This window comes from Sphingopyxis sp. LK2115 (genome assembly GCF_014595975.1).
Taxonomy (GTDB): Bacteria; Pseudomonadota; Alphaproteobacteria; order Sphingomonadales; family Sphingomonadaceae; genus Sphingopyxis.
Genome location: NZ_JABWGQ010000035.1, coordinates 1 through 55,985 on the forward strand (window position 1 = coordinate 1; position 55,985 = coordinate 55,985).

The 55,985-nt window shown below is 64.3% G+C and carries 54 protein-coding genes, 3 tRNA genes and 1 pseudogene (1 of these 58 running past the window's edge); 42 read left to right on the forward strand and 16 right to left on the reverse strand.

Annotation, left to right across the window (positions count from 1 at the left end; translation table 11 throughout):
- Positions 1–261: pseudogene (locus HUW43_RS05245) on the forward strand (hypothetical protein); the annotation flags it as partial.
- Positions 258–650: a hypothetical protein gene (locus HUW43_RS05250; protein WP_188236392.1), complete on the forward strand. Its 393-nt coding sequence runs from the start codon at positions 258–260 to the stop codon at positions 648–650. The pseudogene HUW43_RS05245 and the gene HUW43_RS05250, both read left to right, overlap by 4 nt.
- Before the next feature lie 87 nt (positions 651–737).
- Here HUW43_RS05250 and HUW43_RS05255 read toward each other — a convergent pair whose 3' ends face one another.
- Positions 738–1,280: a flavin reductase family protein gene (locus HUW43_RS05255; protein WP_188236393.1), complete on the reverse strand. Its 543-nt coding sequence runs from the start codon at positions 1,278–1,280 to the stop codon at positions 738–740.
- A 151-nt stretch (positions 1,281–1,431) separates the two neighbouring features.
- Here HUW43_RS05255 and HUW43_RS05260 point away from each other — a divergent pair, with 151 nt between their 5' ends.
- Entirely contained in the window at positions 1,432–1,596 is a 165-nt protein-coding gene (locus HUW43_RS05260) for a hypothetical protein (RefSeq protein ID WP_188236394.1), read from the forward strand.
- 13 nt (positions 1,597–1,609) lie between these two features.
- On the opposite strand, the gene HUW43_RS15840 is transcribed toward HUW43_RS05260, so the two are convergent.
- From HUW43_RS15840 to HUW43_RS05270, 3 genes are all read right to left on the reverse strand, one after another.
- Positions 1,610–1,744: a hypothetical protein gene (locus HUW43_RS15840; protein WP_262926789.1), complete on the reverse strand. Its 135-nt coding sequence runs from the start codon at positions 1,742–1,744 to the stop codon at positions 1,610–1,612.
- Between the two features lie 523 nt (positions 1,745–2,267).
- Positions 2,268–2,344, reverse strand: a tRNA-Pro gene (locus HUW43_RS05265).
- 107 nt (positions 2,345–2,451) lie between these two features.
- Positions 2,452–2,880: a JAB domain-containing protein gene (locus tag HUW43_RS05270; protein WP_188236395.1), complete on the reverse strand. Its 429-nt coding sequence runs from the start codon at positions 2,878–2,880 to the stop codon at positions 2,452–2,454.
- A 185-nt stretch (positions 2,881–3,065) separates the two neighbouring features.
- Here HUW43_RS05270 and thyA point away from each other — a divergent pair, with 185 nt between their 5' ends.
- The 4 genes from thyA (at position 3,066) to HUW43_RS05290 (ending at position 7,687) form a co-directional block, all read left to right on the forward strand.
- A complete protein-coding gene (gene thyA, locus HUW43_RS05275) occupies positions 3,066–3,959 on the forward strand; it encodes a thymidylate synthase (protein WP_411157932.1) in 894 nt (297 codons plus the stop codon).
- A 92-nt stretch (positions 3,960–4,051) separates the two neighbouring features.
- On the forward strand, positions 4,052–5,347 hold the full coding sequence (locus tag HUW43_RS05280) for a 3-methyl-2-oxobutanoate dehydrogenase (2-methylpropanoyl-transferring) subunit alpha (protein WP_188236397.1): 1,296 nt from the start codon (positions 4,052–4,054) through the stop codon (positions 5,345–5,347).
- A 26-nt stretch (positions 5,348–5,373) separates the two neighbouring features.
- Complete coding sequence (locus HUW43_RS05285; protein ID WP_188236466.1) at positions 5,374–6,378, forward strand: alpha-ketoacid dehydrogenase subunit beta; 1,005 nt, start codon at positions 5,374–5,376, stop codon at positions 6,376–6,378.
- Between the two features lie 4 nt (positions 6,379–6,382).
- Positions 6,383–7,687, forward strand: a complete 1,305-nt coding sequence (locus HUW43_RS05290) for a dihydrolipoamide acetyltransferase family protein (protein WP_188236398.1) — start codon at positions 6,383–6,385, stop codon at positions 7,685–7,687.
- 106 nt (positions 7,688–7,793) lie between these two features.
- Here HUW43_RS05290 and HUW43_RS05295 read toward each other — a convergent pair whose 3' ends face one another.
- The 4 genes from HUW43_RS05295 to HUW43_RS05310 all read right to left on the reverse strand — a co-directional run bounded on the left by HUW43_RS05295 (position 7,794) and on the right by HUW43_RS05310 (position 15,591).
- A complete protein-coding gene (locus tag HUW43_RS05295; protein ID WP_188236399.1) occupies positions 7,794–12,905 on the reverse strand; it encodes a DUF11 domain-containing protein in 5,112 nt (1,703 codons plus the stop codon).
- Positions 12,906–12,973: 68 nt separating this feature from the next.
- Positions 12,974–14,038, reverse strand: a complete 1,065-nt coding sequence (locus tag HUW43_RS05300; RefSeq protein ID WP_188236400.1) for a DUF11 domain-containing protein — start codon at positions 14,036–14,038, stop codon at positions 12,974–12,976.
- Between the two features lie 75 nt (positions 14,039–14,113).
- Positions 14,114–14,578, reverse strand: coding sequence for a DUF11 domain-containing protein (locus HUW43_RS05305; protein ID WP_188236401.1), 465 nt, complete (start codon positions 14,576–14,578; stop codon positions 14,114–14,116).
- An 11-nt stretch (positions 14,579–14,589) separates the two neighbouring features.
- The gene (locus tag HUW43_RS05310; protein WP_188236402.1) at positions 14,590–15,591 is read right to left on the reverse strand and encodes a DUF11 domain-containing protein; all 1,002 of its coding nucleotides are present in this window, start codon (positions 15,589–15,591) and stop codon (positions 14,590–14,592) included.
- 222 nt (positions 15,592–15,813) lie between these two features.
- On the opposite strand from HUW43_RS05310, the gene HUW43_RS05315 reads away from it, so the two are divergent.
- Positions 15,814–16,986: an AI-2E family transporter gene (locus tag HUW43_RS05315; protein WP_188236403.1), complete on the forward strand. Its 1,173-nt coding sequence runs from the start codon at positions 15,814–15,816 to the stop codon at positions 16,984–16,986.
- A gap of 43 nt (positions 16,987–17,029) precedes the next feature.
- Positions 17,030–17,106: transfer RNA gene (locus HUW43_RS05320), tRNA-Asp, on the forward strand.
- A gap of 80 nt (positions 17,107–17,186) precedes the next feature.
- Here the strand turns inward: HUW43_RS05320 and HUW43_RS05325 are convergent.
- The 4 genes from HUW43_RS05325 to HUW43_RS05340 form a co-directional block, all read right to left on the reverse strand.
- Positions 17,187–17,417 carry a DUF2842 domain-containing protein gene (locus HUW43_RS05325; protein ID WP_317450826.1) on the reverse strand — a complete coding sequence of 77 codons (231 nt, stop codon included), beginning with the start codon at positions 17,415–17,417 and terminating at the stop codon, positions 17,187–17,189.
- Complete coding sequence (locus tag HUW43_RS05330) at positions 17,414–18,007, reverse strand: 5-formyltetrahydrofolate cyclo-ligase (RefSeq protein WP_188236404.1); 594 nt, start codon at positions 18,005–18,007, stop codon at positions 17,414–17,416. The genes HUW43_RS05325 and HUW43_RS05330 overlap by 4 nt, the downstream gene beginning before the upstream one ends.
- 219 nt (positions 18,008–18,226) lie before the next feature.
- Complete coding sequence (locus HUW43_RS05335) at positions 18,227–18,673, reverse strand: cell division protein ZapA (protein WP_188236405.1); 447 nt, start codon at positions 18,671–18,673, stop codon at positions 18,227–18,229.
- A complete protein-coding gene (locus HUW43_RS05340) occupies positions 18,666–18,872 on the reverse strand; it encodes a hypothetical protein (RefSeq protein WP_188236406.1) in 207 nt (68 codons plus the stop codon). Before HUW43_RS05340 ends, HUW43_RS05335 begins: the two co-directional genes overlap by 8 nt.
- 156 nt (positions 18,873–19,028) lie before the next feature.
- On the opposite strand from HUW43_RS05340, the gene tkt reads away from it, so the two are divergent.
- The 4 genes from tkt to HUW43_RS05360 all read left to right on the forward strand — a co-directional run bounded on the left by tkt (position 19,029) and on the right by HUW43_RS05360 (position 24,355).
- The gene (tkt, locus tag HUW43_RS05345; RefSeq protein WP_188236407.1) at positions 19,029–21,011 is read left to right on the forward strand and encodes a transketolase; all 1,983 of its coding nucleotides are present in this window, start codon (positions 19,029–19,031) and stop codon (positions 21,009–21,011) included.
- Positions 21,012–21,047: 36 nt separating this feature from the next.
- Positions 21,048–22,055, forward strand: coding sequence for a type I glyceraldehyde-3-phosphate dehydrogenase (gap, locus tag HUW43_RS05350; RefSeq protein ID WP_188236408.1), 1,008 nt, complete (start codon positions 21,048–21,050; stop codon positions 22,053–22,055).
- A gap of 136 nt (positions 22,056–22,191) precedes the next feature.
- Positions 22,192–23,388, forward strand: coding sequence for a phosphoglycerate kinase (locus HUW43_RS05355; RefSeq protein WP_188236409.1), 1,197 nt, complete (start codon positions 22,192–22,194; stop codon positions 23,386–23,388).
- A 97-nt stretch (positions 23,389–23,485) separates the two neighbouring features.
- On the forward strand, positions 23,486–24,355 hold the full coding sequence (locus HUW43_RS05360) for a fructose bisphosphate aldolase (RefSeq protein ID WP_188236468.1): 870 nt from the start codon (positions 23,486–23,488) through the stop codon (positions 24,353–24,355).
- A 66-nt stretch (positions 24,356–24,421) separates the two neighbouring features.
- On the opposite strand, the gene HUW43_RS05365 is transcribed toward HUW43_RS05360, so the two are convergent.
- On the reverse strand, positions 24,422–24,817 hold the full coding sequence (locus tag HUW43_RS05365; protein WP_223181307.1) for a hypothetical protein: 396 nt from the start codon (positions 24,815–24,817) through the stop codon (positions 24,422–24,424).
- 35 nt (positions 24,818–24,852) lie between these two features.
- Between HUW43_RS05365 and thiE the strand changes: the two genes are divergently transcribed.
- The 3 genes from thiE (at position 24,853) to HUW43_RS05380 (ending at position 27,365) form a co-directional block, all read left to right on the forward strand.
- Positions 24,853–25,503 (forward strand): thiamine phosphate synthase, encoded by a 651-nt coding sequence (gene thiE, locus HUW43_RS05370; protein ID WP_188236410.1) that lies wholly within the window; start codon positions 24,853–24,855, stop codon positions 25,501–25,503.
- A 383-nt stretch (positions 25,504–25,886) separates the two neighbouring features.
- Positions 25,887–26,450, forward strand: a complete 564-nt coding sequence (gene efp / locus HUW43_RS05375) for an elongation factor P (protein WP_188236411.1) — start codon at positions 25,887–25,889, stop codon at positions 26,448–26,450.
- Positions 26,451–26,546: 96 nt separating this feature from the next.
- Positions 26,547–27,365, forward strand: a complete 819-nt coding sequence (locus tag HUW43_RS05380; RefSeq protein WP_188236412.1) for an inositol monophosphatase family protein — start codon at positions 26,547–26,549, stop codon at positions 27,363–27,365.
- Positions 27,366–27,418: 53 nt separating this feature from the next.
- On the opposite strand, the gene HUW43_RS05385 is transcribed toward HUW43_RS05380, so the two are convergent.
- The gene (locus tag HUW43_RS05385; RefSeq protein ID WP_188236413.1) at positions 27,419–27,901 is read right to left on the reverse strand and encodes a YbjN domain-containing protein; all 483 of its coding nucleotides are present in this window, start codon (positions 27,899–27,901) and stop codon (positions 27,419–27,421) included.
- Positions 27,902–28,129: 228 nt separating this feature from the next.
- On the opposite strand from HUW43_RS05385, the gene HUW43_RS05390 reads away from it, so the two are divergent.
- The 20 genes from HUW43_RS05390 (at position 28,130) to HUW43_RS05485 (ending at position 46,867) form a co-directional block, all read left to right on the forward strand.
- Complete coding sequence (locus tag HUW43_RS05390) at positions 28,130–28,504, forward strand: NADH-quinone oxidoreductase subunit A (protein ID WP_120219382.1); 375 nt, start codon at positions 28,130–28,132, stop codon at positions 28,502–28,504.
- Positions 28,501–29,055 (forward strand): NuoB/complex I 20 kDa subunit family protein, encoded by a 555-nt coding sequence (locus HUW43_RS05395; protein WP_223181308.1) that lies wholly within the window; start codon positions 28,501–28,503, stop codon positions 29,053–29,055. Before HUW43_RS05390 ends, HUW43_RS05395 begins: the two co-directional genes overlap by 4 nt.
- Positions 29,055–29,969, forward strand: coding sequence for an NADH-quinone oxidoreductase subunit C (locus tag HUW43_RS05400; protein WP_188236414.1), 915 nt, complete (start codon positions 29,055–29,057; stop codon positions 29,967–29,969). The genes HUW43_RS05395 and HUW43_RS05400 overlap by 1 nt, the downstream gene beginning before the upstream one ends.
- 35 nt (positions 29,970–30,004) lie before the next feature.
- On the forward strand, positions 30,005–31,222 hold the full coding sequence (locus tag HUW43_RS05405) for an NADH-quinone oxidoreductase subunit D (RefSeq protein WP_188236471.1): 1,218 nt from the start codon (positions 30,005–30,007) through the stop codon (positions 31,220–31,222).
- Positions 31,222–31,401: a hypothetical protein gene (locus HUW43_RS05410; protein ID WP_120216137.1), complete on the forward strand. Its 180-nt coding sequence runs from the start codon at positions 31,222–31,224 to the stop codon at positions 31,399–31,401. The genes HUW43_RS05405 and HUW43_RS05410 overlap by 1 nt, the downstream gene beginning before the upstream one ends.
- Positions 31,394–32,062, forward strand: coding sequence for a complex I 24 kDa subunit family protein (locus HUW43_RS05415; RefSeq protein WP_188236415.1), 669 nt, complete (start codon positions 31,394–31,396; stop codon positions 32,060–32,062). The genes HUW43_RS05410 and HUW43_RS05415 overlap by 8 nt, the downstream gene beginning before the upstream one ends.
- Before the next feature lies 1 nt (position 32,063).
- Entirely contained in the window at positions 32,064–33,356 is a 1,293-nt protein-coding gene (gene nuoF / locus HUW43_RS05420; protein WP_188236416.1) for an NADH-quinone oxidoreductase subunit NuoF, read from the forward strand.
- Complete coding sequence (gene nuoG, locus HUW43_RS05425) at positions 33,356–35,368, forward strand: NADH-quinone oxidoreductase subunit NuoG (RefSeq protein WP_188236417.1); 2,013 nt, start codon at positions 33,356–33,358, stop codon at positions 35,366–35,368. The genes nuoF and nuoG overlap by 1 nt, the downstream gene beginning before the upstream one ends.
- A 133-nt stretch (positions 35,369–35,501) precedes the next feature.
- The gene (nuoH, locus tag HUW43_RS05430) at positions 35,502–36,548 is read left to right on the forward strand and encodes an NADH-quinone oxidoreductase subunit NuoH (protein ID WP_188236418.1); all 1,047 of its coding nucleotides are present in this window, start codon (positions 35,502–35,504) and stop codon (positions 36,546–36,548) included.
- Positions 36,549–36,550: 2 nt separating this feature from the next.
- Complete coding sequence (locus HUW43_RS05435; RefSeq protein ID WP_188236419.1) at positions 36,551–37,018, forward strand: hypothetical protein; 468 nt, start codon at positions 36,551–36,553, stop codon at positions 37,016–37,018.
- A complete protein-coding gene (gene nuoI, locus HUW43_RS05440; protein WP_223181309.1) occupies positions 37,015–37,500 on the forward strand; it encodes an NADH-quinone oxidoreductase subunit NuoI in 486 nt (161 codons plus the stop codon). The genes HUW43_RS05435 and nuoI overlap by 4 nt, the downstream gene beginning before the upstream one ends.
- A 12-nt stretch (positions 37,501–37,512) precedes the next feature.
- Complete coding sequence (locus HUW43_RS05445; protein ID WP_188236420.1) at positions 37,513–38,124, forward strand: NADH-quinone oxidoreductase subunit J; 612 nt, start codon at positions 37,513–37,515, stop codon at positions 38,122–38,124.
- Positions 38,121–38,426 carry an NADH-quinone oxidoreductase subunit NuoK gene (nuoK, locus tag HUW43_RS05450; protein ID WP_003051614.1) on the forward strand — a complete coding sequence of 102 codons (306 nt, stop codon included), beginning with the start codon at positions 38,121–38,123 and terminating at the stop codon, positions 38,424–38,426. Before HUW43_RS05445 ends, nuoK begins: the two co-directional genes overlap by 4 nt.
- Before the next feature lie 4 nt (positions 38,427–38,430).
- Positions 38,431–40,476, forward strand: a complete 2,046-nt coding sequence (gene nuoL, locus HUW43_RS05455; protein ID WP_188236421.1) for an NADH-quinone oxidoreductase subunit L — start codon at positions 38,431–38,433, stop codon at positions 40,474–40,476.
- On the forward strand, positions 40,473–42,026 hold the full coding sequence (locus HUW43_RS05460; protein ID WP_188236422.1) for an NADH-quinone oxidoreductase subunit M: 1,554 nt from the start codon (positions 40,473–40,475) through the stop codon (positions 42,024–42,026). Before nuoL ends, HUW43_RS05460 begins: the two co-directional genes overlap by 4 nt.
- The gene (gene nuoN / locus HUW43_RS05465; RefSeq protein ID WP_188236423.1) at positions 42,023–43,453 is read left to right on the forward strand and encodes an NADH-quinone oxidoreductase subunit NuoN; all 1,431 of its coding nucleotides are present in this window, start codon (positions 42,023–42,025) and stop codon (positions 43,451–43,453) included. Before HUW43_RS05460 ends, nuoN begins: the two co-directional genes overlap by 4 nt.
- Positions 43,375–44,175, forward strand: coding sequence for a biotin--[acetyl-CoA-carboxylase] ligase (locus HUW43_RS05470; protein ID WP_188236424.1), 801 nt, complete (start codon positions 43,375–43,377; stop codon positions 44,173–44,175). Before nuoN ends, HUW43_RS05470 begins: the two co-directional genes overlap by 79 nt.
- A 4-nt stretch (positions 44,176–44,179) precedes the next feature.
- Positions 44,180–44,965 carry a type III pantothenate kinase gene (locus tag HUW43_RS05475; RefSeq protein WP_188236425.1) on the forward strand — a complete coding sequence of 262 codons (786 nt, stop codon included), beginning with the start codon at positions 44,180–44,182 and terminating at the stop codon, positions 44,963–44,965.
- A complete protein-coding gene (locus HUW43_RS05480) occupies positions 44,962–46,596 on the forward strand; it encodes a ribonuclease J (protein ID WP_188236426.1) in 1,635 nt (544 codons plus the stop codon). The genes HUW43_RS05475 and HUW43_RS05480 overlap by 4 nt, the downstream gene beginning before the upstream one ends.
- A gap of 10 nt (positions 46,597–46,606) precedes the next feature.
- Positions 46,607–46,867, forward strand: coding sequence for a DUF1467 family protein (locus tag HUW43_RS05485; RefSeq protein ID WP_188236427.1), 261 nt, complete (start codon positions 46,607–46,609; stop codon positions 46,865–46,867).
- 167 nt (positions 46,868–47,034) lie between these two features.
- Here the strand turns inward: HUW43_RS05485 and HUW43_RS05490 are convergent, their stop codons facing one another.
- The gene (locus HUW43_RS05490; protein ID WP_188236428.1) at positions 47,035–49,398 is read right to left on the reverse strand and encodes a hypothetical protein; all 2,364 of its coding nucleotides are present in this window, start codon (positions 49,396–49,398) and stop codon (positions 47,035–47,037) included.
- 69 nt (positions 49,399–49,467) lie between these two features.
- Between HUW43_RS05490 and HUW43_RS05495 the strand changes: the two genes are divergently transcribed.
- Both HUW43_RS05495 and HUW43_RS05500 read left to right on the forward strand, forming a co-directional pair.
- Positions 49,468–49,764 (forward strand): Hpt domain-containing protein, encoded by a 297-nt coding sequence (locus tag HUW43_RS05495; protein ID WP_188236429.1) that lies wholly within the window; start codon positions 49,468–49,470, stop codon positions 49,762–49,764.
- Between the two features lie 162 nt (positions 49,765–49,926).
- Entirely contained in the window at positions 49,927–51,207 is a 1,281-nt protein-coding gene (locus HUW43_RS05500; protein ID WP_188236430.1) for a tetratricopeptide repeat protein, read from the forward strand.
- 78 nt (positions 51,208–51,285) lie between these two features.
- Here the strand turns inward: HUW43_RS05500 and HUW43_RS05505 are convergent, their stop codons facing one another.
- Positions 51,286–51,759 carry an Lrp/AsnC family transcriptional regulator gene (locus HUW43_RS05505; protein ID WP_188236431.1) on the reverse strand — a complete coding sequence of 158 codons (474 nt, stop codon included), beginning with the start codon at positions 51,757–51,759 and terminating at the stop codon, positions 51,286–51,288.
- Between the two features lie 178 nt (positions 51,760–51,937).
- On the opposite strand from HUW43_RS05505, the gene HUW43_RS05510 reads away from it, so the two are divergent.
- From HUW43_RS05510 to HUW43_RS05525, 4 genes are all read left to right on the forward strand, one after another.
- The gene (locus HUW43_RS05510) at positions 51,938–53,566 is read left to right on the forward strand and encodes a sensor histidine kinase (protein WP_188236432.1); all 1,629 of its coding nucleotides are present in this window, start codon (positions 51,938–51,940) and stop codon (positions 53,564–53,566) included.
- Positions 53,567–53,596: 30 nt separating this feature from the next.
- Positions 53,597–54,619 carry a polysaccharide deacetylase family protein gene (locus tag HUW43_RS05515; protein WP_188236433.1) on the forward strand — a complete coding sequence of 341 codons (1,023 nt, stop codon included), beginning with the start codon at positions 53,597–53,599 and terminating at the stop codon, positions 54,617–54,619.
- A gap of 68 nt (positions 54,620–54,687) precedes the next feature.
- A tRNA-Ile gene (locus HUW43_RS05520) sits at positions 54,688–54,763 on the forward strand.
- Positions 54,764–54,832: 69 nt separating this feature from the next.
- Positions 54,833–55,985 carry the 5' portion of a M20 family peptidase gene (locus HUW43_RS05525; RefSeq protein ID WP_188236434.1) on the forward strand. It continues 323 nt past the right edge of the window, so only the first 1,153 of its 1,476 coding nucleotides appear in the window; it begins with the start codon at positions 54,833–54,835; its stop codon lies beyond the right edge, outside the window.

Sequence of the window (55,985 nt, forward strand, 5' to 3'; positions counted from 1 at the left end):
ATGGCCCACGGCCACAGCCGAAATTACACCACCTTGACGGACGCGACCATTGAGGAGGCGGAAATGCGTTCCGCGATCATCGAGCTGGATCTGCTGTGGGACCACTTGTTTCCCGGGGAACAGGCCCGTGTCGTCCAGCTGCTGGTAGCGCGTGTCGATATTGGCGTCGACACCATGTCCATCAAGCTCCATGCGAACGGAATAGCGGCCTTGGTCGAGGAAATGGGAACCATGCGGACCCGGGAGCTGGCAGCGGCATGAATACGGAACGGCAACTCGAAATCCGCGTCCCAATCACCCTGCGCCGCCGGGGAGGGCGCAAGCTGATCATCACCCCGGATGCAGAGAAAAGCAGGGCTGGGGGGCTACGGGGTGGTCAGGATGGAGCGCTTGTCAAAGCGATTGCCCGGGGGTTCCGCTGGCGCAAGCTGATGGAGCAGGGCCTCTACGAAAGCGTTGATGAAATTGCGGCCAAGGAAAAGATCGACCGCTCCTATGTCAGCCGGCTTTTGCGAATGACTCTGCTGGCTCCTGACATTGTGGAAATGGTACTTGCCGGTCGCCAGCCGCGAGGCATCAACCTGCAGATGCTGAAGCGGCCTATCCCCGATTGCTGGCAGGAGCAGCGGGAGATGTTTCTGACGCTTTGATTTGAGATATCGCTGGTTGAAGTCCCACTGGTTCCGCCAACATCGCGAACCAATGAGATGGGCCTCACCCTGCCAGAAAATCCCCAGCTATATCCCTTCGGGCAGTTTGGCGCGCATCGCGGCGCGGCGGTCGAAGTGTTCACCGTCGGCGTAAAAGGTGCCGTCGCCCACCGCATGCAGCCGCCGCCGGTCGGTTCGGGCGGGATCGATATGGGCTGCCTGACCACGCAGCAGCACAAGGTCCAGCCGGGTGATGATCTCTTCGACGCGGCATTCGATATTGGCCAGACACTCCGCGATCAGCGGCGCACGGACATGGCGGGAGGGCAACGGCGTCAGGCCAAAACGCGCGAACTTGTCCGTATCTGCGCCCGAACAGGTGCCGACGCCGACCACCGTGTCGATCAGGTCGGCGCCCGGGATTGCGAGCACGCATTCGCGCGTGTCGCACAGGGCGCGCCAGGAATGGTTCCACGACCCGGTGGTCAGCGCGAATTCTGCCTCGAAGTTGCGAACCATGGTCCAGCTGATGGTCATCACATTGGGCCGTGTCCCGTCATGGGTGGTGACTAGAACGACCGGCCCCGGCTCGATCAGGGTGAAGGCGCGCGACAGGGGCAGCGGCTCCATCTTCCTCCTCCTTTGCACACGGGTGCGTCGTGGTCAGGTTGCGTTCGCATACCCCACTTTGCAGTGAGCCGACAAAGACCTGCTACGGCAAACACCTCCGAATCAGGCGACCGTACCAAGTGCGTGGAAGCTGTCGAAGGGATTGTAGCTGGTGACGACACTGGCTTCCCTTCGGGCGCGGGGCAGCGTGACGCGCACCATTCAACTCCAGGACGATACCAACGGCTTCACGCCGCAAGTGCAGGTCTGGACCAAAAGTCGCCAGCATTGGGTTGGCCTGGGCGACCTGCCGGGGTTCGAGACGAATCCCGGCTAGGTGGCGGCGCCGATCAACCGCGTTTCATGTTGTCCAGACCGGCAACGACGCCCGGCTTGAGCGAGGGATTGGATGCATTCAGTTTCTTGGGCTTGTCCACCTTGGGCTTGCGCACTTCGCGGTTCGATCTTTTCTGGCTCTTGGCCATCGGGAATTCCCTTCGCGGGGCAGATCGCCCCGCCACCCTCTTATCCCCATTCTGCCAGAACAGCGGTATGAAATCGCCGGGCAATTCAACACGCGCGGTTCATGAATCCCGCTGGCAAGTGCGTTGCAATTCTTGCCAGCGCGTCCCGAAATTCGCGGACGGCTTCGTTGCGGATTGGTGGCAGCGCAGCCTCGCAGTGCGCGGTTTTCCCTTCGGGCACGGGGCAGCGTGTCGCGCACCTTTCAACTCTAAAGGTAATTTCGTTTTCAGTGCTGATGAAGATTTGGCAGGCAAATGAGGTCTGAAAAGCTGGTTCAAGACCGTTCTCAAGGATCTGAAATAAATAGCTATTTTTCTGTGACCAAACCGGCGCGGTCCAGAGGTTTTGGAGAGAATTGGGCCACCGGAGAGAGAGCGGGCCACATATCTCGTCTCAGGCTTTTTTGCTCGCGCCAAAAGTGGCGCAGAACTGCGCCATTTCAGGTCCCCGTGAGGGGGTGAGATCATTTCGATGTGAAGAAATTGGTCGGGGAGAGAGGATTCGAACCTCCGGCCCCTGCCTCCCGAAGACAGTGCTCTACCAGGCTGAGCTACTCCCCGACCGATCCGCGCGTCGGCCATGGCCACCGCGAAGGCAGGGCGGTCCTCTAGACGCGCAATCAGCGAACTTCAAGCGTCAATCGGCACAGGGAAGCTGATTGCCCCCACTACAGCATTTCGGCAGCGCGAAAGCTGAAATGGCCATCGGCGACGAAAATCAGATGATCGACCAGATCGATACCCGCAACCCGCAGGAACTGCGCCGTGTCGCGCGTGGCAGCGATATCGGCGTCACTTGGCCAGGCAACGCCCGACGGGTGATTGTGCGCCATCACAATGCCGGTAGTGCTGCCGGTGAGCAACGCGCGCCAGCATCGCGGCGGGATAATGCAACGTCGCGCCGTTCCGCCATCGACGCGATCGAAACGGACAAGCCGCTGATACGCATCGAAGGCCGCAAGGATCAGGCTTTCACGGTCGCCGTCGAATTGAGGGCGCAGCAAATGGGATACAACCGCATCTTCGGCATCGCACGGCACGAAGCCGCGACGCCGGGCATTGGACCCGGCTGTGCCTGTCGGTTCAAGGATCGTCATTGTCGCCGCATGGCGCAGGCGCGGGGGCAACCCAACCGCCGACTGCCCCGCATCGGATGGATCGGCGGGCAGCACGGGGTGACGCTCTTGTCGTCGCGCGGCGCGGGGCCTAGCAATGGTGGGAAAGGGAAAGGGAGCGCGCCTTGGCTGATTCCATCCATTATGAACTGCAATATCTCGACCTGATGCGCCGCATCTGGGTCGAGGGGGACGAGCGCGTCGATCGCACCGGTGTCGGCACGCGGTCGCTGTTCGGCGAAACGATGCGATTCTCGCTAAAGGACGATGCGATTCCCTTGCTGACGACGAAGCGCGTTTATTGGAAAACGGCGCTGCGCGAGCTGTTGTGGTTCCTCAGCGGCGACACCAATATCCGCCCGCTCGTCGCGCAGGGCGTAAAGATATGGACCGACTGGCCGCTCGAAAAATATCGCCGCGCGACCGGCGACGAAATCAGCGCCGCCGATTTCGAGGCGCGCATCGTCGCCGACGCGGACTTTGCCGTCGAGTGGGGTGATCTTGGTCCGGTCTATGGCCACCAGTGGGTGAACTGGCCGCGTTACGAGCCTGCGGGCGCGGGCCTGTTTCGCCGCGCCGAACGCGGGCACAACCAGATTGCGGCACTGATCGATTCGCTCCGAAACAATCCTGGATCGCGCCGGCATATATTTACCGGCTGGAACGTCGACGATCTGGACCGGATGGCGCTGCCGCCGTGTCACATGACCTATCAGTTCCATGTTCGCAGCGACGGCGGACTGTCGTGCCTGTTGTTCCAGCGGTCGTGCGATCTTGGTCTGGGCTTTGCGTTCAACATTTTCGAGGCGGCGCTGCTCACGCGCATGGTCGCCCAGCAATGCGACCTTCACGCGCACGAGGTCGTGTGGACCGGCGGCGACGTCCATCTCTATCTCAATCACGCCGAACTGGTCGAACGCCAGTTGGCGCGCGTGCCCGACGGGAAGCCCATACTGCGTATCCTGCGTCGCCCGCCGAGCATATTCGATTACCGGTTCGACGATTTCATGGTCGATGATTATGCGCCGCAAGCCCATATTCCCGCGCCCGTGGCGGTTTGAGACGCGGCGTTGCATTCCTATGGAGACCGTAATAATATGTCGCCACATTGAAATATAACTAGGCGCTGATTCGCGCCCGAAGGGAAGAAGATATGCCTGAGTCGGATCGCCGACCGGCGCGCAACCTGCCGCCGCTGTCGCTTCACATCCCCGAACCGCGCTATCGTCCCGGTGACACGCCGGATTTTGGCGACATCGAGATCCCCGCGGTTGAGGCGACCCCGCGCCCCGGCGAAGCGACCAGGCCCGATGCGATGCGTGAGCTTTGCTATGGCCTTGTCCGCGTCCTCGATTTCGATGGACAGGCAAAGGGGCCGTGGGATCCGAAACTGCCCGCCGACCGGTTGCGCACGATGCTGCGTTACATGATGCTGACGCGGGCGTTCGACGACCGCATGTTCCGCGCGCAGCGGCAGGGCAAGACCAGTTTTTACATGAAATGCACGGGCGAGGAGGCAACCTCGATCGCCTCGACGATGGCGATCGACCGCGCCGACATGTGTTTCCCCAGCTATCGCCAGCAGGGCATTTTGATCGCGCGCGAATATCCGCTGATCCAGATGATGAACCAGATTTATTCGAACCGCGGCGATCATCTGCTGGGGCGGCAGTTGCCGATCATGTATTCGGCGCCCGAGCATGGATTCTTCAGCGTGTCGGGCAATCTTGCCACGCAATATCCGCAGGCGGTGGGCTGGGCGATGGCGTCGGCGTCAAAGGGCGACAGCCGCATCGCGACCGTGTGGTGCGGCGAAGGTTCGTCGGCCGAGGGCGACTTCCACTCGGCGCTGACCTTTGCCACGGTCTACAACGCGCCCGTGATTTTCAATGTCGTGAACAACCAGTGGGCGATTTCGAGCTTTTCGGGCTTTGCCGGGGGCGAGCGCACGACCTTTGCGGCGCGCGCCGTGGGCTATGGCATCGCGGGGTTGCGCGTTGACGGCAACGACGCGCTGGCGGTCTATGCAGCGACGCAGTGGGCGGCCGACCGCGCGCGGACGAACAACGGCCCGACGCTGATCGAACATTTCACCTATCGCGCCGAAGGCCACAGCACGTCGGACGATCCCAGTGCCTATCGCGCCGCACAGGAAGCGAGCGCCTGGCCCTTCGGCGATCCGATCGTGCGGCTCAAACAGCATCTGATCGCACTCGGCGAATGGGATGAGGCGCGTCACGACGCGCTGACCAGAGAACTCGACGAACTGGTCAAGACGACACAGAAGCAGTCCGAAAAGCTGGGCATTCTCGGTCACGGGATGCACCAGCCGTTCGAAACGATGTTCGAGGATGTGTTCGAGGAGATGCCCTGGCATCTCAAGGAACAATGTGCGCAGATGCTCGCCGAGCAAGAGGCCAAGTTCGGCCCCGACTGGAAGCCCGAATGATGAGCGCCGATACCCAAACCAGGACCATGAACATGATCGAGGCGATCAACAGCGCCATGGACGTCATGCTCGAACGCGATCCGGCGACCGTCGTGATGGGCGAGGATGTCGGTTATTTCGGCGGTGTGTTCCGCGCCACCGCGGGCCTGCAGAAAAAGCATGGCAAGACGCGCGTGTTCGACACGCCGATCAACGAATGCGGCATCATCGGCGTTGCGGTCGGCATGGGCGCTTATGGCCTGCGCCCCGTCCCCGAAATCCAGTTCGCGGACTATATCTATCCGGGGCTCGACCAGCTCGTCAGCGAAGCGGCGCGACTGCGTTACCGTTCGGCGAATGATTTTATCTGCCCGATGACGGTGCGCACGCCGTTCGGCGGCGGCATTTTCGGCGGCCAGACGCACAGTCAGTCGCCCGAAAGCATCATGACCCACATCTGCGGCGTCAAGACGGTGATCCCGTCGAATCCCTATGATGCCAAGGGCCTGCTGATCGCGGCGATCGAGGATAATGACCCCGTCGTCTTCCTTGAACCCAAGCGCATCTATAACGGTCCGTTCAGCGGCTATTACGACCGCCCCGTCGAACCCTGGTCGAAACATGATGCGAGCGCGGTGCCCGAAGGCTATTACCGCATCGACCTGGGCAAGGCCGCGACGGTCCGCGCGGGCGAGGCGTTGACGATTCTCGCCTATGGCACAATGGTCCATGTCACCAGGACGATCGTCGAGGAAATGGGCATCGACGCCGAAATCATCGACCTGCGCACGCTTTTGCCGCTCGACATCGAAGCGATCGAGGCGTCGGTGAACAAGACCGGCCGTTGTATGATCGTCCACGAAGCGACGCGCACCTCGGGCTTTGGCGCCGAACTCGCCGCGCTGGTGCAGGAGCGTTGCTTCTATCACCTCGAAGCGCCGGTCGAGCGCGTCACCGGCTTCGACACGCCCTATCCGCACAGCCTCGAATGGGCCTATTTCCCCGGCCCGGTGCGCATCGCGACCGCGCTCACCAAAATCCTGAAGGACTGACGCCATGGCCCGCTATTCATTCCGTCTGCCCGACATTGGCGAAGGCATCGCCGAGGCCGAGATCGTCGCCTGGCACGTCAAGGTGGGCGAGCGCGTCGAGGAAGATGCGCAGCTTGCCGACATGATGACGGACAAGGCGACCGTCGAAATGGAATCGCCGGTTTCGGGCGTGGTCGTCGAACTGGCGGGCGAGGTCGGCGACCTGATTCCGATCGGATCGACGCTGGCGGTGATCGAGACCGATGACGAGACGCTGGAAGCGCCCGCGAAGGAAGCCGCAGAGGACGCGATCGTGGCGGAAACGCCGGGGGCGGAGCAAACACCGATGGCTGAAACGGTGGCGCCCTCTCAATCCGTGGACCCTGAGCCTGTCAAAAAGCCGTCCTTGCCGTCGACCGCCGAACGGGAAACCGGCCTATCAACAGGTTCAGGCCAGAAGGGGAAGGAAAAGCCGGTGCTGGCCTCGCCCGCCGTTCGCGCGCGTGCAAAGGATCTGGGCATCGACCTGTCGCAGGTGCAGTCCGACGGCGATCGCATCCGTCACGCCGACCTCGACGCCTTCCTCCGCTATAGCGCGGGGCAGGGCTATCGCGCGCCGGGCGCGAGCCGCGCGCGCGCCGACGAGCCGGTCAAGGTCATCGGGATGCGCCGCAAGATTGCGGAAAATATGGCGGCGGCGAAGCGCGCGATTCCGCATTTCACCTATGTCGAGGAAATGGATGTCACCGCGCTTGAAGCGATGCGCGCGGATTTGAACGCCAATCGCGGCGATCGCCCCAAGCTGACGATGCTGCCCTTCCTGATCGTCGCAATCTGCCGCACGATCCCCGATTTTCCGATGATCAACGCCCGTTATGACGATGAAGCAGGCGTGGTGACGCGCCACGGCGCGGTGCATCTGGGCATGGCGACACAGACCGACGCGGGGCTGATGGTGCCGGTGATCCGCGATGCGCAGGACAAGAATGTCTGGCAGCTGGCGAGCGAGATCGCGCGCCTCGCCGAAGCCGCGCGCAGCGGCAAGGCGAAAGTCGAGGAATTGACCGGCGGCACGCTCACCATCACGTCGCTCGGCCCGCTTGGCGGCATCGCGACGACGCCGGTGATCAACCGGCCAGAGGTCGCGATCATCGGGCCGAACAAGATCGTCGAACGTCCGGTGTTCGATGGCGACGACATTCGGCGGGCCAAGCTGATGAACCTGTCGATCAGTTGCGATCACAGGGTGGTCGATGGCTGGGATGCGGCCAGCTATGTTCAGGCGCTGAAGAAGCTGATCGAAACGCCGGTGTTGCTGTTTGCAGATTGAACCTGCCCGGTTCGGTTCGTGTCGAGCAAGGTCGGGACACCCCGGCGGCGCGTGCTGACGATGGGCATTTCGACCTTGCTCGATGCAAGCGGAGTCCGCGGCGGGCTTAAAGCCCTAATCCCGCAAAGCTCGTCTGGTCGAACTTCAGCTTGAAAGTCACATAGGCGCCCGATCGGGAGAATCGCGCATCCTCGAAATCGCGGTCGTGGAAGCCCGCGAAATTGTAACCGAAGGTGATGTTGGCGTTCGTCATCGGCGCCAGCGTCACCGTTGGCCCCCCGGCCCAGCTGACGGTATCGGCATCGGTGCCCACGCGCACGGTGCCCGATGCCCCGACATCGACATGCTCGCCAAGGTTGAAACGAAAGTCGGCGCCGATCAGGTTCGACCAGCCCTTGACGTCATCCGCGCCGAAGCGGTCGAAATTATAGCGTGTGCCCCAGAAAAGTCCGACCTCGGCGCGCTCATGCCACCTGCCGCCTTCGCCGCGCACACCGAGCGGGGTCCAGTTGATCGACAGACTGCCCAGCAGGCGGCGGCTCGTCGCGTCGCCGTCGATCGTCAGCGCGGCGCCGCCAATCGGTCCGGCCTGCCCCGCAACAGCATCGCGCACCTTGTCAGAGCGGAACTCGCCCTTGCCCAGCCACGAAACCTGTGAGTTGGCCGGGCGGTGCGCCCAGCTCATCTCGAACTGGATCACCTCGGTCGTCGGCGTCGTGCCGTTGCCGCTGGCCTTGGCATAGGTGAACAGCGCGCCCAGGGCACGGCCTTCGCCCAGTTGGCGCAGACCGCCGAGCGTCAGGCCATAGCGGTTGGCAAGTTCACCATCGCGATATTCGGCACGGCCGGTGAGTGTCCAGCGGTCGGCGCGCCAGGTCGCGCCGGTGCTGATCGCCAGGAAATCCTCGGTCAGCACAGTGTTGCCGCCCAGAAAGCCGCCCGATGCGACCGGCTGCTGCGCGTTCAGCACGTCGCCCGCGCGAATCCCGCCGATCGTGCGATTGCCGTCGACCGAGACATCGACCGACAGATGGTTACCGAGCTTCAGCGACTGCGACAGCCCATAGGCAGCGAAGCTGCGCGGGCCATATTCGCCGATGTCCTGCCGGTTCGCGGTGGCGAGCAGGCGTGCGCCGGACCAGGGGGTGAGGTCGAAACCGAGCCGCGCGGTGCGCGCGCGGACCGTATCGCCGTCGGCGATTTCATAACTGCCGACGAGGTTGACGTCGCGGCTGATGCCGAAGCGTGCGCCCAGCCGGTGCCGTGTCGGGAAGTCGATGCTCGCATCCCTGCCGCCCAGAGCAAATTCGGTCTGCGCATCGAGTTCGAGGCGCTTATCGAACAGGCGCTGCGTCGCGCCGACCTGAACGATGGTCGAGCGGTTGCGCGCGGCGTCGGACAGGCGATCGTCGGCGTGCGTCAGCCCGGCGCGCGCGATGCTGCTGCCATTGTCATATTCGACCAGCGCGCGCGCGGCGCGGCGCCGCGCGCCGGTATCCAGATAGTCTTCCTGCCAGGCGCTGCCCGTCAGCGACAGCGTGCGCGTCGCGCGAAGGCGGGCATCAACGCCCAGCTTGCGCGTGCCGTCCTCTCCGCGATTGAGTTGACCCGCGCCGAAACCGGCCTCGCGCTCGCGGATATAGGCCAGGAAATCGGCGGCGCTGCCATGATGTTCGGCCTCGATCAGCCATGCTTTCGCGGTTCCTGCGGCGGCGCTGCCGCCGTGCAGCGCTTTCGCATTGCTCACCGCCAGTTCGGCGCGGACTTCGGTGTCGATATTCGGGCGATAGCGCACGTCGATGCCGCCAATGTCGGTCTGGGTGTTGCCGTCCTCGTCGTGGATGAAGGTCGCGCCGATACGCAACTTTTCATCGTCCGACCGATAGCTGACGCGACCGCCGGCGTTGAGCACGCGCTGGCCGACACCATCGACTTCATATTCGGCGACGATGAACTGCGGGTCGAGGTTCGACGACCGACTGAGCACTGGTGCGCGAAAACGGATCGTGCCCGACAGATAGTCGATGTCGTAATCGACGTGGCGGGTCAGGGCGACGCTGTCGACGATGCGTTCGCTGTGCAGCCGGTCGCGCGTCTCGATGACGACCCGCTCGCTGTTCGGCACAATATCCTTTGCGCCGAGCTGGTACGGTCCCGTCAGGCCATTGCCCTGGATCTCGTCACGGCGGAACCGATAGGGGGTGTCGGCGACGAAGGCGGTCGCGGCAAGATTGCGGCCGCGATACTCTGCCTTGCCGCCGTTGAGTGCGCGCTGGTAGCGGGCAAGCTCAGGTTCCGAAATGCCCGTCTCGATATCGCCGAACATCGCGTAAAATTGCGGGCGTTCGAGCCGCAGATAGAGCTTGCGAACCGATGCGGCATCATGGCGTGTCTCGTTGCGGTCGGCATAGATGGTATAATAGGCGCGCGGATCGATCACGCCGCCGAAGCGCGCATCGTCCGCCTTCTTGTCGCTGTCATAGGCGAGCGTCATCAGCCATTTTCCGCGCACGCGTCCCTTGGCATAGAGCGCAAGGCGCCCGTCGGCATTGAGGTCGTCCAGCGTCTCGGCGACCGGCTCCATCCGGTCATCGAGCGTGTTGTATCCGAGCGTCCCCGCAGCAAAGCCGACGACGGTCCACGCACGATCGCCGGGGTCGAGCCAGGTTTCGATCACCTGCTTGCGCGTCACCCGATCGTCGCGGAACAGAAAGTCGATCGACAGCGTGCCCGAGGCGGTCGTCGGTTCAAGCTCGATATAGGCGATGCCGTCGTCGCCATCGACCTTCCAGACCGGTTGCGCGCGTTCGAGGCCCGACAGCTGGCGTGCCTGCTGCGCATCGGCCTCGATCGCCGGATAATAGGGTGCAGGGACGCTGAAATCGCCGGTCAGCCCGGCGCGGATCGGCTTGCCGTCGCGGTCGGTCAGGCGAACGGCGATCACCGGGCGCGTCACGCCATCGGCGACGAGCACCGATTTTTCGCGGATCAGCGCCGCGCGCATCGGGGTGATCGAATAATGGACGCTGCGCTCGATCGTTTCGACCGTCGCGCCGTTCGCATCCTTTATTTCGGCCACCAGCCGGTTTTCGCCCTCGCGGATTTCGAGCCCGCGCCACAGGCTGACCGCGACGCGGCCGTCGGCCGATTTGCTGACGCCTTCAAAGGTCAGCGGATCGGCGGGCTGGCCGTTGACGCGCAGCGCGACGATCTGTCCCGGCGTGTGTTTGATCGCGGCGCGGATGGCCTTGGCGCGTGGATTATGGTCGGCGGCGGGGAAAAGCCAGCCGATGCCGGGTTCTTGCCCGGCCAGCCAGTCGCGATGGGCGCCGGCCGCTTCGGGATCGGAAAGGGGCGTCGCCACCGGGCGCGCGGAGGGGGCCGACGCAGCGCGCGGGGTGCTGGCGGCGGCGCGGAAGTCGGCGCGTTTCAGCGCGCCGCCGCGACCTTCGACAAAGCGCGAGATGGCGCTGCCCGCGCTTTGTGCGCTCCGCGCGCAATCGACGGCGGCGCGGTCAAGCGGCAGCGTCGAAGGATCGATCTGCACGACGTGCAGGCCGGGGCGCACCCCTGCGAAATGATAGCGGCCATCTTCGTCGGTGACGGTATAGCTGCCGTCCTGCAGCATCACGCGCACGCCCATGATGCCGTCGGCCTTGGCGGGATCGACCGCGCAGCCGCCGTCCGTGATACGGCCGATAATCGTCATGCGATCGCCGAGCTGGTCGCGTTTGATCGCGATCGTCGCTTCGGCGATGTTGCTGGTCGTCCCGCGATTGTCGGTCGCGCTGGCGCGGTTCAGCGCGCTGCCCGGCTGCGCCGAGACGGCGACTTCGGCCAGATAGGTGAGCAGCACCGACCGCGCGGCCGCGATGCCGGGCAGGGTGACGGTGAAGGCGCGGCCGTTCGACTCTATCGCGGCGTCGACGCGCGCGCCATCGACGCGCACCGTGTCGGCACGCAGCCGCATCCCGGCCGGCAGGACGTCGCGCACCGTCACCGCGCCGGTGGTGCGCCGCGCGTCGCGATTGGCGACCTCGATCCGATATTGCACGACATCGCCCGGCACCGCGACCTGTGTGGAAGTCGTCTTGCGCAGGACCAGTGGCAGGCCGGGCTGGTCGACGGGAATGTCGACGCGCACCGGGGCGGGACTGTTCAGGGTAAAGGCACGGCCATAGCTGGCGTCGACGATGGTAAACGGCTGGCCGTCGTCGGGACGGCGAAATGCGGCCAGATCGGCCGGGCTGGCGGCCGACGGCGCGGTGAAGGGCGCGGGGGGGGCGACGATCAGCCGGTAGCTGCCCGGCGCGACGAAGGGAAAGCGATAGTCGCCCGCCGGGAAGTCATAGACCGTCCCGCCCGAATCGGTGACGCGCTGTCCGGTGATAACGCTGGAAGGATAGGCCGAAACGCCGTCGTCGCCGAACACGGCGGCGGGCTGGCCGGTGGCGGCATCGACGATCGTGACACGGCTGCCCGCCACGGGCGCGCCGTCGCCGCTGTCGAACACGATGCCAAAGGGGTCGACAAGGAAGTCGATCGTCGCGAGCGCAACCAGACTGGCGCTCGCCCGATCGGACACGCGCAGTGTCAGCGGCGCGCCGGGGTTGACCGACAGGCGACAGTCGCCCTGCACCACGGCGGGCGGCACGCCGATCGTGTTGATGAAACCGACGAACTCGCCGCTGTTTGCGGCGGTTTCGGTGAGGGTGATCGATTCGCGGTCGCCATTTTCGAGATCGAGAAGGACGGGCAAGGTGTCGCGCGCCTGCGGGTCGCGATTCGCCGATACGAGCGTCACGCCCACGACGAGCATTTCGCCGGCGCGAAAGCGGTCGCTGCTCTGAAGCGATGCCGGGGCGGTCGACATCCCTTGATAAACGCCGGCGAGCGGGATTGCGGCCGTTGCGGTCGCGCTGAGCGCCCCGACGCCGCCCGTTCGCGCGCGGACGCATTGTGTCGGCGCGAGCGGTACCGAGCGGTCGCCGCCGCCGGTCGTCAGGCGATAGGTTGCCATGCGCGGCGGATCGGACGGGCGCGGGACGACGGCCACGTCGACGCGGTTCGACAGCGTCGCACCGCGATGGCCGTGATGCGTCCATTCGGCCGACGCGGTGTTCGTGATCACCTGCGCGCGCGCCGCCGGAGCCGCAGGCAGCAGCGCTGCCGCAACCAGTGCAGTCAGAAGGCCAAGGGATGTGTCGCGGATAGCCATGCCAGCCCCGAAGGGAGCAGCGGCGGCCGGTGCCCCCGGCGCGCGCGCTGTTCCCGCCCGTTACCTGGTCAGTTGACCGTGGCGCGGAAAACGAGGGTGCGCGTCGCGCCCGCGGCGATCGTTGCGATCGTCCCCGACACGTTGGGCGCCGAATAGCTGCCGCCTGCCGTGCCGTCGGCGTTGCACGTTCCTGCGGTGACCGTGCCGTTCAGCAGGATCGTGCCCGCGTTGAAGGTCAGCTGGCCGGGCACGGGGTCGTTGATCACGACCGACGTGGCGTCAGCGCTGCCCGAATTGGCGACGGCGATGCAATATTCGACGACCGCGCCCGGAATCAGTTTCGGGTTGGTCGTGTTGTTGAACGGGTCGGAGATGACGCGACTGGTCTTGGTGACGGTGAGCGTCGCCGTCTGGACCGTATAATCGTCATCGTCGCTGTGCGACCCGTCGCGCGCGGCATCGCCGGTCACGCCAGCGACGTCGGCAAAGACGGTGTCCTTGCCCGCGGTGTTTGCGCCGGTCGTTTCGGTGATCGCCGCGCCCTGACTGCCCGACGTGCCGCCTTCGCGCGCCGTCGCGCGAAGGGTCACCCCGGCGACGGCGTTGTTGGCGAGCCCGGCCGGAATGTCGGCAACGACGAACAGGCGGATCGCCGTATCGACGACAAGCTCGTCAATATAGCCAGAAACCAGCGTGTCACCGGCATCCCAACTGCCGATCGAACCCGACGATGTGTTGTCGCGGTAAATGCGCACGTTGGTCGCGTTGAAGCTGTCGGTGCCGCCATGCGCGGCGGTGCCGCCGACGATCTGCGAGGCGACGAGCGCGAAATCGAGCACTTCGTTCGAGCTGTTGGTCAGCTGAAAGGTCGTCACGGCGTTGGTTTGCCCCGGAACGACATTGGTTGTGACGGTGCCGACTTCCTCGACAAGCAGGTTGATCTTGCGATCGACGGTAAAATTGTTCGACGCCGATTGCTGGCCCTGCGCGACGCCACCGACCTGATAGTCGACGGTAGCGGTATTGGTGATTGTGGTTCCCGCGGTCGTGCCGGCAGCAAGTGCCGGCGTGGCGGCGAGACTTGAAATCGCCGCCAGACCGATGAAGCCCACGTTGTTCAGCTTGCTGGTCATAGCTGAAGCTCCTTGGCTTGGATCGATTGCCTATTCCCCACCGCTGGCAATCATTAAGCGGTTATTTTCAGGTAACTATTTGACAATTCCCCGAAACATGAGCTTGCCCGTGGCCCCCGCCGGAATCGGCTTTTGAAAGGCCCAGCGGATATGCGTGACATCGGCGGGCTGCGCGGCACGGTGTGCGCCGTCGGCCGTCGCTATCGAAAGCTCGTCAAGCCGCCCCCACTGCTTGCCCCCGTCGACCGACACCAGCGGCTCTGTGTCACCGGCACCGGCGAAACGGACCGCGGCGGGCAGCGGATTGGTGACCACGAACTTGTCGGCGGCCTGTGCGCCGACGTTGCGATAATTCAGGACGAAGACGAGCCGGTCGCCGGGGACGACGAGCTTCGGTTCTTCGAGCAGGATGCGCTGCTTGCCATCGGCGTCGGTCGAAACCCGCTCGACAAAAACCTTGTTGTCGAGCGCAACCTGGTTGGCAGCGAAGGCCGGGCCGGGAAGCGCGGCGGCGAGCATAAGCAAAAGGGCAGGGCGCATGGGCATCTCCATCAGTGGATCATGGTCTGGAAGCTAATGGTGCGGCTCTGACCACCGGCGACGGTGCCGAGCGCGACATTGATCCGCGCGCCGTTGTAATCGCCCGCGTCGGCATCGGCCGCGTCGGTAAGGGGGCTGCCGCCGAGCGTGATCGAGCCGGGGACATAGCTGGTGTCGGCAGGGATATTGTCGGTGACAGCCAGGCCGCTCACCGAACCGCTGCCCGTCACCGTCGCGACGATCGTATAGGTGATCGTCGCGCCGGGGATCGGATCGGCGGTGCCGAGCGGGTTGGTGATGCTCGCCGATTTGACGAGCGCGACCGTCGCGGCCGACACGACGAACGCCCCGGCATCTTCGCCATCGGCGCCGGTCGCGCCGACGACGGCGTCGCCACCGCCTTCGCCCTGACCGGCAAAGCTGGTGCCGGGGGTGCCGGTTCCGGTCCTGGCCGCGGCAACCAGGCTGACGATGCCGCGATTGCCGTCGACGACCGTTCCGGGCGTCGTCGTCACGACGAACACGGCGATGCTTTCGTCGGGATCGAGCGTCGGATCGTTCGCCCCCGCAGTGTAAAGCGTGTCGGTGCCCGCGTCGAACAGGCCGTCACCATTGTCGAGATAAATCTGTGTGACGGCAGGATCATAATCGTCGCCGCCCGCATTCGCGACCGTGCTCAGCGCGAAAGCCTCGACGCCATTGCCATTGTTGGTGACCGAGAAGGTCAGAACCTGTCCGGTCGCGCCCGGTGTGGTCGGCACGTCGGCGGGATTGCTCGAATCGACCGTGACGTCGAGCAGTTCGTCGACGAGCAGATCGACGCGGTTGGAGTCGATCGTCGTTGGCCCGCCGCCGGAATCGAAGCTGGCGGTTGCGGTATTGCTGATCGTTGAACCGGCGCGCGTGCCGGCAGCGGTCGCCTGCACCGGCAACGCAAGCGCGGCGAGCAGCGCGATGAGTGAACAAGAGGGAAGAAGCCGATGCTTCGCGCCCCCCACAGGCGCTATCATCATCAAATTGACTCCGAAAGGTTGGTCCTTGGAGCCGTCAGTCGCCGAAAAAGGGTAATTTCTGGTTAAAAAGTCGTTGGAAAGCTGTGATTTGCTCCAAAAAGGGACAGACGCCGCCGTGCTTTTGCCGCAAAGCGGGGCGACTGGCGCGATGCGTGCAGCGAGCGTAAGATGAGACGGTTAACAGGGAGACGCAGGGTGGCGGACGATGGGGGCAGAAAGGATATGCGGCCGTCGCGTGTCAATCCGCTGCGCCAGATCGAGATCGACGATTTTCGCCGCGACCGGCTGCTCGCCGCGCTGGTGCTGATCCTCGGCGCCAGCTTCTGCCTTGGCCTGCCTTTTGCCTTGCAGGCTGGCGCGGAGTTTTTCCTGCCGCTGACTGCGGCAATCGTCATCGCGATCGCGCTGGTGCCGCTGCTCGAATGGCTTGAGCGCCGCGGCGTGCCGTCGGCGCTTGCCGCCTTCCTGTCGCTCGCGGCCTTTCTCGCGATCATCAATGCGGCGCTGGCGATCATCGTCGTGCCCGCGACGGGCTGGTTCGCGCGGCTTCCCGAATCGATTCCGCGTATCCAGAGCAATCTTGCGCCCTTGATCGATTTCTATTCGACGCTCCAGCGCTTCGTCGATCGCACGCTGACGTCGGTGGCCAGCGGGACCGAGGCGACGGCGCAGGCAGTGGCGGCCACGGCGCCAACGTCGGTGGTCGACTATTTCATCTCTTCGGCGCCTGCGGCGGCGATTCAGCTGTTCTTTGCGGTGCTGGTGATCTTTTTCTTCCTTGCTGGCTGGACGCGGCTTCGCCGCGGCACGATTCGCCGACGCGGCAGTTTCGACGGGGCGATGCAGACGGCGCGCGTTATCCAGAATGTCGTCGATGCGACAGCCGACTATCTGGCGACGATCACGATGATCAACGCAATGCTCGGGCTGATCGTCGCGCTGCTTCTCTGGGCGCTCGGCATGCCGTCGCCCTTCATGTGGGGCGGGATCGTCAGCATCTGCAATTTCGTGCCCTATCTGGGGCCGATCGTCGCTGCGGTCCTGCTGGGCCTGGGCGGGCTGATGACGTTCGACGCGGTCGGGTTCGCGCTTTTGCCTGCGCTCATCTTTATCGGGGTGCACCTGGTCGAGGCGAATCTGATCACGCCGCTGGTGCTCGGCAAGCGGCTCACCATCAATCCCTTGCTCATCCTCGTCTCGTTGAGCTTCTGGGGCTGGGTGTGGGGCACGCCGGGGGCTCTTCTCGCTGTGCCCCTGTTGCTGATCCTCCAGACCGTGCTTGCCTCGACGGGAACGCCCGATCTGGCTGGATTCCTCTTTGAACATGGCACGCTCACCACGACCGACGAGGTGCGCGACCGATTAAATCGCACACAGGAAGAACGCGACGGTTGACAGGTCGCCGCGCGGGTCATATTGGCGCGGCTCCCAAGCGCAAGCGGGTGTAGCTCAGTTGGTTAGAGCGCCGGCCTGTCACGCCGGAGGTCGCGGGTTCGAGCCCCGTCACTCGCGCCATTTCCCGTCGTTCGAGACGGGATGGCCACCGCAGCCTGGGATGATGCCATCATGGGAACAGGTTGGATTGGCGCCGCTGTTTAGCGGCGCCAGGTCCCCAGTTCCATCCAGCGCAGCAGCGGCTTCAAGGGCGCAATCCACATTATTCCCGCGACGAGATAAAAGAGCGCTTGCACCAATACGGGCCAGCGGCCCACCCATGGCGACAGGCTGACGACGATCGCCGTCCAGCCGCCGATCAGCGCCAGGATGAGGAACATGCCCGCGGGCTTGCGCCAGCTTGGCTGAGGATCGGTGGGCTGGTCGTTCACAGGCGGTCTCCGCAAAGGATCAACTCTTGTTCAGTCAGGATCGCATCGAGCGCGATGTCGGTCGATTCGCGCGGGCAATCGTCGATTTCCTGCACCGACCAGCCGATGCCGATTCGCAATGCATAGGGATGGGCGGCGAAATAGCGGTCGTAATGTCCGCCGCCCTGGCCGATCCGACCGCCCCGACGATCGAAACCGACAAGCGGACAGAAAATCGCATGCGGTTCGGCCAAGGGTGCACCATCGTCCGGCTGCTGCGTCCGCCACGGCCCCGTCACAAGCGATTCGCCGGGGCGCCAGCGGCGAAAGCCCATTTCGGCGACGCGACCCGCGTGATGCGGCAAAGCCAGCGCGTCCTTTGCGGCCAGATGGGCGAGCATCGTCAGCACATCAGGCTCGTCGCCATGCGCGACATAGGCGCCGACGACGGCGTGATCGGTCAGGCTGGCGGCCAGGGACGCCGGAAGCGTGCGAAAGGCGACAAGCCCCGCCATTCGATCGAGACTGGCGACGAAATGCCGCCGCCGGAAACGCAACCGTTCGCGCAATTTCTGCTTTTGTTCGGAAAGGCTGGCGCACAGGTCGGTCATCGCCCTCTCCGGGCCGTGAGGGAGCGGTTGGCGGGACCGCCGTGGTCGTTTGCCGGAAAATCCTCTGACGCCGGTAACGTCAGGTGGGGACCATGTGCGTCGGACCAGGATCCGGGCAGGGACAGCCCCCTTGGATGATGTATCGCCTCAGGGATATTCGCAGCGGCTCGTGCCGGGCAGTGCCCGCCGTCCCCTATGTAGGGGGGCGGGCGCCTTCGCTCAAGGGAGTTGCTCGACCCGCGTGGCGAGCGTTTCGATCCGCTCGGCAATCTGGAGCAGCGCGCGGTTGTGAGCAGGGTTCGCAGCCGCCGGGGGCACGGCGACGGCTTCGCGCGCCGCCTCAAGCTCCCTGAGCGCCGCCTGCTCGCGCGCGATCGCGGCCTTGAGCTCGTCGCGCGCCTGCGCCTCGCGGCTTTCAGCGAGTGCAACGGCGGCCCGCAGCGAATCCGATTGGGGTTCGACCTTGTCGATCTTGCCGCGCGCTTCCTGCACTTCGTCGGCGAGCATCAGCGCCGCGAACAGCAACTGGCGAACTTCGGTCAGACCGGGCATCGTGCGCGTTTTTTCGTCGACGACCGCGGCTAGCTGGATCAGCCGGGCTTCTTCGCCGTCGGCGCAATGGACGTCATAGGGGCGCCCTGCGATGGTCAGCTTGACATCAGCCACGGCCCGCCTCCGCGATCAGCCGGTCAAGCTCGCCGATGACGGCCGCGACCTCCGCCTTCAGCGCCGATTGGTCGGCAGCCGGGGTGGCGCTGGCGGGTGTGGGGCGGTTGACGCGATCGGCCAGCGCTTTCTCGATCCGGCTCAGCGCGCGCTCGATGCGACCGATGGCGAGGCTGGATTCGTCGAGATCGAGTTCCATGGACAAGGGTTAGCAGCGCCAACGAAGGGGTGCAATCGCCTGTCCACGCCGAAATGCGGGCGAAATTGTGCCGCGAGCGGTTGACTCCTGCCCGTACGGCCGCAAAGGGCAGTCGCACCGAATCCGGCCACCCAAACATCCTTTCCCGGGGGACTCATGACACATCCCGAAGCCCATTTGGCCGAACGCCAGCTCGCCAACGCGATCCGCGCGCTCGCGATGGACGCCGTCCAGGCCGCGAACAGCGGCCACCCGGGGATGCCGATGGGCATGGCCGATGTCGCCACCGTGTTGTATTCGGACTATCTGAAGTTCGATCCGACCGATCCGAAATGGGCCGATCGCGACCGATTCGTCCTTTCGGCCGGTCACGGGTCGATGCTCGCCTATGCGTCGCTGCACCTCGCGGGATATGCGCGGCCGACAATCGACGACATCCGCAATTTCCGCCAACTTCACAGCCCCTGCGCGGGGCATCCCGAAAATTTCGAGCTCGAAGGGGTCGAGACGACCACCGGCCCGTTGGGGCAGGGGCTTGCCACCGCGGTCGGCATGGCCATCGCCGAGCGGCATCTGAACGCCGTTTATGGCGACGATCTTGTCGATCACCGCACCTGGGTGATCGCGGGCGACGGCTGTTTGATGGAGGGCATTAATCACGAGGCGATCGGACTGGCGGGTCACCTTGGCCTGGGGCGTCTGACCGTCTTGTGGGACGACAACAGGATCACGATCGACGGAGCGACCGACCTGTCGACGAGCGAGGACATTGCTGCGCGCTATGCCGCGACGGGCTGGCACGTCGAACATTGCGACGGGCACGACGCAGCCGACATTCGCCGCGCGATCGACGCCGCGCTGGCCGATCCGCGCCCGTCGCTGATCGCGTGCCGCACGATCATCGGTTTCGGCGCGCCGAACAAGCAGGGCACGTCGGCCACGCACGGCGCCCCGCTCGGCGCCGACGAGATCGCCGCCGCGCGCAAGGAACTGGGCTGGACCGCCGAACCGTTCGTCATTCCCGGCAATGTCGCGGCAGCTTGGGCGGCATTTGGCGAGAAAGGCAAAAAACTTCATGCCGAATGGAATGAACGACTTGCAAATAGCGAAAAGAAAAGCGATTTTGAGTCGCGGCTGAGTGGCAAGGTCGTTCCGGGCGATGCGTTCAACGCCTATCTCGACAGGCTCGCGGCCGAACCGCCGACGGTCGCGACGCGCAAGGCATCGGAAAACACGCTGAGCGCACTCACCGCCGACATTGCGTCGCTGATCGGCGGCAGCGCCGATCTCACAGGTTCCAACAACACCAAAACATCGTTTACCAAACCACTGACAAAAAGTGATTATTCCGGGCGCTATATCTATTATGGCATCCGCGAGTTCGGCATGGCGGCGGCAATGAACGGCATGGCGCTGCACGGCGGCGTGATCCCCTATGGCGGCACCTTTCTGGTGTTCGCCGATTATTGCCGCGCAGCGATCCGCCTGTCGGCGCTTCAGAAGCAGCGCGTCATCTATGTGATGACGCATGACAGCATCGGCCTCGGCGAAGACGGCCCGACGCATCAGCCGGTCGAACATCTCCAGTCGCTGCGCGCGATGCCGAACCTGCTCGTCATGCGTCCCGCCGATGCGATCGAGACCGCCGAATGCTGGGCCATCGCACTGGCGCAGGAAGGGCGCCCGTCGCTGCTCGCGCTGACGCGTCAGAATCTTCCCCCGATACGCCATGACGTCACGGAAAATCGTTGTATAAAAGGCGGTTATCGCCTGCGCAGTGCATCGGCGGCGCGCCAGGTCGTGCTCGTCGCGACGGGTTCGGAAGTCTCGCTCGCGCTTGAAATCGCCGACAGGATCGAGGCCGAGGGCCATGGCGCCGACGTCGTCTCGATGGTCTCGACCGAATTGTTCGACGAGCAGGACGCCGCTTATCAGTCCGACATTCTGCCCGACGATGCGCTGATCGTTTCGATCGAGGCGGGCACGACTTTCGGCTGGGAACGCTATACCGGGCGCGACGGTCTGCGCTTCGGTATCGACAGCTTCGGTGCTTCGGCACCCATCGATGACCTGTTCAGGCATTTCGGCCTTACCGCCGATGCAATCACCCCCCAGATCCTGGCCCGGCTGAGCCGTTAAGGACCGGCCGACCATTCGCAGAAAGGATAACTCGACATGGCAGTGAAAGTCGCAATCAACGGTTTCGGACGCATCGGTCGCCTCGTGGCGCGCGCCATTCTTGAACGTCCGGACTGCGGGCTCGAACTGGTTGCGATCAACGACCTTGCCGATGCCAAGGCGAATGCGCTGCTGTTCAAGCGCGACAGCGTTCATGGCCCGTTCCCCGGAGAGGTTTCGGCCGACGGCGACCAGATGATCGTGGGCGGCAAGGCGATCCGCGTGACCAAGGAACGCGATCCCGCGAACCTGCCGCACGGCGACCTTGGTGTCGACATCGCGCTCGAATGCACGGGTTTTTTCACCGACCGCGACAGCGCGTCGAAGCATCTGGCCGCCGGCGCCAAGCGCGTGCTGATCTCGGCCCCCGCAAAGGGCGCCGACCTGACCGTCGTTTACGGGGTCAATCACGACAAGCTGACCGCCGAACATGTCGTAGTGTCGAACGCCAGCTGCACGACCAACTGCCTCGCGCCGGTCGCCAAGGTGCTCAACGACACGCTGGGCATCGAGCGCGGGCTGATGACCACGGTTCACGCCTATACCAATGACCAGAAGATTCTGGACCAGATCCACAGCGACATGCGCCGCGCGCGTGCTGCCGCCATGTCGATCATCCCGACAACGACGGGCGCCGCGCGCGCGGTCGGCGAAGTGCTGCCCGAACTCAAGGGCAAGCTCGATGGGTCGGCGATTCGCGTTCCGACCCCGAACGTCAGCCTGGTCGACCTGACTTTCACGCCGAAGCGCGATACAAGCGTCGCGGAAGTGAACCAGATACTGAAGGACGCGTCGGAAGGCGCGCTCAAGGGTGTGCTGGCATTCTCCGATGAACCGCTGGTGTCGATCGACTATAATCATTGCCCCGCAAGCTCGACGGTCGACAGCCTTGAAACCGCGGTGCTCGAAGGCAAGCTGGTGCGCGTGGTGAGCTGGTATGACAATGAATGGGGCTTTTCGAACCGCATGGTCGACACCGCGGGCGTGATCGCGAAGCTGCTGTAGTTTGCCCGTGCCCCTGTGAAGACAGGGGCCATCACCGACCTATCCAAATCGCGGGACGGTTGCGGGTGACGAAAGCGCAGAAGACGGGCCTCTGCCTTTACTGGGGCGCCGCGTCGGGCAATGGAGTGACAAACAAATGACCGCGTTCAAGACCCTCGACGACATCGGTGACGTCACCGGCAAGCGCGTCCTCGTGCGCGTCGATCTCAACGTCCCGATGATCGATGGCGCGGTCAGCGACGCGACGCGCATCCAGGCGGCGATGCCGACGATCCGCGAATTGTCGGACAAGGGCGCGATTGTTCTGTTGCTCGCGCATTTCGGGCGGCCGAAGGGGGCGAAGAACCCGACGCAATCGCTCAGCCTTGTCATGGGCGGGGTCGAGGATGTGCTGGGCCATTCGGTGATGTTCATTCCCGAAGCCGTCGGCGAAGGGGCGAAGGCGGGCGTTGCGGTGCTCGCACCGGGCGATGTCGCGGTGCTCGAAAACACGCGCTTCTATCCCGGCGAGGAAAAGAATGATCCGGCGTTCGCCGCCGCGCTTGCGGAAATCGGTGATCTCTACGTCAACGACGCCTTCTCCGCTGCGCACCGCGCGCATGGCTCGACCGAAGGCATCGCCCGGCGGCTTCCCGCCTATGCGGGCCGTGCCATGGAAGCCGAGCTGAAGGCGCTCGACGCCGCGCTCGGCAATCCGGTGCAGCCGGTCGCGGCGGTCGTCGGCGGCGCCAAGGTATCGAGCAAGATCGACGTGCTGAGGAACCTCGTCGGCAAGGTCGATCATCTCATCATCGGCGGCGGCATGGCCAACACCTTCCTTGCCGCGCGCGGGGTCGATGTCGGCAAGTCGCTGTGCGAGCATGAACTGGTCGATACGGCAAATGCGATCTTCGACGCCGCCGACGCGGCGGGTTGCACGATCCATCTGCCCTATGACGTCGTGGTGGCAAAGGAGTTCGCGCCGAACCCGCCGACGCGCACGGTCAATGTCCACGAAGTTGCCGCCGACGAAATGATCCTCGATGTCGGACCCGCTGCGGTGGAGGCGCTCGCGGACGTGCTCAAAAATTGCCGCACCCTGGTGTGGAACGGCCCGCTTGGGGCGTTCGAGACACCGCCCTTTGACAGTGCCACCGTGGCGCTGGCGAAAACGGCCGCGGCGCTGACGCGCGAAGGCTCGCTCACGTCGGTCGCGGGCGGCGGCGATACCGTCGCGGCGCTCAATCATGCCGGGGTTGCGGGCGATTTCACCTTTGTCTCGACTGCGGGCGGCGCCTTCCTCGAATGGATGGAAGGCAAGCCGCTGCCGGGCGTCGACGCGCTCAAAGCCTAGGTTTCGGCGCATTGCATCCTGCACAGCGGGACGCTATGCGCGCCGCCACATACGTATGCAAATCATCGGAGACCTTATGACAACCGCCAATGCCGAGATGCTGGACCAGATCAAGTCGGGACAGGGCTTCATCGCCGCGCTCGACCAGAGCGGGGGATCGACGCCCAAGGCATTGAAGGGTTATGGCATCGACGAGAATGCGTTTTCGAACGACGAAGAAATGTTTGCGCTGATCCATGCGATGCGTTCGCGGATCGTCACCGCGCCCTGTTTCAATGGCGAAAAGGTCATCGGCGCGATCCTGTTCGAACGGACGATGGACGGTGAAGCGGGCGGCAAGCCGGTGCCGGTGCTGTTGTGGGAACGCGGCGTCGTGCCGTTCCTGAAGGTCGACAAGGGGCTGGAAGACGAAGTCGATGGCGTCCAGCTGATGAAGGCGAATCCGGGCCTCGATGATCTGTGTGCGCGCGCGGTTGCCAAGGGCGTGTTCGGGACCAAGATGCGCAGCGTGATCAATCTTGCCAGTCCGGCGGGGATCCGGGCCATTGTCGACCAGCAGTTCGCCGAAGCGGCGCGGATCGCCGCGCACGGCCTTGTCCCGATCATCGAACCTGAGGTGAACATCAAGAGCGTCGAGCGGGATGCGGCGGACCGGCTGTTGCTGAAAGAGCTTCTTGCGGCGCTTGACGTCTGGACCGGCGGGCCGGTGATGCTCAAGCTGTCGCTGCCCACCGAGGCGGGGCTGTTCCAGCCGCTCGTTGACCACCCCAAGGTGTTGCGCGTCGTTGCGCTGTCGGGTGGCTTTGCGCGGGCAGAGGCCTGCGCCGAACTGGCGAAGAATCCCGGCATCATCGCAAGCTTCAGCCGCGCCCTGCTCGAAGACCTGCGCGCGTCGATGAGCGACGAGGAGTTCAACGCTTCGCTTCGTGACGCGATCGACGAGATTCACGCGGCCTCGGTGGCGTAAGGCGATGGAAGAAGAGCGGCAAGCGGTGGATGACCGCTTGTCGCCATTCTCCCCAATGGTGGGCGGTCAAAGGCCGCCCGCGAAGGTGAAGGAAAAGCGGTAGTCGCTGATGTCGATCGCCGCGCCGCTCATTTTGTCGGGGCGCACCGCGGCGAGCGTAAACTGGCCGTCGGCCAGATGCACGGCTTTGCCGAGTTCGGCCTCGAACGGCTGTTTCCTGCCATCGCCGCGGTGCCAGATCATCTTCAATCGAACGCGCCCGGCCCAGATGCAGCGCGCGTTCATCGGGCAGCGGCTGTCCTCGATGATCGCGACCGGTTCGACGATCGGGCCGTCGACATAGGCCTTTTGACCGAGGCTGACATTGTCGCTGTCGGCAAGCGGCGGCGCCATCGTCGTCGCGCACGCCGACAACAGCAGCGAGGACAGGATAATCGACGTGCCGAGCATGATCTTCTGCATTTGCCCGCATCTGGTGCCGCCGCTATGAACGCGCGATGACCACAGCAACGCACGGGCCAGGCTGCCAGCTTTACCTGATTTCCCCGCTCGACGTCGGCGGCGATTTTGCCGTGCGGCTGGAGGAGGCGCTGGCCGCGGGGCCGGTCGCGGCCTTTCAGTTTCGCGTCAAGGGGCTGGACCAGCACGAGGCGGCGCGGCTCGCCGAGCCGTTGCAGGCGATCTGCGCGGCGCACGAGGTCGCCTTCATCGTCAACGACGATATCGCGCTGGCAAAGCGGCTGAAGGCCGATGGCGTGCATCTGGGGCAGGGCGATGGCGATCCGAAGGACGCGCGCCGTCAGCTCGGTCCCGGTGCACAGATTGGCGTAACATGCCATAACAGCCGTCACCTCGCGATGGAGGCTGGCGAGGCGGGCGCCGATTATGTTGCCTTCGGCGCCTTTTTCCCGACGACGACGAAGGCGGTCGAACATCGCGCGGACCCCGAAATACTGACATGGTGGCAGGGATTGTTCGAACTGCCCTGCGTGGCGATCGGGGGAATCACCGTCGACAATGCGCGAACGCTCGTCGAGGCAGGGGCCGATTTCCTTGCGGTGTCGGGAGGCGTCTGGGCCTATCGCGACGGTCCGGGCGCTGCGGTGCGCGCCTTTACCGAAATTATGGACAGTCAGCCCGCGGGATAATCGCGTCCGGGCCTTTTCGTATCGCCTTTCTTCGGGCGCTGTGCCGCCCTGTCCTTGCGCCAGCCGAACAGGCCGACGCACGGCGCTTCGCGTGGTTCAGGGGCCGCGTCACCGCGCAGCGGCGGCGGGGAGGGTGGAGAAAGTTCTGCGTTCATCATGGCCGCTCCTATGCCAGCGCGCGTCTGCGGCATATTGGATCGATCCGACAAATCGGTTTCGGTTCATCGCATTTCCCGGCCGACGGCGCGCAGCCTGCCGAGCGGAGCCCACGCCGACACGGCGACTTGCCCTTCGCCCCGCACGCGGCTAAAGGCGCGCTCCTGTGACCGGCTTATACAATAGGCCGGCGGCTCTTTCCATCCTTGTCCAAGTGAGTGTGCGCGATGAAGATCACCGGCGTTGAAATCCGTCCCGGCAATATAATCGAGTTTGAAGGTGGCATCTGGAAGGTCACCAAGATCCAGCACACGCAGCCGGGCAAGGGCGGCGCCTATATGCAGGTCGAGGCCAAGAATCTGATCGACGGGCGCAAGCTCAACAACCGTTTTCGCAGCGCCGATACGGTGGAAAAGGTTCGCCTCGACACCAAGGATTTCCAGTTCCTCTATGCCGAGGGCGACGACCTCGTCTTCATGGACAAGGACAGTTTCGAGCAGATCAACATCAGCAAGGACGTCGTTGGCGAAGCGCACGAGTTCCTGCAGGACGGCATGGACGTCGTGCTCGAGCTTTGGGAGGAGCGCCCCATCTCGGTCGAGCTGCCCGAACAGATCGAGGCAACCATCGTCGAGGCCGATGCGGTGGTGAAGGGCCAGACGGCCTCGTCGTCGTACAAGCCCGCGATCCTCGACAATGGCGTGCGCGTGATGGTGCCGCCGCACATCACCAGCGGGACGCGCATCGTTGTCAATGTCTATGACCGCGAATATGTGCGCCGCGCGGAATAACCAACGTCGCCCCCGCGAAGGCAGGGGCCGCTAGCGTTTTACATTGCCGACAGCGGCCCCCGCCTTCGCGGGGGCAACGCGTTGAAGGAAAGCGACATGGCCGTATCCGGCATCATCACCGTCATGGAGCGCGCCGCGCGTAAGGCCGGGTCCAAACTGCGCCGCGATTTCGGCGAGGTGGAGCATCTCCAGGTTTCGCAAAAGGGCCCGGCGGATTTCGTATCGAAAGCCGATCAGGCCGCCGAGCGCACGCTTTACGACGAGCTGACCCATGCGCGTCCCGGCTGGGGCTTCCTGATGGAAGAGGCCGGCGAGATCGAGGGCGAGCCGGGCAAGCCGCGATTCATCATCGACCCGCTCGACGGCACGTCGAACTTCCTTCATGCGATTCCGCATTTCGCGATCTCGATCGCGGTGCAGGAGCCGAAGCTCGGCGGCGGCTGGGGCGACGTCACGGCGGCGCTGATCTATCAACCCGTCACCGACGAAAGCTATTGGGCCGAGCGCGGCCGCGGCGCGTGGCTGCACGACCGGCGCCTGCGCGTCGCGTCGCGCCGCCATCTGAGCGAATGCCTGATCGCGACGGGCATTCCCTATATGGGTCACGGCGATATGGCGCAGTGGAGCCGCATTTTCGGCGCGGTCGCTCCCGAAGTCGCGGGCATCCGCCGCTTCGGCGCCGCCAGCCTCGACCTCGCCTGGGTCGCCGCGGGGCGCTACGATGGTTTCTGGGAAAGCGACCTGCAGGTCTGGGACGTCGCGGCGGGAATGCTGCTGGTGCGCGAGGCCGGCGGTTTCGTCAGCGATTTCCGCGGCGGCGACCGGGCGATCGAACGCAGCGAATATATCGCAGGCAGCGCCGCGGTCCATTCAAAACTGCAGAAACTGGTCGCTGGCGCGCTGCGCAACGCTTGATTTACAATCCGTCATCCCGACGAAAGCCGGGATGACGGTGCCAGGCGGCCAGCCTATTCGTCGAAAACATATTCCCGGAAACTGTCCATCAGCGAAGCCCAGGTGTTGAAGGTTTCGCCGACATTCTCGCGCGGGATTCCCGCGAAATCGAGGTCAACGTCCATTTCGAGCACCGGGTCGCCGGCATCGTCCTTATAGGCACGCGCGAAGCGCTTTTCCTTGTTCCACTGGTTCAGCCGTTCGAGCGACATATTCTTCGCATCGCTGAAGCCCATATAATATTGCAGCGTCTTGCACTTTTGGCCCCCGTCGCAATTCATAAAAAGAACAAGGAACTTCAGGCCATTGCGGCTGCTCTCGATATAGGGATCGTCGCCATCTTTGGCGATGATCGTCGCGGGCCAGCCCTGCGACTCGACGATCGCCTTGATCGTCGCCGGATCCGCTGCGTTCACCAGTTCGGAATGGGCCGGCGTCGTCCAGAACAGTGCGGTCGCGGCGAGTGCGAGCGCGGCGCGCGTGGTAATTGGTCCCATATTAGCTCCCATCGTCGATATAGCGCCCGAAAGACGCGGCATTGCGACCCGTTTTTTCGATCTATCACAGCGACAGGCCCACTCGCCAGCGTGCATTGGGGTGTTGGTCACGCAAGATACGAAAATCCTGCCTGCGGTGCTTGCGACACGCGGCGCGCTGGCCTAAAGCGCCCCCGATAACCGGGTGCGCGCCACCCCAAAAATTGCACAACGGAACTGCGAGCTCCCATGGTCGATCTGACTCAGTATCTGCCGATCCTGATATTCCTGGTCATTGCGGTCGGGTTGTCGGCGGCCTTTGTCTTCCTGCCGATGGGCGTCGCGCGGCTGACCGGGGCGCACAAGCCCGATCCGGCGAAGCTGACCGAATATGAATGCGGCTTTCCCGCATTCGAGGATGCGCGCAGCCAGTTCGATGTGCGATTCTATCTCGTCGCCATCCTCTTCATCATCTTCGACCTCGAAGCCGCATTCCTGTTTCCGTGGGCAGTCAGCCTTGAAGAAATCGGTTGGGCTGGTTGGGCGACGATGATGATTTTCCTCGCCGAGCTTGCAATCGGCCTGATTTACGCATGGAAGAAAGGGGCGCTGGATTGGGAATGAGCAATTCGAGCATCCTGATGCCCGGCCAGATGCCGGTGGCGCCGGGGACCAGCCCCGACCAGTCGTTTTTCGACGACCTCAATAGCGAGGTAGGCGACAAGGGATTCCTCGTCACCTCGACCGAGGATCTGTTCAACTGGGCGCGCACCGGCTCGCTCTGGTGGATGACCTTTGGCCTTGCCTGCTGCGCGGTCGAGATGATTCACGTCAATATGCCGCGATACGACATGGAGCGGTTCGGCGTCGCGCCGCGGGCCAGCCCGCGTCAGTCCGACGTGATGATCGTCGCGGGCACGCTCTGCAACAAGATGGCGCCCGCGCTGCGCCGGGTTTACGACCAGATGTCGAACCCGAAATACGTGATCTCGATGGGCAGCTGCGCCAACGGCGGCGGTTATTATCACTACAGCTATAGTGTCGTGCGCGGCTGCGACCGCATCGTGCCCGTCGACATCTATGTCCCCGGTTGTCCGCCGACCGCCGAGGCTTTGCTTTATGGCGTGATGCAGTTGCAGCGAAAGATTCGCCGCACCGGAACGATCGAACGCTGATGGCCAGTCCTGCTCCCCTGATTGCGCCCCGTGCGGGCCTTGCCGCAGCGCTTGAAAAGCTGTTGGGCGGCGATCTCATCGCGCATGCCTTCGCCGCGGGCGAAGACAGCATTACCGTGCGCCGCGAGGCGGTCGCGGCGGTGATGGTCAGCCTGCGCGACAATCTCGATTACCAGCAGCTGATGGAAATCGCCGGGGTCGACTATCCCGACCGGTCGGAGCGGTTCGAGGTCGTCTATCACCTGCTCAGCGTCACCAAGAACCACCGCCTGCGCGTGCGCGTGTCGACCGACGAAACGACGCCGGTGCCGACGATCGTGCCTGTCTGGCCGGTGGCCGGCTGGCTCGAGCGCGAAGTGTTCGACATGTATGGCGTGCTGTTCGCGGGCAATCCCGACCTGCGCCGCATCCTGACCGACTATGGTTTCCAGGGCCATCCGCAACGCAAGGATTTTCCGCTGACCGGCTATACCGAGTTGCGCTATTCCGAAGAGGACAAGCGCGTCGTCTATGAGCCGGTGAAGCTGGCGCAGGATTTCCGCAACTTTGACTTCCTGAGCCCATGGGAAGGCGCCGATTATGTGCTGCCGGGCGATGAAAAGGCCGGTGGGACGGGCGAAGCGCCGGGCAAGGGCGCGCCGACGTCGATGACGTCAAAAGAGGTCAAGGCCGCCGACGACAAGGCGAAGGCACCGCCGCCGCCGACCCCGAAGACTAGCGACAGCCCGGCGCAGACCGGCGCGGGTGCCAGGGTCAACAAGGCTGCGGCGAAGACGAGCCGCGACGGCGCGAAGGCGACTGCGGGCGCCAGGGCAAAGACTCCCGCGACGACGAAGGCCGAGGCTCCCGCCAAGCCCAAGGCTTCGGCCAAGCCGCGCGCCTCGCGCAAGCCGAAAACCGGAGGTGACGCATGACGGATGCTCCTCAAGTGAAGCACCACGGCAGCGACATGTTCGAAGGCTATCCGGTCGACACTGCGAACACCGCGGGCGATCAGGCTGTCACCAATTATACGATCAACTTCGGTCCGCAGCATCCCGCGGCGCACGGCGTGTTGCGCATGGTCATGGAACTTGACGGCGAGATCATCGAGCGTGTCGATCCGCACGTCGGGCTGCTCCACCGCGGCACCGAAAAGCTGATCGAATATAAGACCTATTTGCAGGCGCTGCCCTATTTCGACCGGCTCGACTATTGCTCGCCGCTGGGGATGGAGCATAGCTATGTCCTCGCGATCGAGAAGCTGCTCGACCTCGAAGTCCCCGAACGCGCGCAATATCTGCGCACCCTGTTCGCCGAGCTGACGCGCATCTGCAACCATATGCTCAACATCGGGTCGCACGTCATGGACGTCGGCGCGATGACCCCGAACCTCTGGGTGTTCGAGCTGCGCGAGGATTGCCTTAACTTCTTTGAACGCGCGTCGGGCGCGCGCATGCATTCGGCCTATTTCCGTCCGGGCGGCGTGCATCAGGATGTGCCCGAACGGCTGCTCTACGACATCGGCGAGTGGTGCGAAAAGCGTCTGCCCAAGCTGTTCGGCGACGCGATGAGCCTGGTCGTCGACAACCGCATCTTCAAACAGCGCAACGTCGACATCGCGACGGTAAGCAAGAAAGATGCGCTGGCGTGGGGCTTTTCCGGCCCGATGATCCGCGGCAGCGGCATCGCATGGGATTTGCGCAAGGCGCAGCCCTATGACGCCTATGCCGCGATGGAGTTCGACATTCCCGTCGGCACGCGCGGCGACTGCTACGACCGGTTCATGGTGCGCGTGCAGGAAGTCTATCAGTCGGCGAAGATCATCAAGCAGTGCCTGCGCGACATGCCGAGCGGCCCGATCGCCAGCCTCGACCGCAAGGTCGTCCCGCCCAAGCGCGGCGAGATGAAGCAGTCGATGGAATCGCTGATCCATCATTTCAAGCTCTATACCGAAGGTTTCCACGTCCCCGCTGGCGAAGTCTATGTCGCGACCGAAAGCCCCAAGGGCGAATTCGGCGTCTATCTGGTCAGCGACGGCACCAACAAACCCTATCGTTGCAAGATCCGTCCGACGGCGTTTTCGCACCTTCAGGCGATGGACATGATGTGCAAGGGCCACATGCTCGCCGACACCACCGCGATCATCGGCGCGATCGACGTCGTGTTCGGGGAGTGCGACCGGTAATGCTGCGCGAACTTGCCATTCTTGTCCTGGTGCTTGCAGGCTTTGCGTCTGCGGTCGCGGCCTATCTTGCCGCATTCCATGGCGAGGTAACGATAAAGGAAGTCGTCTCGACCGCATTTGCCGCGACGCTGGGCATGTATGTCGGACGATATATTGAACGAGGTCTAGCCCGTGGCTGACGCACCCCAAATCCCTGACGAAGCCGAAGTCCGCGCGCGCTGGGGCGCCTTTGCGTGGACGGCGGAAAATGCCGAGAAGGCAAAGGCGGTCATCGCGCGCTATCCCGCGGGGCGCCAGCGCTCGGCGGTGATGCCTTTGCTCGACCTTGCGCAGCGCCAGGTCGGGGCCGAGACGAACACGCAGGGCTGGCTGCCCGTGCCGGTGATCGAATATGTCGCAGCGCAGCTCGATATGCCCTTCATCCGCGCCTATGAGGTCGCGACCTTCTACACCATGTACAATCTCGTCCCCGTCGGCCGCTATCATGTGCAGGTCTGCGGCACGACGCCGTGCCTGCTGCGCGGTTCGGACGATGTGATGGCGGCGTGCAAGAATCGCGGCATGGTGAAGGGCAAGACGACTCCCGACGGGCTGTTCACCCTGACCGAGGTTGAGTGCATGGGCACCTGCGCCAACGCGCCGATGGTCCAGATCAACGACGATAATTACGAAGACCTCGATTACGACAGCATGACGCGCATCCTCGACGAGCTTGCCGCAGGCAAACAGCCCAAGACGGGTACGCAGAACCCGCAGCGCCACACAAGCGAGCCGGAAGGCGGGCCGACCACGCTGAAAGAAATGGTCAAGGCGAACCACGACTATCGGAAGGAGTGGTGACATGAGCCTTCTGGACAAGGATCGCATCTTCACCAATCTTTACGGCTTCCAGCCGTGGAACCTCAAATCCGCGCAGATGCGCGGCGATTGGGACAATACCAGGGACCTGATGAAGCGCGGCCAGGACGCGATCATCGAGGAGATCAAGGCGTCGGGGCTGCGCGGCCGCGGCGGCGCGGGCTTTCCGACCGGGCTCAAATGGAGCTTCATGCCAAAGGAGCCGCGCGAAGACCGTCCGAGCTTCCTCGTCATCAACGCCGACGAATCCGAGCCGGGTAGCTGCAAGGACCGCGAAATCATCCGCCACGATCCGCACAAGCTGATCGAAGGCGCATTGATCGCGGGTTTTGCGATGCGCGCGCGCGCCGCCTATATCTATATACGCGGCGAGTTCATCCGCGAGGCCGAGACATTGTTCGCGGCAGTGCAGGAGGCGTATGACGCCGGGCTGCTCGGCAAGAATGCGGCGAAATCGGGTTATGATTTCGACGTTTTCGTCCACCGCGGCGCCGGGGCCTATATTTGCGGCGAAGAAACCGCGATGATCGAAAGCCTGGAGGGCAAGAAAGGCCAGCCGCGTCTGAAACCGCCGTTCCCGGCGGGCGCGGGCCTTTATGGATGCCCGACCACGGTGAACAATGTCGAAAGCATCGCGGTCGTCCCGACGATCCTGCGGCGCGGCGCGGCGTGGTTCTCGTCCTTCGGGCGCGAGAATAACAAGGGCACCAAGCTCTTTCAGATCAGCGGCCATGTGAACAAGCCGTGTGTGGTCGAGGAAGCGATGAGCATTCCCTTCCGCGAGCTGATCGACAGGCATTGCGGCGGCATTCGCGGCGGTTGGGACAATCTGCTTGCGGTGATCCCCGGCGGTTCGTCGGTGCCGCTCGTGCCCGCGGCCGAGATCATGGATGCGCCGATGGATTTCGACGGGCTGAAGGCGCTCGGTTCGGGCCTTGGCACAGCCGCCGCCATCGTGATGGACAAGTCGACCGACATCGTCCAGGCGATCAGCCGCATCAGCTATTTCTACAAGCATGAAAGCTGCGGCCAGTGCACGCCGTGCCGCGAAGGCACCGGCTGGATGTGGCGCGTGATGGAGCGGCTGCGCACCGGCGACGCCGACATCGGCGAAATCGACACCTTGTTCGACGTGACCAAGCAGGTCGAAGGCCATACCATCTGTGCGCTCGGCGACGCCGCGGCGTGGCCGATCCAGGGTCTGATCCGCCATTTCCGCCCCGAACTCGAACGCCGCATCCGCGAGAATGGCGGCGCGCTGGAGGCAGCCGAATAATGCCCAAAGTCACCGTAGATGGCGTAGAACTCGACGTTCCGCAGGGCGCAACCGTCTTGCAGGCGTGCGAGATGGCGGGGAAGGAAATCCCGCGCTTCTGCTACCACGAGCGCCTGTCGATCGCGGGCAATTGCCGCATGTGCCTGGTCGAAGTGTCGCCGGGACCGCCGAAGCCGCAGGCAAGCTGCGCGCTGCCGACGGCCGAGGGGCAGGTGATCCGCACCGACAGCCCGATGGTGAAGAAGGCGCGCGAAGGGGTGATGGAGTTTTTGCTCATCAACCACCCGCTCGACTGCCCCATCTGCGATCAGGGCGGCGAATGCGACTTGCAGGACCAGTCGGTCGCTTATGGCCGCGGCGCGACGCGCTATGACGAGAACAAGCGCGCGGTGACCGAGAAATATATGGGGCCGATCGTCAAGACGGTGATGACCCGCTGCATCCAGTGCACGCGCTGTGTCCGCTTTGCGGAGGAAGTCGCGGGCGTGGAGGACATCGGCGCGATCTATCGCGGCGAGAATATGCAGATCACCTCCTATCTCGAACGCGCGGTCGCGAGCGAGCTTTCGGGCAATATCGTCGATTTGTGCCCCGTCGGCGCGCTGACCAGCAAGCCCTATGCGTTCGAGGCGCGGCCGTGGGAACTGACCAAGACGCTGGGCATCGACATGATGGACGCGGTTGGCACCAATGTCCGCATCGACAGCCGCGGGCGGCAGGTGCTGCGCGTGCTGCCGCGCGTCAACGACGACGTCAACGAGGAATGGGCGAGCGACAAGACGCGCCACCATGTCGATGGCCTTGTGCGTCGCCGCCTTGATCGTCCGTTCGTGCGCAAGGACGGCCAGCTCGTCGAGGCGAGCTGGGCCGAGGCGTTCGAGGCGATCAAGGCGGTGAACGCGGGTTCGTCGGTTGCGGCGATTGCGGGCGATCTCGTCGATTGCGAGACGATGTTCGCGGCCAAAGCGTTGGTGAACGCGCTCGGCTCGTCGCTGCTCGAAGGGCGGCAGACCGGCCTTGATTACGATGTTACCAGCCTGTCGGCGGTCAATTTCAACACGACCATCGCCGAGGCCGAGAATGCCGATGTGATCCTGCTCGTCGGCACGAACCTGCGCTGGGAAGCGCCGCTGATTAACACGCGCGTCCGCAAGGCGGTGTGGAAGAAGGGGGCCAAGGTCTTTGCGATCGGGCCTGAAACCGACCTGACCTACAAGACCGAATGGCTTGGCGACGACGCGTCGCTGGTGGCGAAACTGCCCGCGCATGTGATGGAAGCGCTGAAGGGCGCCGAACGGCCAATGCTGATCTTCGGCGGCGGCGCGCTCTCGGTGCCCGGCGTTCACGGCGCGGGGCTGGCGCTTGCCAAGGCGGTGAACGCGGTCAGGGACGGCTGGAACGGCTTCAATGTCGTGCATTTCTCGGCCGCGCGCATGGGTTCGCTGATGCTCGGCTACGGCCTGCCCGGCGGGATCAGGGATGTGATCGCAGCCAAGCCGAAGCTTGCCTTCTTCCTTGGCGCCGACGAGGTCGATTTTGCGGCGTTTGCGGAAACGTTCAAAGTCTATGTCGGCCATCATGGCGACAAGGGTGCCCATGCCGCCGACGTCATCCTGCCCGCCGCGGCGTGGACCGAAAAGGATTTCACCACCGTCAACACCGAAGGCCGCGTCCAGCGTAGCGAAAGGGCGGTGTTCGCTCCGGGCGATGCGCGCGAGGACTGGAGCATTTTCCGCGCGCTTGCCGATGCGCTTGACGTCAATGTCGGCTTCGACAGCTTCGACGAGTGCCGCGCGGCGATGATCGCGGCGGTACCCGCGCTTGGACAGGAGGGCCTTGCCGACTATGGCTGGACGGTGCCCAAGCTGCCCGCGAAGCCCGAAGCACGCGCGATCCCGTCGCCGATCAAGGATTTCTATCTCACCAATGCCATCTGCCGCGCATCGCCGACGATGCAGCGCTGCTCGCAAGAGCTGATCCATGGCGAAGACTTTGCGGAGGCGGCGGAATGACCCCGGTGCATGCTATTGCGTCCATCCTGTTCGTCGGGATGGGCTATTCGGTCTGGCGGGGTTTCAACCCCAGGGGCAGGTCAGAGAAGCCCGGCCCGCATAACGGCTGGCGCAATCAGGACGGCGCGAAGAAATGACCGAGACTTTCATTTCGTGGGGCATGGACCCGAACTGGGCATGGGGCGTCGCGACGATTTGCGGCATCCTGCTCATCGCGCTGCCGTTGATGCTCGCCGTCGCGATGATCATCTATGCCGACCGCAAGATCTGGGCGGCGATCGCGCTGCGCCGCGGGCCGAATGTTGTCGGCCCATTCGGTCTGCTCCAGTCGTTCGCCGACGGGCTCAAGGTGTTCCTCCAGGAAACGATCGTCCCGTCGGGCGCCAACAAGGGCCTGTTCCTGATCGCGCCGATCATCACCTTCACAGTGGCGCTGCTCGCCTGGGCGGTGATTCCGTTCAATTCGGGCGCGGTGCTGGCCGACATCAATGTCGGGCTGCTCTACATCCTCGCCATCTCGTCGCTCGGCGTTTATGGGGTGATCCTGTCGGGCTGGGCGTCGAACTCGAAATATCCCTTCTTTTCGGCGCTCCGCGCGTCGGCGCAGATGATCAGCTATGAAGTGTCGATCGGATTTATCCTGATCGGCGTCGTGCTGTTCGCCGACAGCTTCAATATGAACGAGATCGTCAAGGCGCAGCAGGGGCACGGGCTCGGCATCGTCAACGCGTTCGGATTCAACCTGCTGCTCTTCCCGCTTGCGGTGATGTTCCTGATCTCGGCGCTCGCCGAAACCGCGCGCGCGCCGTTCGACCTGACCGAAGCGGAAAGCGAGCTCGTCGCGGGCTATCAGACCGAATATTCGTCGATGAGCTTCGCGCTGTTCTGGCTTGGCGAATATGCCAATGTCCTTTTGATGTGCACGCTCAACGCGGTGCTCTTCTGGGGCGGCTGGCTGCCGCCGATCGACTGGGCGCCGCTCTATGCCGTCCCCGGCATCGTCTGGCTGTTCGTGAAAATCCTGTTCTTCTTCTTCATCTTCAGCTGGGTCAAGGCGACCGTTCCACGATACCGCTATGACCAGCTGATGCGGCTGGGCTGGAAAATCTTCCTGCCGATCTCGCTGATCTGGGTGTTCCTGATCTCGGGCTATCTGATGCTGACGAGGTATGGGGCATGATTGTGTCCATGCTTCTGGCTCAGGCCATGGTTGAAACCATCGACAAGCGGCCCCAACGCGCTGTGCCCGCGACGGCATTTCGTTGCACGATGCTCGCCGTCGGCGACAGCAAGGGAGTGGCTGGCCAGTTCGACCTTCATGGCACCACGCCGCTTGCACCCGAAGGCCATCAACCGAATGACGGCTTCCCCATCATCTTGGGTAGCAGCACCGGAAGCGCGCTTGCCGGACGCGGCATCACCAACCCGATTCACAACAGTGATTGGTTTCGCGATTTTCAGATCACGCGAATTGTTGGCAGTGACCAGTATGTGATCAATCTGAAGCTGCGTCGGGAAGGACGCTCGATGGCCTATGTTACGCGGTTCGGCGATTGGCCGCCAAACGCCGCGGGAGAGCGGGAACCTTTTCGATACGACGCGGTCGGCATCTGTGTTGCCGAGTTCAATCCAAGCGAGCAGCCATCATGAGTGTCAGCCACATCATCAAAAGCTTCACCCTGTGGGAGTTCGTAAAGGCGCACGCCCTCACGCTGAAATATTTCTTCAAGCCGAAAGCGACGATCAACTATCCGTTCGAGAAGAACCCGCTCAGCCCGCGTTTCCGCGGCGAACATGCGCTGCGGCGTTATCCGAACGGCGAGGAACGCTGCATCGCGTGCAAGCTGTGCGAGGCGGTGTGCCCGGCGCAGGCGATCACGATCGAGGCCGAGCCGCGCGACGATGGTTCGCGCCGCACCACGCGCTATGACATCGACATGACCAAGTGCATCTATTGCGGCTTTTGTCAGGAAGCCTGCCCGGTCGATGCGATCGTCGAGGGGCCGAACTTCGAGTTCGCGACCGAAACGCGCGAAGAACTGCTCTATGACAAGGCCAAGCTGCTCGCCAACGGCGACAAATGGGAACGCGCGATCGCGGCGAATCTTGCCGCCGACGCGCCCTATCGGTAAGGGCGCGCGCACATGATTCAGCTTATCGCCTTCTATCTTTTCGCGACGATCGTCATTGCGTCCGGCGCAATGGTGATCTTTGCCCGCAACCCGGTCCACAGCGTGATGTGGCTGATCCTCGCCTTCTTCAACGCGGCGGGGCTGATGCTGCTCGCCGGGGCGGAGTTCATCGCGATGCTGCTCGTCATCGTCTATGTCGGCGCGGTTGCGGTGCTGTTCCTGTTCGTCGTGATGATGCTCGACATCGATTTCGCCGAACTGCGCGCCGGTTTCGTGCGTTATCTGCCGCTTGGCGCGCTGGTCGCGATCATCCTGGCGGCCGAGCTGGTGTTCGCGGTCGGCGCATGGAACGCGGGCGGGGTTGATCTGGCCGCGCGCGCGGCGCCCGTCGTCAGCGACAAAAGCAATATCCAGCAGATCGGCGAGCTGCTCTACACGCGCTACATCTTCCTGTTCGAGGCGGCGGGTATCGTCCTGCTGGTGGCGATGATCGGCGCGATCGTGCTGACGCACCGCCAGCGCGGCGGGGTGCGGACTCAGAATATTTCGCAGCAGGTGCGCCGTCGTCCAGAGGATGCGACGCGCCTTGTCGATCCGGGCACCGGGCAGGGGGTTGAGCTGTGATTTCGGTTGGCCATTATCTCGCCGTTTCGGCGGTGCTCTTCACGCTCGGCGTGCTCGGCATCTTCATCAACCGCAAGAATATCATCGTCATCCTGATGGCGATCGAGCTCATCCTGCTGGCGGTGAACATCAATCTTGTCGCGTTCAGCGCCGCGCTGGGTGACCTGGTGGGGCAGGTGTTTTCGATGTTCGTGCTGACCGTCGCTGCCGGTGAAGCGGCGATCGGCCTTGCAATCCTTGTTATCTATTTCCGCGGCCGCGGCACCATTGCCGTCGACGATGCCAACCGGATGAAGGGGTAAGCCGGTGATCCAGGCGATCGTATTCCTGCCGCTGCTCGCGGCGCTTGTCGCAGGGCTGGGCCAGCGCGCCATCGGCCCCTTTGCATCGAAGCTCGTCACGACAGGTGCGCTGTTCACCAGCTGTGCGCTCAGCTGGCCGATCTTCCTGTCCTTCGTGACGGGGACCGGTGAGGCCGAAGTCGTTACGGTGCTGCACTGGGTGTCTTCCGGCGCGCTCCAGTTCAACTGGGAGCTGCGCGTCGACACGCTGACCGCGGTAATGCTCGTCGTGATCACCACGGTGTCGGCGCTCGTCCACCTCTATAGCTGGGGCTATATGGAAGAAGACCCGGACCAGCCGCGCTTCTTCGCCTATCTGTCGCTCTTCACCTTTGCGATGCTGATGCTGGTGACCGCGAACAATCTGGTCCAGATGTTCTTCGGTTGGGAAGGCGTCGGCCTTGCCTCCTATCTGCTCATCGGTTTCTGGTACAAGAAGCCGAGCGCCAATGCCGCCGCGATCAAGGCGTTCGTCGTCAACCGCGTCGGCGACCTTGGTTTCATGCTTGGCATTTTCGGCACCTTCCTCGTGTTCGGCACCGTTTCGATCCCGGACATTCTGGCCGCAGCGCCGGGCATGGCGGGCAGCAGCATCACCTTCCTGGGGATGCGGCTCGACACGATGACGATTCTCTGCCTGCTCCTGTTCATCGGTGCGATGGGCAAGTCGGCGCAGCTCGGCCTTCACACCTGGCTGCCCGACGCGATGGAAGGCCCGACCCCGGTGTCGGCGCTGATCCACGCCGCGACGATGGTGACCGCGGGCGTGTTCATGGTTTGCCGCCTGTCGCCGATGTTCGAGACCGCACCGATTGCGCTCGGCGTCGTCACCTTCGTCGGCGCCGCGACCTGCCTGTTTGCCGCGACCGTCGGCACGACGCAGTGGGACATCAAGCGCGTCATCGCCTATTCGACCTGTTCGCAGCTCGGTTACATGTTCTTCGCCGCGGGCGTCGGCGCCTATGGCGCGGCGATGTTCCACCTGTTCACGCACGCCTTTTTCAAGGCTCTGTTGTTCCTGGGCGCGGGTTCGGTGATCCATGCGATGCACCATGAACAGGACATGCGCTATTATGGCGGCCTTCGGAAACATATACCGCTCACCTATTGGGCGATGATGGCAGGCACGCTGGCGATTACCGGCGTCGGGATCGCGGGGGTCGCGGGCTTTGCGGGATTCCATTCAAAAGACGGCATCCTCGAAGCCGCATTTGCAGCGGGTGGCGGCGGCGTGATTGCCTTCTGGGTCGGCATCTTCGCCGCGCTGCTGACAAGCTTCTATTCGTGGCGCCTCGTTTTCCTGACCTTCCACGGCAAGCCGCGCTGGGAAGAGAGCGAGCATATCCAGCACGCGGTGCATGGCGAGCATGAAGATCCGTCCGCCGAACATGCGAGCGGCAACCATGCGCCTCACCACCGGGACGCGCATGGCGACGGCACGGCGGGTTACCACCCGCACGAGAGCCCGCTGTCGATGCTGATCCCGCTCGGCGTCCTGTCACTCGGCGCGGTGTTCGCGGGTTACGTCTTTGCGCACCCGTTTATCTATCCGGAAGAGGGCGCAGCCTTCTGGGCGGGCAGCATCGCGTTCGACGAGCATCTGATGCACACCGCTCACGAAGTGCCGACCTGGGTGAAGTGGACCCCGTTCACCGTGATGGCGATCGGCCTGTTCCTCGCTTGGAACAGCTATGTTCGCAACACCACGCTGCCCGCGCGCTTCGTGGCGCAGTTCAGGCTGCTGCACCAGTTTCTTTACAATAAATGGTATTTCGACGAGCTCTACAACATCCTCTTCGTGAAGCCCGCCTTCTGGATCGGCCGCTTCTTCTGGAAGAAGGGTGACGAAGGCACCATCGACCGCTTCGGTCCCGATGGCGCCGCGGCGCTCGTCGCCGGGGGGACGCGGCTCGCGGTCCGGCTGCAATCGGGTTATGTTTATGGATATGCGTTTGTGATGCTGCTCGGTCTTGTCGGCCTCGCCAGCTGGGCCATGGTGAAGTTCCTGTGAGCGGGCTTCCTATCCTCTCACTGATGCTGGCGATCCCGGCGATCGGCGCCATCCTCTGCCTCTATGCCGGGGACCGCAACGCGCGCGCCATTGCGCTCGCGGCAACGCTGATCGACTTTGCGCTTGGCGTCGTGCTCTGGGCCAATTTCGATATCGGCGGCGCGCAGTGGCAGTTCACCGAACGCGCCGACCTGTTCGGGCGCTTCCAGTGGGCGCTCGGCATCGACGGCATGGCGTTGATGCTCATCATGCTCAGCGTCTTCCTGATGCCGCTCTGCATCCTTGCGAGCTGGGACGCGATCAAGCAGCGCGTCGGCCTTTACATGGCGATGTTCCTGATCATGGAAGTCGTGATGATCGGCGTCTTCATGGCGCAGGATCTGCTGCTCTTTTATATCTTCTTCGAGGCCGGGCTGATCCCGATGTATTTCATCATCGGCATCTGGGGCGGCGCCAACCGGATCTACGCCGCGTTCAAATTCTTCCTCTACACGCTGCTCGGTTCGGTGCTGATGCTGATCGCGATGATCGCGATGATCGCCGAAGCGGGGACGACCGACATTCCGACGCTGCTGAACTATGATTTCCCGGCGGGAATGCAGACCTGGCTGTGGCTGGCCTTCTTTGCCAGCCTCGCGGTGAAGATGCCGATGTGGCCCGTCCACACCTGGCTTCCCGACGCGCATGTGCAGGCGCCGACCGCGGGCTCGATGATCCTTGCGGGTGTGCTCCTGAAGCTCGGCGCCTATGGCTTCCTGCGTTTCATGATGCCGATGTTCCCTGACGCTTCGGCGCAGCTGATGTGGCTGGTGTTCGGCCTGTCGATGGTCGCGGTGGTCTATACCAGCCTTGTCGCGCTGGTGCAGAACGACATGAAAAAGCTGATCGCCTATTCGTCGGTCGCCCACATGGCCATCGTCACCGCGGGGCTCTTTGCCTTCAACCAGCAGGGAATCGAAGGCGCGCTGATCATCATGCTCAGCCATGGCGTCGTGTCGGCCGCGCTCTTCTTCTGCGTCGGCGTGATCTATGACCGGCTGCACACGCGCGAAATCGACCGCTACGGCGGGCTCGCCGTGAACATGCCGGCCTATGCGCTCTTCTTCATGCTGTTCACAATGGCGTCGATCGGCCTGCCGGGGACCAGCGGATTCGTCGGCGAGTTTCTGAGCCTGCTCGGCATTTACGAGGCGTCGAGCGTCGTCGCCTTTGTCTGCACTACGGGCATCATCCTCGGTGCCGCGTACATGCTCTATCTCTATCGCCGCGTCGTGTTCGGCGAACTGACCAAGGACGATGTGAAGGCGATGCCCGACCTCAATCCGCGCGAATGGGCGATCATGGCGCCGCTCGCCGCCGTGGCGCTGTGGATGGGCGTCTATCCCGAAAGCTTCCTCGCGCCGATGCGCGGCGACGTGACCACCGTGGTCGCGCGCCTGGCTCCGGCGAAACCCGCGGGCGATGCGCAGCTTGCCGCGGGCAAGCCCAACGCCGACGCTGCGCATGGTGAAACGGCGCACGGATCGAGCCATGCGGGAGGCGTCCAATGACCGCCGACCTGATGCTCATCTGGCCCGAGCTGATCCTGACGATCGGCGGCCTCGTCACGCTGATGCTCGGCGCCTTCATGGGCGACCGGCAGGTCGGCATTTACCAGCTCAGCGCGCTGCTCACGCTTGCTGCCGCCGCGGTGGCCGTCGTCGCGCTGTTCGGCGTCGAGGCGACCGTCTTTTCGGGTACGCTGTCGGTCGACGCTTTCGGCGGTTTTGCCAAGCTGCTCATCTATGCCGCGAGCTTCGTGTGCATCCTCATCGCGCCGCGCTTTTTCAGCGGCGGGATGCGCGCCGAATATCCGACGCTGATCCTGTTTGCGGCGCTCGGCATGGGCATCATGGCCTCGTCGCGCGATCTGATGACGCTTTATGTCGGACTCGAACTCAACAGCCTTGCCGCTTATGTGCTCGCGAGCTTCATGCGCACCGACGAGCGGTCGAGCGAAGCGGGACTGAAGTATTTCGTGCTCGGCGCGCTGGCGTCGGGGATGTTGCTCTATGGCATCTCGCTGCTCTATGGCTTCACCGGCACGACCGATTTCGCGGGCATTGCCGCGGCGATGGGCGACGAGCCGGGTATCGGCCTGATCTTCGGCATCGTCTTCGTGCTTTCGGGGCTGGGTTTCAAGATCAGCGCGGTGCCGTTCCACATGTGGACGCCCGACGTCTATGAAGGCGCGCCGACCCCGGTGACGACCTTCTTTGCCAGCGCGCCCAAGGTGGCGGCGATGGCGCTGATGACGCGGATCGTCGTCGACGCGATAGGTCCCGCGATCGGCGCCTGGCAGCAGATCGTCATCTTCCTCGCGCTTGCCTCGATCATCCTTGGCGCGGTCGGCGCGATCGGACAGAAGAATATCAAGCGCCTGCTCGCCTATTCGTCGATCAACAATGTCGGTTTCATGCTGATCGGCCTGGCCGCCGGAACGCAGCAGGGGGTCGAGGGCGTGCTGACCTATCTGCTCGTCTATCTTGTCACCACGCTCGGCGCTTTCCTTGTCGTCCTGCAACTGCGCGATGAGCACGGCAATCAGGTCGAAAGCATCCCCGCGCTCGCCGGCCTGTCGCAACGGCGTCCCGGACTGGCAGCGGCGCTGTCGGTGTTCCTGTTCAGCCTTGCGGGCATTCCGCCGCTGTTCGGTTTCTGGCCCAAATATCTTGTGTTCGAGGCTGCTGTGAATGCAGGCCTCGTGCCGCTCGCGGTCGCGGGCATCGTCGCATCGGTTATCGGCGCCTTCTATTATATCGCGATCATCAAGACGATGTATTTCGACGATAAATCGGAAGTCGAGGTGACCGGCGGCGGCAATGCCGTCGAGGGCACGATCGTCGCGGCCAGCGCGCTGTGGCTGTCGGCGGTCGGCTATCTCTTCATTCCGATGCTCGCCGTGGCATCGGCGCACGCCGCAGCGGTGCTGTTCTGATCCCGCCGATCGAGCGGATCGCGCAGACAGGTTCGACCAACGCCGACCTGCTGGCGCGGCTGGCAGGCGGCGAACATGTCGGCGAGGGGCATTGGCTGGTCGCCGACCGCCAGACCGCCGGGCGCGGCCGCCTGGGCCGCGGCTGGAACGACGGGCAGGGCAATTTCATGGGCTCGACGGTCGTTCATCTGAAGATCGGCGATCCGTCGGCCGCGACGCTCGCGCTTGTCGCCGGGGTGGCGCTCGCCAGGACCGTCGCCGCGCTGGCGCCCGATGCCCGCGCCCAGATCAAATGGCCGAACGACCTGCTGGTGGGCGGTGCCAAATGCGCCGGCATATTGATGGAGCGCACCGGCAATTCGGTGGTGATCGGCATCGGCGTCAACCTTGTCGCCGCACCCGACCTGCCCGACCGCCCCACCGCAACTCTGTCCACCAAGGGCGCCGTGATCGACCGCGATAATTTCGCGAACGCGCTCGGCATCGCGATGATTGACGCGCTGTGGACCTGGCGGCAGGAGGGGGTCGCGAGCATCGTGCGCGCCTGGCTGCCGCTGGCGCACCCCGTCGGCACACCGCTGCGCGTGTCCGAACAGGGCATTGACGGCTTTTTCGACGGCCTTGCCGACGACGGCGCGCTGCGCTTGCGCCGCGACCACGGGGAGACCATGCTGATTCATGCGGGGGACGTCGAACTCCGTCGCCCGGTGGTTGAAGGATAACGCCATGCTGCTCGCGATCGACGTCGGCAACACCAACGCTAAATTCGCGCTGTTTCGCGGCGCCGATCTGCTCGCGCGCTGGCGCATCGCGACCGACGACCGGCGCACGGCCGACGAATATATGGTGTGGCTCGACCAGTTGATGCGGATCGAGGGACATCATCGCGGCGACGTTGACGCCGTGATCATTTCGACCGTGGTGCCGCGCGCGCTGCATAATCTGCAACTGCTGGCTCATAAATATTTCGGCGTCGACGCGCTGATCGCCGGGCGCGACCCGGTGAACTGGGGCATCGCGCTGAAAGTCGACGAGCCGCAATCGGTCGGCGCCGACCGCGCGGTCAACGCGATTTCGGCACAGGCGGTCGAACCCGGCAAGGACAAGCTGGTGATCAGTTTCGGCACCGCGACGACGCTCGACCATATCGGCCCCGACGGCGCCTATCTGGGCGGGATCATCGCGCCGGGCGTCAATCTTTCGCTCGAAGCGCTGGTCGCCGCTGCCGCCAAGCTTCCGCGCATCGCCATCGAGGCACCCGCGAGCGCCAGCGTGATCGGGCGGACGACCGAAAGCCAGATGCTGATCGGCGTCTATTGGGGCTATGTTTCGATGATGGAGGGGCTGATCGCGCGCATGAAGGCGGAAATCGGCAAGCCGCTCACCGTCGTCGCCACGGGCGGCCTTGCGACGCTTTTCCAGGAACAGGCCCATCTGTTCGACCGTATCGAACCCGATCTGACGCTGAACGGGCTGATGCACCTTTATTATCAACGAAAGCCAACGACATGACGACTCCGGGCAAGGAGCTGCTTTTTCTCGCATTGGGGGGATCGGGCGAGATCGGCATGAACGCCAATCTTTACGGCTGCGACGGCAAATGGATCATGCTCGATCTGGGCGTGACCTTTGGCAGCCACGATTATCCGGGCATCGACATCGTCATGCCCGACCTGGAGTTTATCGAGGACCGCAGGAACGACCTCCTGGGCATCATCCTGACGCACGGGCACGAGGATCATATCGGGGCGATCCCCTATCTCGCCGCCGATCTTGGCGTGCCGCTCTATGCCAACCGTTTCACCGCGGGGCTGATCGCGCACAAGCTTGCCGAAGAGGGGCTGGAGAATGAGGTCGAGATCAAGGTCGTCGACATCGACGACAATTTCCGCATCGGCCCCTTTGGCATTCGCATGGTCCCGCTTGCGCACTCGATCCTCGAAATGAGCGCGGTGGTGATCGATACGCCCTATGGCCGCATTTTTCACACCGGCGACTGGAAACTCGACGAAGAACCGATCCTGGGCGTGCCCGCGACCGCCGCGGCGCTCAGCGCGATCGGCGACGAGGGCGTCGATTTCCTCGTGTGCGATTCGACCAACGCCTTCAACGCCGAAGAATCGGGAAGCGAAGGCGCGCTGCGCAAAGGATTGGAGCAGGCCGTCGGCGCGGCGAAGGGCAGGGTGGTCGTCACCACCTTTGCCTCCAACGCGGCGCGGCTTGCGACATTGGGCGACGTCGCGCGGGCGACCGGGCGCAGCCTCTGCGTCGCGGGGCGCTCGCTCGACCGCATCCTCGGCGTTGCGCGTTCGGTCGGCTATCTGAAGGATTTCCCGCCGACGGTCGATTTCGACGAGGCGATGCGCCTGCCGCGCGACAAGCTGATGGTGATCGCGACCGGGGGACAGGGCGAACCGCGGGCGGCGCTTGCGCGCATGGCCGGCGACAGCCACCAGATCAAGCTGGAGGCGGGCGACACCGTCGTCTTTTCGTCGAAACAGATCCCCGGCAACGAGGTCGCGATCGGGCGGATCATGAACCAGCTCGCGGCAAAGGATGTGCTGACCGTCACCGAAAAACAGGCGCACATCCATGTCAGCGGTCATCCCGGCAAACCCGAACTGGCCGCGCTCTATGGCTGGCTGCGCCCGAAGCTGGTGGTGCCCGTCCATGGCGAAATCCGCCACATGCATGAACAGGCACGCTTCGCGCTCGAAAAGGGCGTGCCGGGCGCGCTGGTGCAGGAAAATGGCGACCTCTGCCGTCTGGCGCCGGGGCCGGCACATATCGTCGAGCGCGTGCGCGCGGGGCGGCTGGTCCTCGACGGCGACGTCATCCTGCCCGCCGACGGCGAAACGATGAACGAACGGCGCAAGCTGGCGCTCAACGGTCATATCACCGTCGCGGCGATCTTTTCGGGCAGGCGCTTCGTCGACAGCGCGATCAGCTATCGCGGCGTACCGGTCGAGGATGAGCGCGCGGCTTTCGTCGACGAAATGCGCGAAGCCGCCGAACAGGCCGCGACCGGCCCCGCGCGCGACGAGGAAAAGCTGCGCGAAGCGATCCGCCTCGGCGTCCGGCGGATCGCGACCGACTGGACGGGGAAGAAGCCGGTGGTCGATGTGATGATCGTCGAGATTTGAGGATCGGCCGATGAAATGGACCTCTGCGCTTGCAATCTTCACGCTCTTCTGGGTGTTCAGCGCCTTTTTCGTGTTGCCCTTTCACGGACGCCGCGCGAGCGATGACGCCGAGCCGCTGGTCGCGGGGCAGGATCGCGGCGCCCCGGCGCGCTTTCGTCCGGGGCGCGTGCTGCTCCAGATGACGATCGTCGCGGCGGTGGCCTTTGTGATTTATTACGTCGCCTATGTGAACGGCTGGGCCGATCCCGATGTGCTGACCGGGCGCGCGTGAGTTCGGGGTAAGCACCGACGATAGCGGTTGCCTTATTGGAGGGGATTCGAGACGACCACCCCTTTCCGTTCACATCGCGCGAAGTCGAGACCCCAATGGATTGAAGCGACGGCGATCGCCGCTTCCGGCCGAAAGCTGCGGTCAGCCGACAGGAGGGAGCGAACCGGTCAGCCCCGCAGCCGGTCGATCGCCTGCGCCAGCGCCACATAAAGCTTGCCGATGTCCGACGACAACAAGGTCACGCTGATCGCCGACCCGTCGCGCGCGCCGATCAGCAGGCGCAGCATTGCCTCGAAATCATGGATGAACTGGTTGACGGCGGCATGGAAACCGTCGTCATTCTGATAGAGACGCAGGATTTCCCTGACCTCGCTATTCTCGACCAGCTTGACCGCGCGGCGGGCAAAGACGCCGCGATCGCCCTTGAGATAGGCTTCCCACGCGGCATCGCTCACCTCGCTCGACAAAATCTTGGTGACGTCGATGGCGGTCGATTTCAACGCCTCGGTGAGCACGCCGACCTGCTTCGCAAGCGAATCGCGGTCGGATGCGGCGATCGCCTGTTCGGCCTCGCTCACGCGCTGTTCGACGCTCGCGCTGGTGTCCATGATTGCGGTCATCTGGCGCATCAGCCGATCGGCGGCGCCGTTCGCGGCGGCGACAGCGCGCGCCGACGCATCCTCTATCGCCGCGAGCTGCGCCATGATTTCGGTCTGGAAGGCGGCGTCGATCGCCTCGCTCGCGGTCGCCTTCATCGTCTCGCGCGCGCCGTCGACGAGCCGTTCGAGCGTCAGCCGCGCCTCATTCGCCGCCGAATCGGCGGTTGCGCGAACCTCGGCCAGCGTCGCGATCATCCGTGCGCCGCCTTGTTCGCTGAACGCTTCAGCCCCGTCGCGCAGCTTGGCGAGCGCCGCCTCCGCCTCGGCCAGCGACGTTTTCAGGCGGTCGGCCATCGCCTGCTGCGCTTCCGCCTGCCCGGCCATCTGCTCCCCGTTCGAGCGCAGCGTCGCCTGCACGGCGTGGACGTGCGACGCCGTCGACTGCGCGACAAGCTCGGACGCTTCGAGCAGTGGGCGGATTTCGGCGAGCGCCGATTGCGTCGTTTTGCCGTGTCCGGCGATCCGGTCGAGCGCGTGCGGCAGCGTTTCGTCGAGCTCGCGCGTCACCGCATCGAGCGCGAGCAGAAGCGATTCGGCGTGTGCGATCAACTGCGCCGACGCATGATTGCCGCTCTGCACCTGTTCCTGGAACGCCGCGAGCTGCGCCCTGGTGTCATCGATCGCGCGTCCGACGACGCCGGTGCTGGCACCCACATTGACGTTGAGCGTTTCGAGCTGCCTGCCGACCTCGGCGACATGCGCGGCGATCCGGGCGGCAAGCGCGTCACTCGCATCGGCGTGCGCCGACAGCTGCGCGCCCATCGCGTCGCCGGCATCGCGCGCCGCGGCAAGCCTGGCGTCCATTTGCGCCGCCGCGGCGTCGACACCATCGCGGAAGCGGTGCCAGATCTCGTCGCTTTGCGTGGACAGTGCGGCAAGCGTGTCCGACATCATGCGGCGCACCGATGCCGCGCCGTCGGTCGCGCGCGCCAGCGCCGCGTCATGGGCGCCGACCACCTCTGCCGACGCCGCGAGCAGGCCGCTTTCGGTTTCCTTCGTCTGTTCCTGCAACGCAACCATCGCTTCGAGAAGCGCTTCGGTCGCCGCCTGTCCGGCCTGCGCCGCCCGCGCCGCCTCTTCGCCCAGCGCGGCGAGTTTGGCTTCGAGATTCGCGCCCTGCTGGTGCGCGACCAGTCCGGCCTCGCGAAAATTGACCGCGAGCCGCTGCGCCACATCGTCGATCCGCGGCAGTCCCGCAAGAAGGCCGTCCATCCGCTGCAACGCGACATCGCCTGACCGCGCGAGCTGGTCGTGCGCATTGGCGATGACCGAGGCATTGCTGGCGAGCTTGTCACTGCTTTCACTGAGTCGCATGACCGTATCGAGGCCGAGCTGCTGGACGAGCCGCGCCTGTTCGCCCAACTGCTTCTGTGCGTCGGCGAGGTGCAGACCAAGCGCGTGCATCGATTGGTTGAGCGCCTGATTTTCGGCCCGCAACGCGGCGGCGACACGCGCGAACCGGGCCTGTTCCGAGCGGCCAGAGCGCAGCCAGAGCATCCAGAACATCGCGATCAGGGTGAGCGGCATCGCGATCGTCGCGACAAGCCCCGGCCAGTCCGCAAGCGCTGGAGTTTGCGCGAAACCATCGGTCGCGATGCCGAGCGCAAACGCCGTCCATCCCAGCGCGATAAGGAGCAGAAGCGTCGGCACGCCGCGCTCGCGCCACGCCGACGGCATCCCATCCCCTGCGGTGACCGCGTCGGTGGCGTCATCAAACGGTGTCATATCCAGCCATTCACGGTCGCCCGCCGTATCCGCGTCCGCCGCAGGCGCACCGCCGGGCGCGGCGGTTTCGACCGACGCTGCGCTGTCCGCTTCCGGTTTTGCCGCGGAATCCCGCCACAATCCGACGATTTTCTTTTCCCCCGTCATCCCGCCATCTTAACAGCAAATGCCCGCCATGAAACGGAAACTTAACTACGCGGGTGGCAAGGCTGTGGAATGTCGTTCGACAGCGGCCCTCTCGACCGGTATCTGAACGCCGCGTGCGGCGACGATCCGGCGATGGCGGCGGATCTGCGCGCCGCGTTCACCGCCAGCGCGCGCGACCTTGCCGACCTGCTGCGCCGCGCGCGATGCGACGCCAATTGGGAAATGGCGGCGCTTCGCCTCAAAGGCCTGGCGGCCACATTCGGCATCGTGCCGCTCATCGAACTCGCCGAGGAAGCGATAGCGGGCGCGCCGGGCGACCCCGCGGTGCTGCGCGCGATCAACCGCGTCATCGACGAGATCGGCTGACCGCCGCAGCGGGTTCAATCGCCGTTCAGCCGCGCGCATCCAGAGAAATATCGATAGCGGCTGTCTTGCCATGGCAACGCGACGGGTTTAGCCGCGTTAGCGACAAGCGGCCGGGCGTGCGTGCGCGGCGGACGGCCCACGAGTTTCAGAGGAGAGATTTCGATGTTCAAGCATTTCCGCTCGATGCCTGCAACGGCGATGGCCGCCCTGCTGGGCTGCGCGCTGATGACGACCGCGACCCCCGCCGCAGCGCAGAAGAAACCCAAGAAGGAAGAAGCCGCCAAGGGCAAATCGCTCAGTCCCAGCAAGGGCTTCGTTCCCGCGCTCAAGAAGATGACCGACGCGACCGGCGCCAAGGATGCCGCCGCGTTGCAGGCGGCGATGACCGAGGCGCAGGCGAGCGCGACATCGCCTGACGACAAATATCTGCTGTCCTTCTATCAGCTTCAGCTCGGCATTCTGAACAAGGACACGGCGCTGCAGGGGCAGGGGCTCGACGGAATGCTCGATTCGGGGCTGACCCCGGCGGAGAATCTCGCGACCTATAATTTCTATTCGGGCAATTTCGCTTATGGCGCGAAAAACTACGCCAAGGCGATCCAGCGGCTCGAAGCCGCCAAGGCCGCAGGCTCGACCGAGCCGGCTTTGTCAGCGATCCTGATGGACAGCTATTTGAACGCCGGACAGATTGATCAGGGATGGACGATCGCCAAGGCGGGCATCGATGCCGCGCGCGCCGCGGGCACCAAGCCGTCCGAGGAGCTTTACGTCCGCCCGGCGCAGGCCTTCCAGAAAGCCAATCGGACCAATGAGATGCTCGACGTCCTGACGATGCGGGTCGAGGATCACCCTTCGCCCGCGACGTGGCGAAATACGCTCTATATCCTGTTGCAGCAGTCGGGTGGCGACAAGGAACTCAATCTTGACATCCTGCGCCTGATGCGCGCGACCAATGCGATGACGCAGCGCCCCGAATATCTGGAGTATGCGGCGCTGGCGGTCGAAGCGGGCTATCCGGGCGAAGCCATCGCCGTGATCCGTCAGGGACAGGATAGCGGCGTCATTCCCAAGGGCGACGCCCATTTCGGCAGCATCCTGGAAACGCAGACGCCGCGTGCGGCCGCCGACGCCGCCGCTGTCGCCGCCGACGCAAGCAAGCCCGCGACGCTGAACAATCCCAAAGCGGCGCGTTCGACCGCCGACGTGCTGGTCGGCATCGGCCAGCCGGCAAAGGCCATCCCGCTCTATGAAGCCGCGCTCAAGGGGGCGCCGACCGACACCGTTGCGCAGTTCCGACTGGGCGTTGCACAGGCGCTGACCGGGCAGGGCGACGCTGCTGCGGCCAGCTTTGCCAAAGTGCAAGGCAGCCGTGCGCGGCTGGCCAAGCTGTGGACCGTGCGCGCCAAGGCCGGTGCAGCGCCAGTCGCGACGACCGCCGGCTGATCGCAGCCGCCGTCGCGACGTCGCGACAAGGGCGCCGCTCCCGCGGGAGGCGGCGCCCTTTTTTTTGTCGTGTGGCGATCAGGGCTCGACGGGGATGCCTGCCAACTGTTTGGCCGTGCGGATGGTGAGCGACGTCTTGACACTGGTAACGTTCGGCGCCGAGGTGAGATGAGCGGTCAGGAAAGACTGAAAGCTTTGAAGATCGCGCGCCACAACTTTCAAAAGAAAGTCGATTTCGCCGTTCAGCATATAGCATTCGCGCACCTCGGTCAGTCCGCCGACATAATCCTCGAACGCTTTCAGATCGGCTTCTGCCTGGCTGCGCAAGCTGACCATCGCGAACACGGTAATGCCATAACCGAGTTTCGCCGGGTCAAGGTCGGCATGATAGGAGCGGATGACGCCCGCCTCTTCCAGCGCGCGCACGCGGCGCAGGCACGGCGGGGCGGTCAAACCCACCATCTGGGCAAGCTCGACATTGGTTATCCGCCCATTCTTCTGCAATTCGTCCAATATCTGCAGATCAATCTGATCGAATTTCTGACTCGCCATCGTTGAAACATCCGCTTTCCAAAATCGCGATGACCATAATTATATTTCAGGCGATTGCAATTGTCCCACAATGCGACGTGGATGGTTAAGGCACTTTCGTGACTGGATGATTCACGCTAGCCGGTAAGCACAGGGTAACCAACGACTGTGGGGCTGTTTTGGCGTGACTGCTGACTCGATGATCGCGACCATCTTGCGCCAGGCACCCGCCGACCGGCGTACGCGCATCACGGCCTGGCGGCAACTCACCGATATTCTGGCGCAGCGCGGCAATCAACTGGCGGAAGAGGATGTCCGGCGCAGCCTGCATGCGCTTGCCGTCCTGCGCCCACATGTTCCGGAGGATGTTCGCCGCGATTGCGCGCGCGCGATCGCGCGCCATGGCCGCTTTGCGCCGCTCGTCGCCTTCTATGCGCATGACGTTGCGGCGGTATCGGCGGCGATTCTGCGCGAGGTGCGTTTGAGCGAAGCCGACTGGCTCGCGCTGTTGCCCGCGACAAATGCCATGGCGCGATCGGTGCTGGCTGGACGCCGCGATCTGCCCGAAGGCGTCGGCCGCGCGCTGGCTGCGCTCGGTGCTGCGTCAGTGGCGCTGCCGCACCCGGCGCAGGCGGCGACGGACGACACCCTATCCGCGCCGACCCGGCCGGCCGAAAGCGTCGCGGACGCCGCGCCAAGCCAGATCAGCGAACTGGTGCGGCGGATCGACAAATATCAGTCACGCCGCAACCAGCCCGCATCGGCCCGAAAGCCGCGGCGATCCTTCCAGTTCGAAACCGGCCCCGATGGCGTGATCCACTGGGTCGACGGCATCACCCGCGGCGCCGTCATCGGCCTGTCAATCGCCGATGCGGCCTTTGGGGGCGAGCCCGGCACCGACGGGGCCGCCGCGGGAGCCTTTCGCCAGCGCGCCGAGATCGTCCGCGCGCGCCTGTGGCTGGAGGGAACGGCCGACGAAGCGGGCGAATGGCGCTTCTCCGCGCTGCCCTGGTTCGATCCGGCGACGGGGCAGTTCCGCGGCTACCGCGGCACTGCACGGCGGCCGCACCACAATGAAACGCCCTATGGCCGACCTCAGGCGGATGATCCGGGCGATTCGATCCGCCAGCTCATCCACGAGCTGCGCAGCCCGCTCAACGCCATATCGGGCTTTGCGCAGATCATTTCGGGCCAGATGTTCGGACCGGTCAGCCAATCCTATCGTGCAATGGCCGAAACGATCGTCGCCGACGCGGCGTCGGTGCAGGCGATCATCGACGACCTGGAAACCGCGGCGCGACGTGGTCATAAGGCGCCCGACCGCGATTCGAACGAAACGGTCGATGTCGCCGCGATCGTGAAGCAGGTCGAAACCGACCTCGCGGCGTTGCTGGCTGAACATCGCATCGAATTGACGTTGGCGCATGTCGGCAGCGGCCCCTTTCTGGGGCGGGCGAGCGATGCCGATGCCCGGCGGATGATCGGACGCCTGCTCACTGCGCTGGTCGATGTTTGCGAGCCGGGCGGGATACTGGTCGGCCAGCTTGTCACCGAATCGCCGCACGACGACATGATCCAGCTTCGCATCGTGCGCCCGGCGGCGATCCGCTTTGCCGACGCCGCCGACCTGCTCGATCCCGGTTTCAGCCCCGACGGCGAAGCGCCGGGCGCGGCCGTACTCAGCCTCGGTTTTTCGCTCCGCCTCGTCGACAGTCTCGCCCGTGCGGCGGGGGGGCGCCTCGACATCGGGCATAACGCCTTGACCTTGCACCTGCCGTCCGCCACCTCGAAGCCCGAAACCGAACGGGAGCTCCAGCAGGGCGAGTAGATCGCGCGCTGAACGGGCAAGGGGGCCAAGGTGCAGCCTGCGGGCAATTTCTTCGCATATCCGCCTGCGTCCGAGCTGATTCGGCTCGGCGATGGCGAACGGCCGCGCTTCTGGGTGACGATCGATACCGAAGAGGATTTCGACTGGGATGCGCCCTTCGCGCGCACGGGATTTGCGCTCGGCTCGATCCCCGCGCTCGCCGATTGCCAGACCTATTTCGAGCGCGCCGCCGTGCGGCCAATCTATCTGGTCGACTGGCCCGTCGTCGCCGACGACCGCGCAGTCGATATTCTGCGTCCCGCCTGCGCCGCGGGTCGCTGCGAAATCGGCGCGCAGCTTCATCCGTGGGTGACTCCGCCGCACGACGAGGAAGTGAATGCGCGCAACAGCTATACCGGCAACCTTCCGGTCGCGCTTCAACGCGCCAAAATGACCATTCTGCGCGACGCGATCGGCGACCGATTCGGCGTTGTGCCGACCGTCTACCGCGCGGGTCGTTACGGCCTCGGCCTCGAAAGCGCCGCGATGCTTGCCGCACTCGGCTTTCGCTGCGACACGTCGGTGCGATCGGGCTTCGACTATCGCGCCGGGCATGGCCCGGACTATCGCGCGGCGCCGCTTTACCCCTGGTGGGTGCAGACGCAAGCCGGGCCGGTTCTCGAAGTGCCGGTGACGACGGTGTTCGACGGGTTGCTGGGGCGGGCGGGGCGAACGCTCTACCATCGCGTCACACGCAGCGGCTTGCGCGCGGGGGCGGCACTCGCGCGCCTCGGCCTTGTCGAGCGCATCGCACTGACGCCCGAAGGCATACCCGCAGATCGCGCAATCCGGGCGATAGACATCGCCATCGACGCGCGCCTGCCGGTGCTCAACTTTTCCTTTCATTCGCCGTCGCTCCAGCCGGGCAACACCCCCTATGTCCGCACGGCGGCGGATCTCGACCATTTTTATCGCTGGTGGGACACAGTGCTGGACCATCTCGCGCGGCGCGGGGTCGAATCGACAACAGGGGCCGAAATCATCGCGATGGCCGAGCGGACGGCCGCAGACTGATCCTTGACGCTTGCCAATGCGCTGCGCGCTCCGCTATCGCCGCCACATCCCCTTGCGGGCAGCGAAGGGGGCCTGTAGCTCAATGGTTAGAGCTGGCCGCTCATAACGGCTAGGTTGCGGGTTCGAGTCCTGCCGGGCCCACCATTGCCTGTCCAATTTCCCTTGCATATCCGGCGCGAAGCCGGTCCACTGCGTTTACGAAGGGAGAGGGGTATGGGCAGGCGGCGAAGGATATTGTTCGGCGGTCTGGCAATCGTTGCGATCGTCGCCGGGACGGTGGCGATCCGCACCGCAACCTTTGCGCCCACCGACATTGCCGACGGCAGCGATGTCCGGCTCGCGGCGGTGCCCGACTATGACCTGAAGGCTGCGGCCGCGAACCTTGGCGCGGCGGTGCAGATCCGCACCATCTCGCATCAGGATAGCACGGAAAACGAGATTGCCGAGTGGGACCGGCTGCACCGCTGGCTGGCGGCCACCTATCCGGCCGCGCATATGGCGATGACGCGCGAGATATTGCCGAATCGCACGCTCGTCTATCGCTGGGCGGGGCGCGACGCACGGCGCGCACCGATCATTCTGATGGCGCATCAGGACGTTGTCCCGGTAACCGAAGGAACCGAGGAGGACTGGAAATATCCGCCCTTCGCCGGCATAGTCGCCGAAGATGCGGTCTGGGGCCGCGGGACCGTCGACGACAAGGGCTCGCTTGTCGCATTGTTCGAGGCGATCGAGGCGCTGGCGAAAGGCGGCTTTGTTCCCGAACGCAGCATTTACCTGGTGTCGGGGCATGACGAGGAGGTCGGCGGATCGGGCGCGGCGGCGGCGGCGGCGCTGCTCAAGGCGCGAGGCGTGCGCGCGCTCTACACACTCGACGAAGGCAGTGTCGTGCTGCGCGATACGCCGGTGATCGACGGTCCGGCGATCCTGATCGGGGTGGCCGAAAAGGGCTATGCGACGCTGAAAGTGACCGCCGAGGCGCCCGGTGGACACAGTTCGATGCCGCCCGCCGAAACCGGCGTCACGACGCTGGCGCGCGCGTTGCTCGCGATTACCGACGATCCGTTCCCGATCGAGATGCGCGGTCCCGGCGCGGCAATGGTCGAGGCGCTGGCCGCGCACAAGGGCGGGACGACCAAGATGGCGGTCGCGAACCAGTGGCTTCTGGGATCGGTGCTGAAACGGCAATTGTCGGCGTCACCCTCGTCGGCCGCGGCGTTCCACACCACGATCGCGCCGACGATGCTGGAGGGAAGCCCCAAGGAGAATGTGCTGCCGCAGACGGCAAGCGCGCTCATCAACTATCGCATCGCGCCGTGGAACAGCTCGGCCGAGGTGATGGCGCGCGCCAGGGCGGCGGTCGGCG

What these genes read in the sequence shown, in the direction of transcription:
- HUW43_RS05250 (WP_188236392.1), top strand. Translation starts at nt 258, where the DNA reads ATGAATACGGAACGGCAACTCGAAATCCGCGTCCCAATCACCCTGCGC.
- HUW43_RS05255 (WP_188236393.1), bottom strand. Translation starts at nt 1,280, where the DNA reads ATGGAGCCGCTGCCCCTGTCGCGCGCCTTCACCCTGATCGAGCCGGGG.
- HUW43_RS15840 (WP_262926789.1), bottom strand. Translation starts at nt 1,744, where the DNA reads ATGGCCAAGAGCCAGAAAAGATCGAACCGCGAAGTGCGCAAGCCCAAG.
- HUW43_RS05270 (WP_188236395.1), bottom strand. Translation starts at nt 2,880, where the DNA reads ATGACGATCCTTGAACCGACAGGCACAGCCGGGTCCAATGCCCGGCGT.
- thyA (WP_411157932.1), top strand. Translation starts at nt 3,066, where the DNA reads ATGCGCCGCATCTGGGTCGAGGGGGACGAGCGCGTCGATCGCACCGGT.
- HUW43_RS05280 (WP_188236397.1), top strand. Translation starts at nt 4,052, where the DNA reads ATGCCTGAGTCGGATCGCCGACCGGCGCGCAACCTGCCGCCGCTGTCG.
- HUW43_RS05285 (WP_188236466.1), top strand. Translation starts at nt 5,374, where the DNA reads ATGAACATGATCGAGGCGATCAACAGCGCCATGGACGTCATGCTCGAA.
- HUW43_RS05290 (WP_188236398.1), top strand. Translation starts at nt 6,383, where the DNA reads ATGGCCCGCTATTCATTCCGTCTGCCCGACATTGGCGAAGGCATCGCC.
- HUW43_RS05295 (WP_188236399.1), bottom strand. Translation starts at nt 12,905, where the DNA reads ATGGCTATCCGCGACACATCCCTTGGCCTTCTGACTGCACTGGTTGCG.
- HUW43_RS05300 (WP_188236400.1), bottom strand. Translation starts at nt 14,038, where the DNA reads ATGACCAGCAAGCTGAACAACGTGGGCTTCATCGGTCTGGCGGCGATT.
- HUW43_RS05305 (WP_188236401.1), bottom strand. Translation starts at nt 14,578, where the DNA reads ATGCGCCCTGCCCTTTTGCTTATGCTCGCCGCCGCGCTTCCCGGCCCG.
- HUW43_RS05310 (WP_188236402.1), bottom strand. Translation starts at nt 15,591, where the DNA reads ATGATGATAGCGCCTGTGGGGGGCGCGAAGCATCGGCTTCTTCCCTCT.
- HUW43_RS05315 (WP_188236403.1), top strand. Translation starts at nt 15,814, where the DNA reads ATGCGGCCGTCGCGTGTCAATCCGCTGCGCCAGATCGAGATCGACGAT.
- HUW43_RS05330 (WP_188236404.1), bottom strand. Translation starts at nt 18,007, where the DNA reads ATGACCGACCTGTGCGCCAGCCTTTCCGAACAAAAGCAGAAATTGCGC.
- HUW43_RS05340 (WP_188236406.1), bottom strand. Translation starts at nt 18,872, where the DNA reads ATGGAACTCGATCTCGACGAATCCAGCCTCGCCATCGGTCGCATCGAG.
- tkt (WP_188236407.1), top strand. Translation starts at nt 19,029, where the DNA reads ATGACACATCCCGAAGCCCATTTGGCCGAACGCCAGCTCGCCAACGCG.
- gap (WP_188236408.1), top strand. Translation starts at nt 21,048, where the DNA reads ATGGCAGTGAAAGTCGCAATCAACGGTTTCGGACGCATCGGTCGCCTC.
- HUW43_RS05355 (WP_188236409.1), top strand. Translation starts at nt 22,192, where the DNA reads ATGACCGCGTTCAAGACCCTCGACGACATCGGTGACGTCACCGGCAAG.
- HUW43_RS05360 (WP_188236468.1), top strand. Translation starts at nt 23,486, where the DNA reads ATGCTGGACCAGATCAAGTCGGGACAGGGCTTCATCGCCGCGCTCGAC.
- HUW43_RS05365 (WP_223181307.1), bottom strand. Translation starts at nt 24,817, where the DNA reads ATGCAGAAGATCATGCTCGGCACGTCGATTATCCTGTCCTCGCTGCTG.
- thiE (WP_188236410.1), top strand. Translation starts at nt 24,853, where the DNA reads ATGACCACAGCAACGCACGGGCCAGGCTGCCAGCTTTACCTGATTTCC.
- efp (WP_188236411.1), top strand. Translation starts at nt 25,887, where the DNA reads ATGAAGATCACCGGCGTTGAAATCCGTCCCGGCAATATAATCGAGTTT.
- HUW43_RS05380 (WP_188236412.1), top strand. Translation starts at nt 26,547, where the DNA reads ATGGCCGTATCCGGCATCATCACCGTCATGGAGCGCGCCGCGCGTAAG.
- HUW43_RS05385 (WP_188236413.1), bottom strand. Translation starts at nt 27,901, where the DNA reads ATGGGACCAATTACCACGCGCGCCGCGCTCGCACTCGCCGCGACCGCA.
- HUW43_RS05390 (WP_120219382.1), top strand. Translation starts at nt 28,130, where the DNA reads ATGGTCGATCTGACTCAGTATCTGCCGATCCTGATATTCCTGGTCATT.
- HUW43_RS05395 (WP_223181308.1), top strand. Translation starts at nt 28,501, where the DNA reads ATGAGCAATTCGAGCATCCTGATGCCCGGCCAGATGCCGGTGGCGCCG.
- HUW43_RS05400 (WP_188236414.1), top strand. Translation starts at nt 29,055, where the DNA reads ATGGCCAGTCCTGCTCCCCTGATTGCGCCCCGTGCGGGCCTTGCCGCA.
- HUW43_RS05405 (WP_188236471.1), top strand. Translation starts at nt 30,005, where the DNA reads ATGTTCGAAGGCTATCCGGTCGACACTGCGAACACCGCGGGCGATCAG.
- HUW43_RS05410 (WP_120216137.1), top strand. Translation starts at nt 31,222, where the DNA reads ATGCTGCGCGAACTTGCCATTCTTGTCCTGGTGCTTGCAGGCTTTGCG.
- nuoF (WP_188236416.1), top strand. Translation starts at nt 32,064, where the DNA reads ATGAGCCTTCTGGACAAGGATCGCATCTTCACCAATCTTTACGGCTTC.
- nuoG (WP_188236417.1), top strand. Translation starts at nt 33,356, where the DNA reads ATGCCCAAAGTCACCGTAGATGGCGTAGAACTCGACGTTCCGCAGGGC.
- nuoH (WP_188236418.1), top strand. Translation starts at nt 35,502, where the DNA reads ATGACCGAGACTTTCATTTCGTGGGGCATGGACCCGAACTGGGCATGG.
- nuoI (WP_223181309.1), top strand. Translation starts at nt 37,015, where the DNA reads ATGAGTGTCAGCCACATCATCAAAAGCTTCACCCTGTGGGAGTTCGTA.
- HUW43_RS05445 (WP_188236420.1), top strand. Translation starts at nt 37,513, where the DNA reads ATGATTCAGCTTATCGCCTTCTATCTTTTCGCGACGATCGTCATTGCG.
- nuoN (WP_188236423.1), top strand. Translation starts at nt 42,023, where the DNA reads ATGACCGCCGACCTGATGCTCATCTGGCCCGAGCTGATCCTGACGATC.
- HUW43_RS05475 (WP_188236425.1), top strand. Translation starts at nt 44,180, where the DNA reads ATGCTGCTCGCGATCGACGTCGGCAACACCAACGCTAAATTCGCGCTG.
- HUW43_RS05480 (WP_188236426.1), top strand. Translation starts at nt 44,962, where the DNA reads ATGACGACTCCGGGCAAGGAGCTGCTTTTTCTCGCATTGGGGGGATCG.
- HUW43_RS05485 (WP_188236427.1), top strand. Translation starts at nt 46,607, where the DNA reads ATGAAATGGACCTCTGCGCTTGCAATCTTCACGCTCTTCTGGGTGTTC.
- HUW43_RS05490 (WP_188236428.1), bottom strand. Translation starts at nt 49,398, where the DNA reads ATGACGGGGGAAAAGAAAATCGTCGGATTGTGGCGGGATTCCGCGGCA.
- HUW43_RS05495 (WP_188236429.1), top strand. Translation starts at nt 49,468, where the DNA reads ATGTCGTTCGACAGCGGCCCTCTCGACCGGTATCTGAACGCCGCGTGC.
- HUW43_RS05500 (WP_188236430.1), top strand. Translation starts at nt 49,927, where the DNA reads ATGTTCAAGCATTTCCGCTCGATGCCTGCAACGGCGATGGCCGCCCTG.
- HUW43_RS05505 (WP_188236431.1), bottom strand. Translation starts at nt 51,759, where the DNA reads ATGGCGAGTCAGAAATTCGATCAGATTGATCTGCAGATATTGGACGAA.
- HUW43_RS05510 (WP_188236432.1), top strand. Translation starts at nt 51,938, where the DNA reads ATGATCGCGACCATCTTGCGCCAGGCACCCGCCGACCGGCGTACGCGC.